General features: G+C 70.5%; 56 protein-coding genes and 1 pseudogene (1 of these 57 only partly in view). 32 read left to right on the plus strand and 25 right to left on the minus strand.

What is annotated here, in order from left to right; genetic code table 11:
* Nucleotides 1–325 precede the first annotated feature (325 nt).
* A complete protein-coding gene (locus tag AB0H83_RS32465) occupies nt 326–700 on the minus strand; it encodes a hypothetical protein (protein WP_360101865.1) in 375 nt (124 codons plus the stop codon).
* On the opposite strand from AB0H83_RS32465, the gene AB0H83_RS32470 reads away from it, so the two are divergent.
* Entirely contained in the window at nt 636–953 is a 318-nt protein-coding gene (locus AB0H83_RS32470) for a MarR family winged helix-turn-helix transcriptional regulator (protein ID WP_360101686.1), read from the plus strand. The genes AB0H83_RS32465 and AB0H83_RS32470 overlap by 65 nt on opposite strands.
* A gap of 211 nt (nt 954–1,164) precedes the next feature.
* Here AB0H83_RS32470 and AB0H83_RS32475 read toward each other — a convergent pair whose 3' ends face one another.
* Nucleotides 1,165–2,856: an MmgE/PrpD family protein gene (locus AB0H83_RS32475; protein ID WP_360101688.1), complete on the minus strand. Its 1,692-nt coding sequence runs from the start codon at nt 2,854–2,856 to the stop codon at nt 1,165–1,167.
* 231 nt (nt 2,857–3,087) lie between these two features.
* On the opposite strand from AB0H83_RS32475, the gene AB0H83_RS32480 reads away from it, so the two are divergent.
* The 24 genes from AB0H83_RS32480 (at nt 3,088) to AB0H83_RS32595 (ending at nt 27,691) form a co-directional block, all read left to right on the plus strand.
* Entirely contained in the window at nt 3,088–3,861 is a 774-nt protein-coding gene (locus AB0H83_RS32480) for a hypothetical protein (protein ID WP_360101690.1), read from the plus strand.
* A 489-nt stretch (nt 3,862–4,350) separates the two neighbouring features.
* Nucleotides 4,351–5,466, plus strand: a complete 1,116-nt coding sequence (locus AB0H83_RS32485) for a nitrilase-related carbon-nitrogen hydrolase (protein ID WP_360101692.1) — start codon at nt 4,351–4,353, stop codon at nt 5,464–5,466.
* Between the two features lie 151 nt (nt 5,467–5,617).
* Complete coding sequence (locus AB0H83_RS32490) at nt 5,618–6,355, plus strand: ABC transporter permease (protein ID WP_360101694.1); 738 nt, start codon at nt 5,618–5,620, stop codon at nt 6,353–6,355.
* A gap of 126 nt (nt 6,356–6,481) precedes the next feature.
* The gene (locus tag AB0H83_RS32495; protein ID WP_360101696.1) at nt 6,482–7,480 is read left to right on the plus strand and encodes an ABC transporter substrate-binding protein; all 999 of its coding nucleotides are present in this window, start codon (nt 6,482–6,484) and stop codon (nt 7,478–7,480) included.
* A complete protein-coding gene (locus tag AB0H83_RS32500; RefSeq protein WP_360101698.1) occupies nt 7,477–9,222 on the plus strand; it encodes an FAD-dependent monooxygenase in 1,746 nt (581 codons plus the stop codon). The genes AB0H83_RS32495 and AB0H83_RS32500 overlap by 4 nt, the downstream gene beginning before the upstream one ends.
* A 44-nt stretch (nt 9,223–9,266) precedes the next feature.
* Nucleotides 9,267–10,046, plus strand: coding sequence for an ABC transporter ATP-binding protein (locus AB0H83_RS32505; protein ID WP_360101700.1), 780 nt, complete (start codon nt 9,267–9,269; stop codon nt 10,044–10,046).
* Nucleotides 10,047–10,092: 46 nt separating this feature from the next.
* On the plus strand, nt 10,093–10,896 hold the full coding sequence (locus AB0H83_RS32510) for a cyclase family protein (protein WP_360101702.1): 804 nt from the start codon (nt 10,093–10,095) through the stop codon (nt 10,894–10,896).
* A gap of 213 nt (nt 10,897–11,109) precedes the next feature.
* On the plus strand, nt 11,110–11,751 hold the full coding sequence (locus AB0H83_RS32515; RefSeq protein WP_360101704.1) for a flavin reductase family protein: 642 nt from the start codon (nt 11,110–11,112) through the stop codon (nt 11,749–11,751).
* An 82-nt stretch (nt 11,752–11,833) separates the two neighbouring features.
* Nucleotides 11,834–12,337, plus strand: coding sequence for a hypothetical protein (locus tag AB0H83_RS32520; RefSeq protein WP_360101706.1), 504 nt, complete (start codon nt 11,834–11,836; stop codon nt 12,335–12,337).
* 100 nt (nt 12,338–12,437) lie between these two features.
* Nucleotides 12,438–13,055: an acyl-CoA dehydrogenase gene (locus tag AB0H83_RS32525; protein WP_360101708.1), complete on the plus strand. Its 618-nt coding sequence runs from the start codon at nt 12,438–12,440 to the stop codon at nt 13,053–13,055.
* A 421-nt stretch (nt 13,056–13,476) separates the two neighbouring features.
* Nucleotides 13,477–14,523 (plus strand): alpha/beta hydrolase, encoded by a 1,047-nt coding sequence (locus AB0H83_RS32530; RefSeq protein ID WP_360101710.1) that lies wholly within the window; start codon nt 13,477–13,479, stop codon nt 14,521–14,523.
* A gap of 4 nt (nt 14,524–14,527) precedes the next feature.
* Nucleotides 14,528–15,661, plus strand: coding sequence for a prolyl oligopeptidase family serine peptidase (locus tag AB0H83_RS32535; RefSeq protein ID WP_360101712.1), 1,134 nt, complete (start codon nt 14,528–14,530; stop codon nt 15,659–15,661).
* Nucleotides 15,658–16,515: a carbon-nitrogen hydrolase family protein gene (locus AB0H83_RS32540; protein WP_360101714.1), complete on the plus strand. Its 858-nt coding sequence runs from the start codon at nt 15,658–15,660 to the stop codon at nt 16,513–16,515. Before AB0H83_RS32535 ends, AB0H83_RS32540 begins: the two co-directional genes overlap by 4 nt.
* A gap of 4 nt (nt 16,516–16,519) precedes the next feature.
* The gene (locus tag AB0H83_RS32545; protein ID WP_360101716.1) at nt 16,520–18,112 is read left to right on the plus strand and encodes an ABC transporter substrate-binding protein; all 1,593 of its coding nucleotides are present in this window, start codon (nt 16,520–16,522) and stop codon (nt 18,110–18,112) included.
* A 25-nt stretch (nt 18,113–18,137) separates the two neighbouring features.
* A complete protein-coding gene (locus tag AB0H83_RS32550) occupies nt 18,138–19,145 on the plus strand; it encodes an ABC transporter permease (RefSeq protein ID WP_360101718.1) in 1,008 nt (335 codons plus the stop codon).
* Nucleotides 19,142–20,038 carry an ABC transporter permease gene (locus AB0H83_RS32555; protein ID WP_360101720.1) on the plus strand — a complete coding sequence of 299 codons (897 nt, stop codon included), beginning with the start codon at nt 19,142–19,144 and terminating at the stop codon, nt 20,036–20,038. Before AB0H83_RS32550 ends, AB0H83_RS32555 begins: the two co-directional genes overlap by 4 nt.
* Complete coding sequence (locus AB0H83_RS32560; protein ID WP_360101722.1) at nt 20,035–20,985, plus strand: ABC transporter ATP-binding protein; 951 nt, start codon at nt 20,035–20,037, stop codon at nt 20,983–20,985. Before AB0H83_RS32555 ends, AB0H83_RS32560 begins: the two co-directional genes overlap by 4 nt.
* Nucleotides 20,982–21,941: an oligopeptide/dipeptide ABC transporter ATP-binding protein gene (locus AB0H83_RS32565; RefSeq protein WP_360101724.1), complete on the plus strand. Its 960-nt coding sequence runs from the start codon at nt 20,982–20,984 to the stop codon at nt 21,939–21,941. The genes AB0H83_RS32560 and AB0H83_RS32565 overlap by 4 nt, the downstream gene beginning before the upstream one ends.
* A 24-nt stretch (nt 21,942–21,965) precedes the next feature.
* Entirely contained in the window at nt 21,966–22,913 is a 948-nt protein-coding gene (locus tag AB0H83_RS32570; protein ID WP_360101726.1) for a thiamine pyrophosphate-dependent dehydrogenase E1 component subunit alpha, read from the plus strand.
* Nucleotides 22,910–23,893 carry an alpha-ketoacid dehydrogenase subunit beta gene (locus AB0H83_RS32575; protein ID WP_360101728.1) on the plus strand — a complete coding sequence of 328 codons (984 nt, stop codon included), beginning with the start codon at nt 22,910–22,912 and terminating at the stop codon, nt 23,891–23,893. Before AB0H83_RS32570 ends, AB0H83_RS32575 begins: the two co-directional genes overlap by 4 nt.
* Nucleotides 23,890–25,254: a dihydrolipoamide acetyltransferase family protein gene (locus tag AB0H83_RS32580; protein ID WP_360101730.1), complete on the plus strand. Its 1,365-nt coding sequence runs from the start codon at nt 23,890–23,892 to the stop codon at nt 25,252–25,254. Before AB0H83_RS32575 ends, AB0H83_RS32580 begins: the two co-directional genes overlap by 4 nt.
* Nucleotides 25,255–25,299: 45 nt before the next feature.
* Nucleotides 25,300–26,490 (plus strand): M24 family metallopeptidase, encoded by a 1,191-nt coding sequence (locus AB0H83_RS32585; protein ID WP_360101732.1) that lies wholly within the window; start codon nt 25,300–25,302, stop codon nt 26,488–26,490.
* Between the two features lie 17 nt (nt 26,491–26,507).
* Nucleotides 26,508–26,870, plus strand: a complete 363-nt coding sequence (locus tag AB0H83_RS32590) for a carboxymuconolactone decarboxylase family protein (RefSeq protein ID WP_360101734.1) — start codon at nt 26,508–26,510, stop codon at nt 26,868–26,870.
* Nucleotides 26,870–27,691: a cyclase family protein gene (locus tag AB0H83_RS32595; protein WP_360101736.1), complete on the plus strand. Its 822-nt coding sequence runs from the start codon at nt 26,870–26,872 to the stop codon at nt 27,689–27,691. Before AB0H83_RS32590 ends, AB0H83_RS32595 begins: the two co-directional genes overlap by 1 nt.
* A gap of 69 nt (nt 27,692–27,760) precedes the next feature.
* On the opposite strand, the gene AB0H83_RS32600 is transcribed toward AB0H83_RS32595, so the two are convergent.
* The 6 genes from AB0H83_RS32600 to AB0H83_RS32625 form a co-directional block, all read right to left on the minus strand.
* Nucleotides 27,761–28,561 carry an IclR family transcriptional regulator gene (locus AB0H83_RS32600; protein WP_360101850.1) on the minus strand — a complete coding sequence of 267 codons (801 nt, stop codon included), beginning with the start codon at nt 28,559–28,561 and terminating at the stop codon, nt 27,761–27,763.
* Between the two features lie 165 nt (nt 28,562–28,726).
* A complete protein-coding gene (locus AB0H83_RS32605) occupies nt 28,727–30,181 on the minus strand; it encodes a dihydroorotase family protein (protein WP_360101738.1) in 1,455 nt (484 codons plus the stop codon).
* A gap of 14 nt (nt 30,182–30,195) precedes the next feature.
* Entirely contained in the window at nt 30,196–31,590 is a 1,395-nt protein-coding gene (locus AB0H83_RS32610; protein WP_360101740.1) for an MmgE/PrpD family protein, read from the minus strand.
* Nucleotides 31,587–32,441: a CoA ester lyase gene (locus AB0H83_RS32615; protein ID WP_360101742.1), complete on the minus strand. Its 855-nt coding sequence runs from the start codon at nt 32,439–32,441 to the stop codon at nt 31,587–31,589. Before AB0H83_RS32615 ends, AB0H83_RS32610 begins: the two co-directional genes overlap by 4 nt.
* Nucleotides 32,438–33,778: an FAD-dependent oxidoreductase gene (locus AB0H83_RS32620; protein ID WP_360101744.1), complete on the minus strand. Its 1,341-nt coding sequence runs from the start codon at nt 33,776–33,778 to the stop codon at nt 32,438–32,440. Before AB0H83_RS32620 ends, AB0H83_RS32615 begins: the two co-directional genes overlap by 4 nt.
* Nucleotides 33,779–33,917: 139 nt before the next feature.
* A complete protein-coding gene (locus AB0H83_RS32625) occupies nt 33,918–35,120 on the minus strand; it encodes a CoA transferase (RefSeq protein ID WP_360101746.1) in 1,203 nt (400 codons plus the stop codon).
* 610 nt (nt 35,121–35,730) lie between these two features.
* On the opposite strand from AB0H83_RS32625, the gene AB0H83_RS32630 reads away from it, so the two are divergent.
* On the plus strand, nt 35,731–36,153 hold the full coding sequence (locus tag AB0H83_RS32630) for a hypothetical protein (RefSeq protein ID WP_360101748.1): 423 nt from the start codon (nt 35,731–35,733) through the stop codon (nt 36,151–36,153).
* Between the two features lie 127 nt (nt 36,154–36,280).
* Here the strand turns inward: AB0H83_RS32630 and AB0H83_RS32635 are convergent, their stop codons facing one another.
* Both AB0H83_RS32635 and AB0H83_RS32640 read right to left on the minus strand, forming a co-directional pair.
* The gene (locus AB0H83_RS32635; RefSeq protein WP_360101750.1) at nt 36,281–37,189 is read right to left on the minus strand and encodes a zinc metalloprotease; all 909 of its coding nucleotides are present in this window, start codon (nt 37,187–37,189) and stop codon (nt 36,281–36,283) included.
* Between the two features lie 151 nt (nt 37,190–37,340).
* Complete coding sequence (locus AB0H83_RS32640; RefSeq protein ID WP_360101752.1) at nt 37,341–37,673, minus strand: glycoside hydrolase family 6 protein; 333 nt, start codon at nt 37,671–37,673, stop codon at nt 37,341–37,343.
* A gap of 264 nt (nt 37,674–37,937) precedes the next feature.
* On the opposite strand from AB0H83_RS32640, the gene AB0H83_RS32645 reads away from it, so the two are divergent.
* On the plus strand, nt 37,938–40,400 hold the full coding sequence (locus tag AB0H83_RS32645) for a transglycosylase domain-containing protein (protein ID WP_360101754.1): 2,463 nt from the start codon (nt 37,938–37,940) through the stop codon (nt 40,398–40,400).
* A gap of 29 nt (nt 40,401–40,429) precedes the next feature.
* Here AB0H83_RS32645 and AB0H83_RS32650 read toward each other — a convergent pair whose 3' ends face one another.
* Complete coding sequence (locus AB0H83_RS32650) at nt 40,430–41,104, minus strand: DUF899 family protein (protein ID WP_360101756.1); 675 nt, start codon at nt 41,102–41,104, stop codon at nt 40,430–40,432.
* Nucleotides 41,105–41,227: 123 nt separating this feature from the next.
* Nucleotides 41,228–42,193, minus strand: a complete 966-nt coding sequence (locus AB0H83_RS32655; RefSeq protein ID WP_360101758.1) for a 2-dehydropantoate 2-reductase N-terminal domain-containing protein — start codon at nt 42,191–42,193, stop codon at nt 41,228–41,230.
* Between the two features lie 90 nt (nt 42,194–42,283).
* On the opposite strand from AB0H83_RS32655, the gene AB0H83_RS32660 reads away from it, so the two are divergent.
* Nucleotides 42,284–42,898 (plus strand): TetR/AcrR family transcriptional regulator, encoded by a 615-nt coding sequence (locus AB0H83_RS32660; protein WP_360101760.1) that lies wholly within the window; start codon nt 42,284–42,286, stop codon nt 42,896–42,898.
* A gap of 115 nt (nt 42,899–43,013) precedes the next feature.
* On the plus strand, nt 43,014–43,742 hold the full coding sequence (locus AB0H83_RS32665) for a hypothetical protein (RefSeq protein ID WP_360101762.1): 729 nt from the start codon (nt 43,014–43,016) through the stop codon (nt 43,740–43,742).
* On the opposite strand, the gene AB0H83_RS32670 is transcribed toward AB0H83_RS32665, so the two are convergent.
* Together AB0H83_RS32670 and AB0H83_RS32675 are read right to left on the minus strand one after the other, a co-directional pair.
* Nucleotides 43,723–43,911 carry a LuxR C-terminal-related transcriptional regulator gene (locus AB0H83_RS32670; protein ID WP_360101764.1) on the minus strand — a complete coding sequence of 63 codons (189 nt, stop codon included), beginning with the start codon at nt 43,909–43,911 and terminating at the stop codon, nt 43,723–43,725. The genes AB0H83_RS32665 and AB0H83_RS32670 overlap by 20 nt on opposite strands.
* Nucleotides 43,912–44,166: 255 nt before the next feature.
* The gene (locus tag AB0H83_RS32675) at nt 44,167–44,385 is read right to left on the minus strand and encodes a three-helix bundle dimerization domain-containing protein (protein ID WP_360101766.1); all 219 of its coding nucleotides are present in this window, start codon (nt 44,383–44,385) and stop codon (nt 44,167–44,169) included.
* 249 nt (nt 44,386–44,634) lie between these two features.
* On the opposite strand from AB0H83_RS32675, the gene AB0H83_RS32680 reads away from it, so the two are divergent.
* From AB0H83_RS32680 to AB0H83_RS32690, 3 genes are all read left to right on the plus strand, one after another.
* Entirely contained in the window at nt 44,635–45,285 is a 651-nt protein-coding gene (locus tag AB0H83_RS32680; RefSeq protein WP_360101768.1) for a hypothetical protein, read from the plus strand.
* Between the two features lie 369 nt (nt 45,286–45,654).
* Nucleotides 45,655–46,023, plus strand: a complete 369-nt coding sequence (locus AB0H83_RS32685) for a hypothetical protein (RefSeq protein ID WP_360101770.1) — start codon at nt 45,655–45,657, stop codon at nt 46,021–46,023.
* 129 nt (nt 46,024–46,152) lie between these two features.
* On the plus strand, nt 46,153–46,599 hold the full coding sequence (locus AB0H83_RS32690) for a spore germination protein GerW family protein (RefSeq protein ID WP_360101772.1): 447 nt from the start codon (nt 46,153–46,155) through the stop codon (nt 46,597–46,599).
* A gap of 275 nt (nt 46,600–46,874) precedes the next feature.
* On the opposite strand, the gene AB0H83_RS32695 is transcribed toward AB0H83_RS32690, so the two are convergent.
* The 11 genes and pseudogenes from AB0H83_RS32695 to AB0H83_RS32745 all read right to left on the minus strand — a co-directional run.
* Complete coding sequence (locus AB0H83_RS32695) at nt 46,875–47,513, minus strand: DUF1876 domain-containing protein (protein WP_360101774.1); 639 nt, start codon at nt 47,511–47,513, stop codon at nt 46,875–46,877.
* A gap of 29 nt (nt 47,514–47,542) precedes the next feature.
* Nucleotides 47,543–49,072, minus strand: a complete 1,530-nt coding sequence (locus tag AB0H83_RS32700; protein ID WP_360101776.1) for a DUF4389 domain-containing protein — start codon at nt 49,070–49,072, stop codon at nt 47,543–47,545.
* Between the two features lie 100 nt (nt 49,073–49,172).
* Nucleotides 49,173–50,405: a wax ester/triacylglycerol synthase domain-containing protein gene (locus AB0H83_RS32705; protein ID WP_360101778.1), complete on the minus strand. Its 1,233-nt coding sequence runs from the start codon at nt 50,403–50,405 to the stop codon at nt 49,173–49,175.
* Nucleotides 50,406–50,544: 139 nt separating this feature from the next.
* Nucleotides 50,545–51,003, minus strand: a complete 459-nt coding sequence (locus AB0H83_RS32710; RefSeq protein WP_360101780.1) for a universal stress protein — start codon at nt 51,001–51,003, stop codon at nt 50,545–50,547.
* Nucleotides 50,987–51,397, minus strand: a pseudogene (locus tag AB0H83_RS32715) (universal stress protein); the annotation flags it as partial. The gene AB0H83_RS32710 and the pseudogene AB0H83_RS32715, both read right to left, overlap by 17 nt.
* A 204-nt stretch (nt 51,398–51,601) precedes the next feature.
* Nucleotides 51,602–51,850: an NAD(P)(+) transhydrogenase (Re/Si-specific) subunit beta gene (locus AB0H83_RS32720; protein ID WP_360101851.1), complete on the minus strand. Its 249-nt coding sequence runs from the start codon at nt 51,848–51,850 to the stop codon at nt 51,602–51,604.
* On the minus strand, nt 51,786–52,676 hold the full coding sequence (locus AB0H83_RS32725) for a universal stress protein (RefSeq protein ID WP_360101782.1): 891 nt from the start codon (nt 52,674–52,676) through the stop codon (nt 51,786–51,788). Before AB0H83_RS32725 ends, AB0H83_RS32720 begins: the two co-directional genes overlap by 65 nt.
* Nucleotides 52,677–52,693: 17 nt before the next feature.
* The gene (locus AB0H83_RS32730) at nt 52,694–53,875 is read right to left on the minus strand and encodes an ATP-binding cassette domain-containing protein (RefSeq protein ID WP_360101784.1); all 1,182 of its coding nucleotides are present in this window, start codon (nt 53,873–53,875) and stop codon (nt 52,694–52,696) included.
* Between the two features lie 328 nt (nt 53,876–54,203).
* A complete protein-coding gene (locus AB0H83_RS32735; RefSeq protein ID WP_360101786.1) occupies nt 54,204–54,953 on the minus strand; it encodes an FkbM family methyltransferase in 750 nt (249 codons plus the stop codon).
* Nucleotides 54,953–55,654 (minus strand): dihydrofolate reductase family protein, encoded by a 702-nt coding sequence (locus AB0H83_RS32740; protein WP_360101788.1) that lies wholly within the window; start codon nt 55,652–55,654, stop codon nt 54,953–54,955. The genes AB0H83_RS32735 and AB0H83_RS32740 overlap by 1 nt, the downstream gene beginning before the upstream one ends.
* Before the next feature lie 35 nt (nt 55,655–55,689).
* Nucleotides 55,690–57,087 carry the 3' portion of a sulfatase gene (locus AB0H83_RS32745; RefSeq protein ID WP_360101790.1) on the minus strand. Its footprint extends 282 nt past the window's final position, so 1,398 of the gene's 1,680 nt are visible here — the last part of the coding sequence; the start codon falls outside the window, past its right edge — the gene reads right to left on this strand; its stop codon occupies nt 55,690–55,692.

Below are 57,087 nucleotides of genomic sequence, written 5' to 3' on the forward strand. Positions count from 1 at the left end.
GCAGGACCTGCGGGGCGCGTTCGAGACCCTGCGGCGGCACGGCAAGGCCGTCGTCGTCTCCGAGCCGGTCGGCTGGGAGTACGAGGCGGCGGCCGGTACCTCTCCGCCGGCGTGCTGCTGTGCGCCCCGCCCGGCCCGGCGGCCGCGCAGCAGGGTCACAAGCCGGCCGAACCGTGGAGCGCCACCTCACGCCGCCGGACGTACACCCCGCTGGCCTCGTGACCCGCTCGGTCCGGTCGAGTACCGCCTTCGTGTCGCTGCCGGAGTACTATGGCGCCGGCATAACGATCCTGTGTACGTATTTCTGGTGTGATACGTCAGGTTCTTAATGGGCGGCGGAGGGACGCACGTGAACGAGACCGAGATCGCGCTCGCGGCCTGGATGCAGAGTGGCCAGGACAGGGTCACCGACCAGAAGACCTATGTCCAGGCGGTCGCCACGGCGCGGTACGTGATCCGCAAGGTGATCCGGATCGTCGAGGACGCGGCCCGGGACCACGGCTTCGACCCCCTTGCGCACCAGGCGCTCATCCAGATCTTCGGGGTGATGGACGAGCCGCTGACGGTCAGCCAGCTCGCCGAACGCCTCGACGTGGTCCCCCGCGTTCGCCTCGCGGCTGATCCGCGACCTGGAGGTGCGCGGCCTGGTCGAGCGGCAGCGCACCGACCAGGACAAGCGGATGACCCGCGTGGTCGCCACCGCCAAGGTCGGCCCGGTCCTGGCCGAGATCAACGACCAGGTCGAGGCCCATACGGCGCTGTTCCACCGCCAGCTCACCGAGGACCAGCGCCAGGCGGTGCTCGTGGTGCTGGCGTTCTTCGTCGGCATCAAGGCCGGCTCCCCGATGGGTGAGAGCCTGCGCGCCAGCCTCCTCTCCCAGCCCGCCCCGGCGCAGGAGCACCCGGCGAAGCGCAACAAGGCGGCCCGGTCGTCCGCGCCGGCCCGACTGTGACGCATCAACCCCCTGGACCCGGCTTCCTGAAGTAGCTCACCTTGGTTGAGCGCCGGGCTCGTGACCGGTGCCGCCGGAGACCTGGGCGGGAGTGCGTCCTCGACCGTATTGCCTCGCGGGCTCAGGACGTCGTCGCACATGTCGGCCAGGACCAGGGCGGTGTGGCCGGGGTTGGCCTTCGCGGCCAGAGTCGGGAGGACCTCGGGGGCGCTCACGGCCGAACCGCCAGGGCGAAGAGGTCGGCTATCCGCTCTGCCTCGTCCAGCGCCATCACGGCCCGCCAGAGGTCTTCCGCGCGCTCGCCGAGCACCGGTCCTGCCAGTAGCCGGAACTTGTCGGCCAGTTGGGCGTCGGTCATCGGCGCCGCCACGCTGCCGGTGGCGTGCTCGACCACGAACAGGTGCCGGACGCCTTTCCGGTCCACGACCTCCACCCGGCACGCGTCCTTGGGCATCTGCGGGTCGGTCAGCACCTCGACCTTGCGGCGCAGGTCCACCACGGCGGCGTCGGTGGCGCGGGCGTCGCTGTACTGGGCCGGTCCGGCTCCTCCGTCCAACAGCCCGACGGCGAAGCAGTGGTAGACGGAGAACTTGCTCTGCAGCCCGTCGCGCGGCTCCGCGACGCCCATCACCTCCAGCACGACCGGCCGTACGGTGGCCACAACCCGTTCGATGTCGGCAGCAACCAGACCGGCGGCCCGGACCGCGATGGCGGCGTCGATGACGGGATGGCGGCTACCCACCTCCACGCCCGCCACCACACCGGCGAGCACGTCCACGCCGGGTGCCGCCGCCACCTGTGCGGCGGCCAGTGCCGCCGCCACCGCCGGCGCGCCCGGATGCAGGACGGTCCGCAGGTGCGTGTCGTCGAAGTCCTCCACGTGCATCGCGTACCCCATGAGCAGCGCCGCCGCGTACGGCGAAACCGGCTCGGCGCGCCCGAGCACGGCGGTGGTGCCGTACAGGTCCAGGTCCCGCAGGGTGGCGGCGACGAGCTCGACCGCAGGGTGGCCCGCCGCGTCGACGGCGAGCCCCACCACGTTGGCCAGGGTCCGCCGGCCCGCATGCCGCACCGGCTCCGGCAGGTCGTCGAGGCGTAGGGCGCTCGCGAAGTGGGCGAGCTGGTCGGTCAGGTCGTCTTCGCCGTCGCGGTCGGCCGGCTCGGCGGGGCGTTCCCAGGCGGCGGTCGCCGGCCGGCTGTCGAGCACGTGCCAGGTGGTGCCGAACCCGTCCAGCAGTCCGGCCGCGGCGTCGCGCTCGCCGTACGCGTGGAACAGTCCTCTGGGGCCCTCGACGGCTGTCGGGGAGCCGGTCACGCCGCGGCGGCCCAGGCTCGCGGCGAGCACGCCGGCCGCGGCGGCGAAGCCGGGGTGCAGGCGTCCCAGCGGGGTACCGGCGTGCACCTGGTGCCCACTGGTCAGGCTCGCCGAGATGGCGACGGCGGACGCGAGCTGGCCGGCGTCCGCGCCACCGGCGAGACCGGCCGCGACTGCCGCGCCGATCACGCCGACGCGGCCGGGGGCGTCCCACGCCGACGACACCGGGCCGTCGAGCGCCATCGCGAGCCGGTGGGCGACCTCCGCACCGATGAGCGCCGCCTCCGCGGCCCGATCGCCGCCGGGCTGCCCGGCCAGGGCGGCCGCGACGACTCGCCACTGCCAGCGCGCGTCGCAGGGGGCGTCCGCCGCGTATCGCAGCGCCCGGGTGAGCGGGTCGGCCGACCCGGCGTCCGCGCCGAAGGCAGCGTCGCGGATCGCGGCGTCCACCACGGCGTCCCCGCCGCAGGCCGTGCCGTCCCGGGGTTGGCAGGCCTCGAGGGCGGCGGTCGCGGCGGCGCGGGCCTCCTCCCCGAGCCCTTCCGTGGAGAGCCGGACTGCGAGGGTGGCGACCTGTGATGCAATCAATGAACACCCCTACCATAGCTCGATACCTAAGTCAGGTTAGCTACTCAGGCGCAATATGTCCATGCTCAGGCCGGCGCTCGGCCGTCCGTGGGCTGGCCGGTGCAGGCTCGGTCGCCACTGCCGGGGCTGGCCGTTCAGCCCGTGCGAAGCCGTGCCGGCGTGCGCTAAGTTCCCGATCATGTTGCTGTTGAGAGAACTCTGTTCCGCCCAGCGGTACGGTTGGGGGCTTCGATGAACGCACACCCGAGGTCCGGCGGCCTGATCCGCGTCGGAGTTGTCGTCCCGCCGGCGAATCCGACCGTCGAGCCGGAACTGCACCGGGTGCTGCCGTCCGACGTCGTCCCGCACGTCGCCCGGCTGCCCATCCTGCCCGGCCTGAGCATGGCCGACCGTCTGGCGCACTACGTCGATGACACGCTGCCTGCGCTGGACACCTTGCGAGGGCTCGAGCCGGAGGCGGCATTGGTGGCCTGCACCGGCTCCTCCTACCCCCTGGGGGCCGGCGGGGACGCGCGCTGGAGCCGCGACGCCGGCCAGCGGCTGGGTGCCGTGGTGGTCACCGCCGCCGGGGCGATCCGCACCGTGCTCTCCCGCCTCGGCGCCCGTTCGCTGGTGCTGCTGTCCCCGTACCCGTCCTGGCTGACGGAGCGGTGCGCGCTGTTCTGGGGGAGCGAGGGGTACGCCGTACGCGACGTGGTCGAGATCCCCGGCACCGGTGCGATCTACGACCTCGGCCCGGCCCAGGTGCAGGACGTGCTCGACCGGGTGCTCGACTCGGGCGTCTTCCCCGGTCCGGACGGTTCCGTGCTGCTCGTGGTCGGAACGGGAGCCCCGAGTCTGGAGGCGTTGGACCGGCGGGCCGGGGAGGTGGACGTCCCGATGCTCTCCTCGAACCTCGCTGGCGCGTGGGCGCTGCTGGACGCGGTCGGCCGTCCGGAGGCGGCCACGCGCTCGCCGAGCGCGGCGCTGCGACGCCTGCACGAGCGCCTCAGCACCCCGGCCTGAGTCCCGGGGGAACAGCGCCGCATCTCGCCGGCGGAACCAGGCAGTTACCGGGGACCGCACAGCGGAACGCGCGTCGCGGCGCACTCGGTGCCAGTGCGTCGCCGGCTCCGCTGGTTGCGTGGGTGCGTGCGTCCCGCGGGCGGTGAGTTCGGGGCCGCACCGACGTCGGGCGGCTACCTCATCATGACGGCAAATACCTGATCGGGGCCGGTTGCGGCAGGCTTCGCGCACCGGCGTCCCGGTTGGGGAAGATCGCCGGTCTGCTGTCGATCACGGCGACTGTCACGTCGCGATCGATGCGGAAGCCTTGACGGATCTCCAGACGAGCCCCTACCGTCACAGCAGCAGCAGATACGGCGTTCCCCATATCGGAACAACGCTTGCGCAATCAACCGGTAGGCATCCCGCTCCTTCTGAGCGAGCCGCTCACGGCTCGGGCCAACACCAGGTCCGGCGGAACCAACCAAGCTGAAGAAACGGGAGTGTGTCGTGGCCATCGCGCCTTACGGAGTCGCGTGCATCCAGTCCCCCATTCGCCAGATCACGGACGCGAACGACCGCGACGAGGTCATCCAGACGAACATCAACCGGATCCTGTCGCTGATCGACTACTCGACGGGACGCTTCGGCCGCGCCAAGCTGGCGCTGCTGCCCGAGTTCTCCTTGCAGGGCTACGACCACTTCGAGACGGTCGAGGAAATGACGGCCGTCTGCGTGACGATCCCCGGGCCGGAGATCGACCGGCTCAGCGCAGTCGCGGTGGAGAAGGGCATCTACATCGCCGGCAACGCCTTCGAGGTCGACCCCGACTGGCCTGGCCGCTGGTTCAACACCGCGTTCCTCATCGACGACCGCGGTGAGGTCATCCTGAAGTACCGGAAAATCCATTGCGGCAGCGTGACCGGCCGGGCCACGAACACCAGCCCCGGCGACGTGCTGTCCGAGTACCTGGACCGGTACGGGCTGGAGGGGCTGTTCCCGGTGGCGGACACGCCGCTGGGCCGGATCGGGATGATGGTTTGCTACGACGTCACCTTCCCCGAGGTGGCACGCTCGCTCATGATCCGTGGTGCGGAGCTGATCCTGCACCCGACCGGCGAGCCGTACGGCGCGCACCGGCCGGCGTGGCGGCGCGCGAAGGCGACCCGGGCCTACGAGAACAAGGTCTACCTCGCGTCGGCCAACCACGCGGCGTACTACGCAAAGACCGATGAGGGCATCTGGACCGACGCGCCGGATCTGGCGTTCGCGCAACGCCAGAGCACACTGATCCCGCCGAGCATGCGTTCGCACGGGCATTCCGAGGTCATCGATTTCAACGGCACGACGATCGCGGAGATCGGCGGGCCGGGTGAGGCCACGGTGATCGGCACCATCGATATCGAACGTCTGCGTTTCGAGCGCAACAGCATGGGCCTGAACTTCGCGGCACAGCTGATGCCGGAGATGTTCGCGCATGTGTACCAGAGCGCACGGCACCGTCCGGTCGACATGTGGAAGGACTCTCCCATCCAGCACTGGCAGGAAGGGCGGGAACTGCTCCGCAAGTCGATCGACGGACTACGTGAACGGGGCAGCATCATGCCGTCCATCTACAGCGCTTAGCCCGGATTTGAAGGCCGGTGTACTGAACGGAGCTCGCATGGCATCAACGTCCGCTGTGTATCCGAAGTCTGCGGCTCCGGCCCGAAAGGGCGGACGCTGGCGGGCTCTGGTAAGATATCCGCGGTTCTCGTGGATCTCCACACCGGTCCTGGTGATCCTTTTCATCGCCGCGTGGGACCTGTACGTGGTCATCACCGATATGTCGAAGTTCGTCCTGCCCCGGCCCAAAGAGGTCGCGGTGGCGTTCGGTGAGCAGATTACCACGCCCTATGTCTGGACCGGCCACATCTGGACGACGTTCTACGAGATCGTGTTCGGCCTGCTCCTGGCGTGTGTCCTCGGCATTCCCCTGGGCTTCTTCATCGGCAAGTGGGAGCTGCTGGAGCGGATGACCCGTCCGTTCCTGGTGGCTTCCCAGGTCGTACCGATGATTGCATTGATCCCGCTCTTCCTGCTGTGGTTCGGCTTCGGGTCGTTCTCGAAAGTCGTCATCGCCGCGCTGAGCGCGTTCTTCCCCTTCCTCATCAACACGGCTTTCGGTGTCAGGTCGATCCCGAAGTCGCTCAACGAGCTGATGGTGTCGCTGAAGGCGAGCCAATGGGAGCGGTTCCGCAAGCTGGAGCTGCCCTACACGCTCGCCTACACCATGGCCGGAGCCCAGTTGGCCATCGTCACGGCGACGATCGGTGTGATCGTCGGCCAGTACCTCGGCGGCAACGAGGGGCTCGGCCGGTATCTCGTGATGCTGCAGAACGACCTGCAGATCGCCCGCGTGTTCGGTGCGATCATCATGATCGCGCTCCTTGGTTTCCTTCTCTACTCGGCCATCATCGCGGTGAACCGTGTCCTGGTCCCGTGGCACGACTCGGTCAGAAGCTCCCGGCGCTAAGCGTCTGGACCAAGAGGTCGCGGTTCGCGACGAGAGGGTGCAGTCATGTCTCAGCACAGATTCCTTCAGAACAGCACGAGCAACGGTCCGGCTCCTTCCGTCTTTTCCCGTCGGCGGTTCCTCGGCATGGGCGCCGCGGGGCTCATGGCGGTCCCGCTCCTGTCCGCCTGCGGTGACGAGGATTCGCCGGCCGATCCGAACGCGGCGGCGCTCGTCAAGCAGATCGTCATGGCCCCGGCCGACTTCAGTGTCAGCTTCCTCGACATGCTCGTGACCGGGCATCAGGGCTTCTTCGCCAAAGAAGGCATCAACGCCGACCTGCAGAGCGGGACGGGCAGCTCGTCGGCACTCCAGGCGATCATCGGCGGCGTCGCCCACTACACGAGGGCCGGCCGGACCGCGCTACCGGCGATCATCAACGAGGGCGCTCCCCTCAAGGTGATCGGGACCGTGCAGCACAGCGACATCTGGGAGATCGGCTCGCTCAGCAAGAAGCCGATCGCCGAACCGGGCGCACTGCGCGGCAAGCGGATCGGCGTGGCGTCCGAGGGCGGCGCCACCGAGCAACTGGTGCACCTGCTGGCCGAGTCCGCCGGTGTCAAGCGCGACGAGATCAAGCTGGTCGTGGTGGGCGCCGGGGCCGCCGGATACCAGTTCATGCTCAAGGGCGACGTCGACGGCTGGATCGTGCACAACTACGTCCGCAAGGCCATCGAGGAGGAGTCCGGCGAGAAGCTCACGGTACTCAAACCGGAGGACCACGTCCGCCTGGCCGGTTCCTCGTGGACGATGGCGTCCAAGACCGACATCGGCGACGTCCCGGTCCGGTTCCTGCGCGCACTGCTGAACGGGATGAAGTTCGCCGCGGACGAGAAGAACCGCGGCGCCGTCTTCGATGCCCTGCAGAAGTACAACGCGGAGGCGAAGCGCAAGACCTTCGACGAGCAGTTCCCGGCCCAGCTCGCGACGTGGACGGCCAACAAGGGCGAGAGCGGGATGCTCGACCTCATCGAGGAGGACTGGGTCTCGACGGTCAAGCTGATGCACAGCGCCGGCATGATCAAGCGGATCGCCGACCCGAAGGAGTTCCTGGACCGGTCCTACATCGACAAGGCCAAGGCGTGAACGCTCCTGCGAACCGGGCGCCGGCCGGCGGCAAGCCCCTCGGGGGTCCGGTGCTCGACGTACCGGTGCTGATCGCCGGCGGCGGGCCGGTCGGCCTGTCGCTGGCGACCGAGCTGGCCCGGCGGGGAATCGCCTGCGCCGTCGTCGAGACCCGTGAGTCGGAGACCGAGCATCCCAAGGCGACGCTCGTCGGTGCCCGGACCATGGAGCTGTTCCGCAGATGGGGGATCGCCGGCGCGGTCGAGGACGCCGCGATCCCCCCGGACCATCCGTACTTCATCGTGTTCGCCACCGAACTGGCCAAGCACGAGCTGCACCGCTTCCGGTCGGCGTCCCGGGCCGAGATGCGCGGTGGCGCGGACAGCCACCGTTTCCCCGAGGTCGACTGGTCCCCGTACGGCAAGACGCAGATCGGTCAGCAGGCGCTGGAGCCGATCCTGCGCTCCCACCTCAGCGGGTACGAGGCCGCCAAGACGTTCTACGGCTGGACCCTGACCGAGTTCACCCAGGACGCCTCCGGGGTCGAGGCGGTCATCGAGCACCGTTCCGGCGCCCGGCGGCGGGTCCGCTCGCGAGTGCTGGTCGGCTGCGACGGCGGACGCAGCGTCGTCCGCAAAGCGCTCGGCGTGCGCTTCGTCGGGCGGGGAGCCATGCGGGACAACGTCAGCTTCCTCTTCCGCTGCCCGGACTTCATCGACGTGCACGGGCGTGGGCTGGCGAACCTGTACTTCACCCTGCACCCCGACAGCTTCGGCGTCTTCACCGCGATCGACGGTAGCGATCTGTGGAACTACCAGTACTACTTCCTCGACCCGAGCAAGTCGACCCGGGAATTGGACGCGGCCGACGTGCTGGCCAAGGCGGTCGGCAAGCCGTTCGACTTCGAGCTGCTCAAGGTCACCCACTGGAAGCATTACCAGTCGGTGGCGAACCGGTGGCGGGTGGGCAACGTCTTCCTGGCGGGGGACGCGGCACACCTGTTCGTACCGACCGGCGGCCTGGGCATGAACACCGGCATCGGCGATGCCTGGGACCTGGCCTGGAAGCTCGACGGGTATCTCACCGGCTGGGCCGGGGAGCACCTGCTGGACAGCTACGAGACGGAACGCAAGCCGATCGCGATCCGCAACGGCCTGCTCTCGGCGATGAACTCCGACCGGCTCGACATCGTGATGGCCGAGACGGACCGGGCGGTACTGGCTCCGGGGCCGGAGGGCGAGGCGGCGCGCACCGAACTGCGCGGCAAGGCCGAGTGGGTGTCCCGCCAGTTCAACAGCGCAGGGTTGCACCTGGGGTACCGCTACTCGCGTTCCCCGATCTGCGTGGCCGACGGGACGCCGGAACCTCCGGACGACCCGACGCGGGTGGTCCAGTCGAGCTGGCCCGGTTGCCGGGCGCCGCACGCGTGGGACGGCGAGGGGGTCAGCACGCTGGACTACCTCGGCGACCAGTTCACTCTGGTCATCGCCCCGGACGCCGACGAGGCTCCGGCCGAGCCGCTGTTGTCGGCGGCTCGCGCCGCAGGTCTGCCGATCAGCTCCGCGCGCCTGCGCACCGGCGCCGCCGCGGCCCTGTTCGAGCGCCGGTACGTGCTGGTCCGCCCGGACGGGCACGTCGCCTGGCGCGGGGACACCGTGCCGGCCCGTCCGGACGAGGTCGTCGAGGTCGTTCGCGGTGCCCGGCCTGGACTGCTCCCGAGCGTGCCCGCGCCCGTACCTGACCGCGTCGGCAGCACCGTCTGACCCGCAACCGCATCGCGACCTGGGAGACCGAAGCAATGAAGCTCATGTCCGTTCACGGCGCCAACAAGACGTTCAACCCTGGGACCGACCGTGAGGTTCGCGCTCTCGCCAACGTCGACCTCACGATTGAGGAGGGTGAGTTCCTGGTCCTGCTCGGGCCGTCAGGGTGTGGCAAGACGACGCTGCTGCGGCTGCTGGGTGGGCTCGAGGCGCCCAGCTCGGGGTCGATCGAGTTCGAAAGCTCGTCGAGTATCCACCAGGACCGCAGCCCCATCGGTTTCGTATTCCAGGAAGCGACGCTGATGCCGTGGCGTACCGCGCTGGGCAACGTCGAGCTGTCCGCCGAGCTGTCCGGGATCCCGGCGGCCGAGCGGCGCGAACGCGGGTTGGCGCTGCTGAATCTGGTCGGGCTGAACAACTTCGCGGACAAGTACCCCCGCGAGCTCTCCGGCGGCATGCAGCAGCGCGTGTCGCTGGCGCGGGCCCTGGCGCACGACCCGCCGCTGCTGCTCATGGACGAGCCGTTCGGCGCGCTGGATGCGCAGACCCGCGACGCGATGAACGTCGAACTGCAGCGCATTTGGTTGGAGAGTCGCAAGACCGCCGTCTTCGTCACGCACTCGATCCAGGAAGCGGTGTTCCTCGCCGACCGGATCGTGCTGATGGCCACCTCGCCCGGGCACATCCAGTCAATCACAGAGGTCAACTTCCCCCGGCCGCGGTCCATCGAGATGGTCGAGGAACCGGAGTTCCGGGAGATCGCCCGGAAGCTCCGGATCGAGATGGGCGCCGCTCATGACCGAGCCGCCACACTCGGCGGATGAGCGGGCACCGGGCCATGGTCGCCGGAACGTTCGGGGGTAGGAGACAGTGAAGCTTTGGCAGGCGCTGCGGGAGGCCCGGGTCGTCGACCTCGCCCACGAGCTGCGGCGCGGCATCCCGGTGTCGCCGAACCATCCGGCGTTTCAGCTCGCGCTGTTGCGGCGTCACGGCGACATGATGCGGCCGGACGGCGGGTCGGCGGCCAACGAGGTCATCGTGATGGGTGGTCACGTCGGCACGCATCTGGACGCGCTGGCGCACGTGTCGCAGGACGGCCGGTTGCACGGCGGCGTCGTGGCCGACGAGGTGACCAGCCACACCGGCTTCGCGGTGCACGGCGTCGACTCGTTCGAGCCGCTGACGTGCCGGGGCATCATGCTGGACATCGCCGCGCTGCACGGCGTCGAGGTCCTGCCCGACGACTACGTGGTCACGGCCGAGGACCTGGCCGCGGCGGAAGAACGGGCCGGCGTCACGGTCCAGGCCGGGGACGCCGTGCTGATCCGCAGCGGCTGGTCGGCCCATTACACCGATCCCGCCCGCTTCCTCGGCCAGGTCGGCGGGGCGCCTGGTCCAGGCCCGGCAGCGGCCGAATGGCTCGCCACCCGCCGCGTCGCCGTCACCGGCGCCGAGACGATCGCGTACGAGGCAATCGCGCCGGGTGCCGGCCACGCCACGCTGCCGGTACACCGGATCCTGCTGGTCGAGGCGGGCATCAACATCGTCGAAGTGATGGACCTGAGCCGGCTCGCCGAGACGGGCGCGGCCGAGTTCGGGTTCGTGCTGGCCCCGCTCAAGCTCGTGGGCGCCACCGGTTCCCCGGTGCGCCCGCTGGCACTGCTCACGTCATGAGCACGGCCGGCTGAACCGTCAGTGAGCGGAGCGCGCGGCAGGCACCTCGTCCTGGTGGACCAGGCGACGTGTTCCTGCGTGGCGCGCCGGTCCTTCGGGACGGCGCGATCGTCGGTGAGCCCCGCGGCCGCTTCGTCGCCCGCCCGAACGCCGCGCCGGCGACGAGCTGACAGCGGAATCTGCTCGACCGAGCCGTGATATTTGACTGAAGACTTGGGGGACACCTTGGCGATGGTGTCGGCCGGCGACTCGCCGGGAAATTTCAAGGAGGCGATGCGCCGCCATGCCAGCGGCGTCACGCTCATCACCACGCACTCCGCCGACCGGTCACCGATCGGCATGACGGCAACCGCGTTCAGTTCGGTCTCGATGAATCCACGGCTCGTCCTGATCTGCCTGCACCACGAGACCCGGACGTACGAACGACTGCTGCGCTCGGGGTACTTCGGAGTCAACCTCCTCGTCTCCGGCGCGGAGCCGATCTCGGACCACTGCTCGCGACCGGGCGGCACGAAGGTGCTGCCACCCGAGTGGCTCCTCTCCGGTCCGCAGTGGACAGCTCCGGCGGTGAAGGGCTCGCTCGCCTTCCTCGACTGCGAGATCTACCGGTGCTTTCCGGCCGGTAGCCACTACATCGTCGTCGGCCGGGTCCGGGGGATCGGCCTGGCCGAGCAGCCGTGGGACACCGCCGACCCGGCCGGCGACCCGGCCGGTCCGCTCTTGTACTTCCAGGGCGCCTACCACGCGCTCCAGTCGCCGCAGGCCCCGGCCGCACAGAACATCTCCGCCACCGCGGATCCCGTTGGCGCAGCCGCACAGCCGGCCCGGCCGGCGACGGCGGGTGGTGTGTCATGACCGACGAGGCGAACCGTGACCGGCTGACGTCTGCGTCGCCGGTGACGGGTCTTCGGAGCGCCCCGCGCGGAAGGGAACGGATGTGAACAGCTCGCAGATCACGCTGCTCCGGGCTCCGCTCGACGAAATCGTGGCCGCCGGGCCGGGAGAGCGGTACGTGGCGGACGACGACACCGGGTCCGGCATGGCGCTGCTGCATCCGGGGGCGGTGGGCGGGCTGGAGTGCGATCTGGTCTACCACTCCGGTCCGGTGGCGCAGGCGACGGCCTACCTGCTGATGGTCAGCTTCGCCGTGCCGCCGGAGGCGCTGCCGGCCTTCGACGACTGGTACGACAGCGAACACTCGCCGCTGCTGCTGAACGCGCCGTCGTGGTTGCGCATCCGGCGCCTGTACGCCCCTGGGGTACAGCCCGGGGAACACAACTGCTTCGTCCTGCACGATCTCGCGGACCTCGACGTGCTCGACGGACCGGACCGGAAGGCGGCCCAGCGGGGGCCGAAGCGGGCCGTCATCGCGGAGCAGCCCTGGTACGTCACCTCCCGGCGGTGCCGGTACACCCCGTACATCGACGGACCCCGCGCTTGACCGGTGCGTCAACGGCCGCGATCACGACCGGATCGCGGCATGGTCACCGAGGAGCTGGCGCGCGGCTGGATGAGCCTGGCGGGCGCGATGGGGGCACACCGTGGTGGCCAAGCTGCTGTTGGCCTTCGGCACGGACGAGCAGCGAGCGCGGCACCTGCCCGACATGGCGACCGGCGCGATGCGGGCCACGATGGCCCTGACCGAACCGGGCGGCGGCTCGGACCTGCAGGCCATGACGACCACGGCGCGCCGGGCCGGTGAACACTACGTGATCACCGGCGCGAAGACCTGGATTACCAATGCGCGGCGCTCGCGGCTCATCGCACTGCTGTGCAAGACCGACCCCGCGGCGGTGCCCACCCATCGCGGGGTGAGCCTCCTGCTTGTCGAACACGGGCCGGGACTCGTCGTCTCCCGGGACCTGTCCAGGCTTGGGTACAAAGGGGTCGAGAGCTGCGAGCTGTCGTTCGACGGGTACGTCGCGCCGGCGGACGCCGTGGTGGGCGGTGAGCCCGGGCACGGCTTCGCGCAGATGATGACCGGGCTGGAGACCGGGCGCATCCAGGTGGCCGCCCGGGCGCTCAGCGTCGGGCGGGCCGCGTTCGAGGACGCGCTGCGCTATGCGCAGGATCGTCGAGCCGGGATCGTAGGAGCGGGACGCGTCGAAGTGGCGACCTGCTCCAAGATGCCGCCGTTGGCCACGTCCGGATCGTGGTAGCCGGCGTTTCCAGTTCCAGTTCCAGTTCCAGTTCCAGTGTCTGGGTATGCCGCCGAGGACGACCTGCGCATCGAGCCGCTCCGGGTCGGTGCCGTGCTCCGCTTCGGGCCGACACATTCTGCGAGCCGCCGCTCGACCCGACCCGCGGCAGCCGGTCCGCACCCTCCTGGAGTGGCGGTGCGCGCCTTGCATACCGCGCGACTCAGAACGTTCCGCTCAGCGGAACGATGCCGACGATCCGCGCCGTTTACGTCCGGAATTACCCTGTCCGCTACCTCAACGTGCAAAGTTTTTGCACGTTGTGGCTGGACCTACCCTTGATCACGCGGATATGGTCTTCGAAACCGCGTACCTCTCAGTGGAACGGTGGTCGTACATGCGGAATGGTTGGGTGTTGGACCGCCTATTGCGGTCCGGTGGGTTGGACGTACTGTGGCCCGACGTCACCGGCACGTTGCTGGAGATGGGGTTTCAGCACGCCGACATCCAGCGGGCCATGGGCGGGGTCAAGCACCTGGCCGCGATGCCCCGAGCGTGGCACCGGCTCGGCCGGCAGCACCTGCGGCGCGCCGAGGACGAGCTTGCCAAGGGCCACACCCTGACCGCCGCGGAGACCTACCACCGCGCGGCCGGCTGCTTCGTGCGGGCCCGGTGGGGCTTCACCGGCGAAGAGCGCACCGAGGTGTACCGCGAACTCGACGCCGCCTACGACAAGGTCATCGAACTCGGCCCCGACCGGATCGAGCGGGTCGTCGTGAACAACGTTCCAGGGCTCCTGCACCTGCCGGACGGGCCCGGCCCACACCCGGCGGTCGTGCTCTACCCGGGCATGGACATGACCAAGGAGTACCTGCCGGTGCCCGGCCGCAACATCTTCGCCGAGCGCGGACTCGCCGTGCTGGTGCTCGACCCGCCCGGCCACGGAGCCGCGCTGCAGCGGGGCGTACATCTGCGGGAGCGCAACGCCGAGCAGGCCGGCAGCGCCGCGGTCGACCTGCTGCAGACCCGGCCCGAGGTGGATCCGGACCGGATCGGCGTGTTCGGCATCAGCCTCGGCTCCTACTTCGCGGCGTCGCTGTGCACGCTGGAGCCGCGGATCCGGGCAGGCGTGTCGTTCGAGGGCGGCGTGTTCTACGACAAGGTCCGGTTCATCCAGGAGTCGCAGCCGACGTTCGGCGTGCAGCTCGCCCAGATGACCGGCCTGACCGGCGACGCGCTGCACGAAGTGCTGCGCGGCATGACGATGGACGGCCGTGAAGGCCAGGTCACCGTCCCCTACCTGATCGCTACCGGTGAGGAGGACGAACTCTGCCCGCTCGCCGACGTGGAGCGCCTGCACGCCGGGCTCGGCGGACCGAAACACCTGATCGTCCATGAGGGCGAGAACCACGTGCTCGGCGGCGTCGCCCACGAAGCCCTGCGCGAGTGCGTCGACTGGCTGACCGACAACCTGAGCAAGAAGGACTGACACCATGCAGGAACGATGGGTCCTCGACCGGCTGCTCAGGGCGGGCGGTCTCGACGTCCTCTGGCCCGACGTCATGGGCACGCTGCTGGAGATGGGCTTCAACCACACCGACATCACCCGCACCATGGGCAAGGTCCGCACCATGTCGGCCATGCCCAAGCTGTGGTACCAGACGGCACTGCACCACGAGGCGCGTGCGGCCGACGAGCTCCGCAAGGGACACACGCTCACCGCGGCGGAGACCTATCACCGCGCTGTGCTCGGCCTGGCCCGAGCGCGGTGGGGCATGTTCGCCGACACCGCCGGCAAGGTCGCGCTCTACCAGCGGCTCAACGACGACTACGACATGGTCATCGAGCACGGTCACGGCCGCATCGAGCGGGTCACCGCCGGTGACTGCGCCGGGCTCCTGCACCTGCCGGACGGGCCCGGCCCGCACCCGGCGGTCGTGCTGTACCCCGGCATGGACATGACCAAGGAGTACCTGCCGGTGCCCGGACGCAACGTCTTCGCCGAGCGCGGGATCGCCGTGCTCGCCCTCGACCCGCCCGGCCACGGGTTCAGCGCGCTGCAGGGCATCAAGCTCACCGCTCGCAACGTCGAGGAGACCGGATCCCGGGCCATCGACCTGCTCACCGCCCGCGCGGACATCGACGCCGCCCGGGTCGGTGTCTTCGGGATCGGCACCGGCGGCTACTTCGGCTTCTCGCTGGCGGCTCAGGACAACCGGGTCATGGCGGTGGCAGGGGTCGAAGGCGGGTTCTTCTACGACAACGTGCAGATGCTCGCGGACGAGCCCCCGAGCCGCCGGGCCCGCCTGGGCTACATGACCGGACTCGACGGCGCCGCGTTCGACGAGCTGATGACCGAGGTGTCGATCGCCGGCCGGGAGAAGCTCATCACCTGCCCGTCGATGTTCCTGGTCGGCGAGTGGGACGAACTGACCCCGCCGGCCGAGGCCCGCCGCCTCGCCGAGGCGGTGAGCGGCCCGATCGAGGTGCGCATCTACGAGGACGAGGGCCATGTGCTCGGCGGCGTGATGCACGAGGCCATGCGGGCCGCCGTCGACTGGCTGGCCGACCGGTTCGCCGGCCGGACCCCGGTGTCCACCGTCGACATCGTCGCGGCGTACACGTGAACGCCTCGGTCGACGTCGCCGTCGTCACCACCCCGACCGTCTTCGGCGACGGGGCCCGCGAACGGAACCTTGCCATCGCCAGGGAACAGACCCTGCGTGCCGCGGACGCCGGCGCCCAGTTCGTCGTGTTCCCGGAGAGCTTTCCCGGCCCGTGGCGCCGCCCGATCGACTGGACCCCGGTCGAGGAGATGACCGCGCTGGCCGGCGAGGCCGGGGTGCACCTCGTCACCGGGTTCGCCGAGCCGGTCGACGGCTCCACCGACCGCGCCTGGAACTCGCTGCTGCTCGCCGGGCCGGACGGCACCGAGATCGGCCGGTACCGGCGCACCTCGCCGTCGCACGCCCCCTGGGTGTACCGCGGCGGTATCCACTGGGACTTCGACTGGGTGACCAGCGACGACCTCCCGGTCTTCGACACCACGTTCGGCCCGGTCGGGCTGCTCGTGTGCAGTGAGATCTACGTGCCCGAACTGGCCCGGATCCTCGCGCTCAAAGGCGCTGAGCTGATCGTGATGCCCGCCGGCCTCACCGGGCCTGGGCGGCTGTTCGACACCTGGCGGACCCTCGGGTTCGCCCGCGCCATCGAAAACCTCGCCGGCACCGCGATCTGTTCCAACATCGCCGGCCCGGGCCGGGGCGGCCTCGCGATGATCTGCTCACCCGAGGAGATCCTCGTGGAGAGCACCGAACCCGGCATCCACCACGCCCGGGTCGACCTCGACCGGATCCGGTGGCTGCGCGAGCAGCAGGACCGGCTGATCGATTCCTCTGTAGAACGCCCCTGGCGCACCAAACCGGGCACGCTGCGCGACTGGCGCCGGCCCGAAGTCATCGAATCTTACGGAAAGAAGTGACCCGATGCGCAAGCGTGCATTGACCGCGGCCGGGACCGCGGTCGCCTTACTCGCCGCGGCCGGCTGCTCCGGAGCCGACGACAAGGCCGGCGGCGGCGCCGAGAACCGCACCATGGTCGTCGCGGCCAGCAGCGTGCCGGCCGGCTTCGACGGCGACGTGCTGCAACCCGGCTCGCAGGCGGCCGTCACCCAGCTCAACGAGCCCCTCGTCGACTTCGCGGCCAGCGAGCCCAACGAGTCCGGCGCCCGGCAGGTCCAGGGCGACAAGGTCGAGCCGCGGCTGGCCGAGTCCTGGGAGACCTCCGCCGACGGCCTCACCTACACCTTCAGCCTCAGGCAGGGCGTGAAGAGCGCCCGAGGCAACACCCTCACCGCCGACGACGTCAAGTGGAGCTGGGACAAGTCGATCGCGCAGAAGCGCACCGGCAACTTCATCGCCACCGCGACCAACGTCAAGAGCATCGAGGTGGTCGACCCCCAGCACGTGAAGTTCACGCTGTCGGCGCCGAGCCCGGTGTTCCTGCGAGCGCTCGCCCTCTACGTGCCCAACATCTACGACTCGACCGAGATGAAGAAGCACGCCACCGCCGCTGACCCGTGGGCCCTGGAGTGGCTGAAGACCAACCATGCCGGCTTCGGCGCCTACCAGCTGGAGAGCCTGCAGGCCGGCACGCAGGCGGTGTTCACCGCCAACCCGAACTTCTACCGCGGCCAGCCGTACTTCACCAAGGTCATCTACCGTGAGGTGCCGGACTCGTCGAACCGGGTGCAGTTGCTCCAGCGCGGTGAGGTCGACTGGATCGAGGACCCCACGCCCAAGCAGCTGCAGGACCTCGCCGCGGTGAAGTCGGTCAAGGTGCGCTCGGTCGTCGGTAACCTGCAGGTGCGGGCGCTGATGAATCCGAACTTCCCGCCGTTTGACAACCCTCTGGTCCGGCAGGCGGTCAACCACGCGGTCGACCGGGACGCGATCAAGAACGCGGTGTTCTACGGCTTCGGCCAGGCCCCGACCGGCTCGGTGCCGCCGGGCTTCCAGTGCGCCACCAACGTGCCGCTCTACGACACCAACTTCGACAAGGCCAAGCAGCTCATGACCCAGGCCGGGTTCCCCAACGGGGTCGACGTCGAGCTGACCTACTCCGACTACAACGTCTGGGACGAAGCGCTCTCCGTCCAGCTCAAGGCATCGCTGGAGAAGGTCGGCATCCGGGCGTCGCTGAAGAAGATCCCGAGCGCTGACATGCTCGCCCGCTCCGCGATCGGCAAGCGCGACCTGCCGTTCTTCGTCCTCTTCGAGCAGACCCAGATCCCCGACGCCGGTTACAGCCTGGCGCTGTCCTCGGTGCCGACCGGCTCGGCCGACCGGAACAACTACAACAACCCGCAGCTCGTCGACCTGGTCAAGCGAGCCAACGCGACCACCGACGAGTCGGTCCGCTGTGGCCTGCTCGAGCAGGCGCAGAAGCTCCACATGCAGGACGCGACCTGGGCCAACGTCTGGCTCCCCGGCGCCTACGGCGTCATGAAGTCCGACATCCAGGGCTGGGTCTGGCACGCGGAGCAGCAGCCCCGCTGGCACGACCTCAAGCGCGGCTGAGCACACCGAGACAGAGGAGCTGACAATGCTGCGCTGGCTGGTCCGGCGGTTGCTGGTGGTTGCCCCGTTGCTGCTCGGCATCGTGCTGGTCACGTTCGTGCTGATCCGCACCGGCGACGCCAACCCAGCGGTGCTCATCGCAGGGCCGGAGGCCGACGCCGAGCAGATCAGGGCCGTCGAGGAGCAACTGCATCTCGACGAACCGATCCTGGTTCAGTTCGGTTACTACCTGCGCAGCCTCGTCACCGGTGATCTCGGGGTGTCCTGGGTGAGCAACCGCCCTGTCACCACCGAGATCGCCGAACGGCTCCCGGCAACCCTGGAGCTGGTCGTGATCGGCATGGTCCTGTCGGTCGTCGTCGGCACCGCGATCGGGTTCGTCTCCGCGTTGCGGCACAACAAGGCCACCGATCATGTGGCACGGGTCGTGACGCTCGGCGGCATCTCGATGCCGATCTTCTGGGTGGGGCTGCTGCTGATCTTCGTGTTCGCCTTCCAGCTCGGCTGGGTGCCCTCACCGATCGGCCGGCTCAGCCTGCTCGACACCCCGCCCGAGGACGTCACCGGCTTCCTGCTGGTCGACAGCCTCCTCGCCGGGCAGTTCGACATCTTCAAGTCCGCACTGTGGCACCTGGTGCTGCCGGTCGTCACGATCGTCGTCGTGGCCGGCAGCACCATCGCCAAGCAGGCCCGTTCGTCGCTGCTGGAAGTGCTCGGCACCGACGCGATCCGCTATGGACGTGCCCAGGGCCTGTCCAACACCCGGATCCGGCTGATGGTGCTGCAGCTTGGCCTGCCGACCATCATTACCTTCTCCGCGCTCACCTTCGGCTTCGTGCTCGGCGGGTCCGCGCTGGTCGAGACGATCTTCTCGTGGGGCGGCCTGGGACAGGCCGGCATCGGCGCGGTCACCGACGTCGACTTCGCGTTGGTGCAGGGATACGTGCTCACGCTGGCCGTCGTCTCCGTCCTGGTCTACCTCGTCGCCGACATCCTGGTGAGCCTCATCGACAAGAGGACGGTGCTGCGATGACCACCCTCGATCCGCCCGACTCCGTCGCCGGCGGACCAGTGGCACGCGTCGACGCGCCCGTCGTGGTGAAGCGACGCCGGCGGCGACTGCCGGTGCTCGGCATCGTCGGGGCGGTCATCGTCGCCGTCTACGTGCTCGTGGCGGTCTTCGCGCCGTTGCTCGCCCCGCACTCGCCCACCGAGGGATTCAGCGACCACATCCTCAGCCCGCCCGGCGGTGACTTCCCGCTCGGCACCGACTCCAACGGCATGGACGTGCTGTCGCGGGTGCTCTACGCCGCCCGGCTCGACCTGGTCATCGCCGTCGCCGCGGTGGCCCTGTCGATCGTGGCCGGTGCGGTGCTCGGGCTGATCGTCGGCTATCGCGGCGGGTGGCTGGACACCGTGATCATGCGCGCCGCCGACGTGTTCCAGGCCTTCCCGATCCTCGTGCTCGCGCTGGCCCTGCTGGCCGCCGCGCAGGGCTCCCTCGCCAGCGTCATCCTGGTCATCGCCCTGGTCGACACGCCGGTCTTCCTGCGCCTGGTGCGCAGCGAGACCATCCAGATCAAGCAGAAGACCTACGTCGAGGCGGCGCAGTCGGTGGGCAACCCGACGTGGCGGCTGCTCGTCCGGCACATCCTGCCCAACGCGATCCCGCCGGTCATCGTGCAGAGCGCCGTGCGGCTCGCCTGGTCGGTGAACATCGTCGCCTCCCTCGCGTTCGTCGGTGTCGGCATCCAGGTGCCCACCCCCGAGTGGGGCTCGATGATCAAAGTCGGTGCGCAGTACGTGAGTACCGGCGAGTGGTGGCCCTACACGGTCCCGGGCATCGCCATCCTGGTGCTCACCCTCGGCTTCAACCTGCTGGCCGACGGCCTTCAGGACCACCTCGACCCGCGGAGGCGGAAGTGAGCCACAGCCTCCTGTGTGTCCGCGACCTCGCCATGCACATCGACGCCGACGGCCAGACCTACAGCGCGCTCAACGGGGTCACCTTCGAGGTCCGCCGCGGCGAGATCTACGGCCTGATCGGCGAGACCGGCGCCGGCAAGTCGCTCACCGCCTGGTCGGTGCTCGGCATGCCGCCGGCCGGCGGCCGGATCACCGCTGGCTCCATCGAGCTGGGCGGCACCGAGCTCGTCGGACTGCCCGACGACCGCTACCGCAAACTGCGCGGCAACGAACTGTCGCTGGTGGTGCAGAATCCGAAAGGCTCCCTGCACCCGCTGCGCACCGTCGGCCGGCAGATCGCCGCCGTGCGCCGCCAGCACCGCGGCGGCAGCCGCCAGGAGGCGATGGCCCGCGCCGTGCAGGCCCTCGAGGACGTCGGTGTGCCCGACCCCGCCCGCCGGGCCAAGGCGCTGCCGCACGAGCTGAGCGGTGGCATGGCCCAGCGGGTGCTCATCGCCGCCGCCATGGTCAACGAGCCCGGCCTGATCATCGCCGACGAGCCGACGACCGGCCTCGACGTGACCGTGCAGGCGCAGATCCTCGAACTGCTCCGCGACAAGGTCGATCAGCAGGGCGTGTCCATCCTGCTGATCACCCACGACCTCGGTGTCGTCGCACGGTTCTGCGACCGGGTCGGCGTGATGTTCGCCGGCCGGATCGTCGAGGAGGGCTCGAGCGCCGAGCTGTTCGCCGACCCGCGTCACCCCTACACCCGGCGGCTCCTGCAGCGTGACGCCGACGCCGCGGACCTCGGCCTCCCACCGAACCTCACGAACCTGCCGCAGGGCTGCCACTACGCCTACCGGTGCCCGTTCGCCGCCGACATCTGCCGCACCCCGGTGCCCGAGCAGCACAAGGACGGGCGCCGCGCACTGTGTCACTTCCCGCACGAGGAGGCCAGCGGATGACGGTGCAGGTCACAGGTCTCGTCAAGACCTTCCGGACGTCCCAGGGCGACCTCCGCGCGGTCGACGACGTGACGTTCACCATCCCCAGTGGACAGACACTCGGGCTGGTGGGGGAGAGCGGCTCGGGCAAGTCGACGGTGGGCCGCTGCCTGTTGCGGCTGGTCGAGCCGACCGCCGGGACGCTCCGCTTCGGCGACACCGACCCGCTGACCCTGCGTCCCAAGGAACTGCGGGCGTGGCGAGCGCGCAGCGGCATGGTGTTCCAGGACCCCTACGAATCACTCAACCCGCGGATGACCGTCGCGACGCTGCTCACCGAGCCGCTGCGGCTGCACACCGACCGCGACAAGCAGGGCCGCCGTGCGCGCGCCGGTGAGCTGATGGACCTGGTGAGGCTGGAGAGCCGGCACCTCGACCGCTACCCACACGAGCTGAGCGGCGGGCAGCTCCAGCGGGTCGGCATCGCCCGGGCGCTCGCGACCGACCCGGATTTCCTGGTGCTCGACGAGCCGACCTCGTCGCTGGACCTGTCGGTGCGCACCGGAATCCTCGCGCTGTTGCGCAGCGTGCAGGCCGAACTCGGCGTCACCTACCTGCTCATCTCGCACGACCTGGACACCGTCGCGGCCTACTGCCACGACGTGGCCGTCATGTACCTGGGCAAGCTCGTGGAGACCGGGCCGACCGCCGACGTCTTCGGCCGGCCGCAGCACCCCTACACGCAGGCGCTGCTGTCAGCGGTGCTGCCCCCCGACCCGTCCGACCGCCGCCCCCGGATCCGGCTGCGCGGCGAGATCCCCAGCCCGCTCGACCCGCCGCCCGGATGCCGGTTCTCCACGCGATGCCCACTGGTGCGCGACGACTGTCTGGAGGAGCACCCCGCGCTGCGGGGGGATTCGCACCGGGTGGCGTGCGTGCGCGCCGACGACCACACGAACCTCATAGCCGCACGCTGAAACAGGCACCGTGAAAGGCGAAGCATGCACAGCGAGTTAGCGCTCTACCGGACGATGACGCTGATCCGGGAGTTCGAGGAGTACTCGATCGACATCTACAAGCGTGGCCACCTACCGGGCCTGGTGCACGCCTCCAGCGGCCAGGAGGCCGTCTCGGCCGGCGTGATCAGCGTGCTGGCGGAGCGTGACTACCTGACCAGCACCCATCGCGGGCACGGGCACTGCATCGCCCGCGGCGTGCCGGTCGACGCGGTGATGCTGGAGATCATGGGCCGGGTCGATGGCTGCTGCCGCGGCAAGGGCGGCTCGATGCACGTGGCCGACTTCAGCCGCGGCATGCTCGGCGCCAACGGCATCGTCGGCGGCGGTGCCGGCATCGCACTCGGGGCGGCGTTCTCCGCCAAGTACCGCGGCAGCGATGCCGTCAGTGTGGTCTTCCTCGGCGACGGCTCGATGAACCAGGGTGTCGTCGCCGAGACGATGAACATGGCCGCGCTGTGGCAGCTGCCGCTCATCTACGTCTGCGAGAACAACGGCGTCGTGGAGTACAGCCGGTTGGAGGAGGTCGCCGCCGGCCGTCTGGTCAACCGGGCCCGGCCCTACGGCATTCCGTCGTTCACCGTCGACGGCCAAGACGTCGCCACTGTCGTGGCCGCGACCACGGACGCCGTCGAGCGTGCCCGCCGCGGCGACGGCCCCACCTACCTGGACATGGCCACCTTCCGCTACCACGGCCACCACGTCGCCGAGACCGACCACAGCTACCGCCTCGATCACGAGATCGACGAGTGGCGCAAGAAGGATCCGCTGCTCATCCTCGCCGACCGCCTGCTGTCCGCCGGTATCGCCGAGCAGGCCGATCTGGACGAGATCACTGCCGCGGCCGCGGCCGAGGTCCGCGCCTCGCACGAACGCAGCAGGCAGGCACCCGAACCCGACATGGCCGAGCTCTACACCGGGGTGTACGCATGAGCGGTGACCGTAACCTCACCATGCTGCAGGCCATCAACGAGGCCCTGACACAGCTCCTCGAGGACGACGAACGGGTCTTCATCATCGGTGAGGACATCGGCCGGCACGGCGGCTCGTTCCAGGCCACCGTCGGCCTGCAGGCCAAGTTCGGCGCTCGGCGGGTCGTCGACGCGCCCATCTCCGAGGCCGGCTTCACCGGGCTCGCCGTCGGCGCCGCGCTCACCGGGCTCCGGCCGATCGTCGACCTGATGTTCGCCGACTTCATCACCCTCGCCATGGACCAGCTCGTCAATCAGGCTGCCAAGTACCGCTACATGACGGGCGGCCAGGCCAGTGTGCCGCTGGTCATCCGGGCCGCCCAGGGCGCCGGGCAGTCCAGCGCCGCCCAGCACTCCCAGCTGGTGCAGGCGATGGTCGCCAACGTCCCCGGCCTCAAGCTGGTGCTGCCGGCGACCCCGCACGACGCGAAGGGTCTGCTCATCGCCGCCGTCCGTGATCCGAACCCGGTGATCGTGCTGGAGCCGAAGATGGCGTACGGCCGTAAGGGCCACGTGCCGGAGGAGCTGTACGAGGTGCCGCTGGGCGTGGCGAACGTCTGCCGGCCCGGCGACGACGTCACCGTCGTGGCGACCTCGGCCATGGTGCATCCCGCTCTGCAGGCCGCGTCGGCGCTCGCCGAGGAGGGCATCTCGGTTGAGGTGATCGACCCGCGGACCCTGGTGCCGCTCGACGCGGACACCATCGTCGCCTCGGTCAGCCGTACCGGCCGTGCCGTCGTCGTCGACGAGGCCCCGCGCAGCTACGGCATCACTGGTGAACTGGCCGCGACGATCGCCGAGGGCGCGTTCGACTTCCTGCAGGCACCGGTGCGGCGGGTGTGCGCACCGGACGTGCCGGTGCCGTTCAGCCCCCGCCTGGAGAAGGCCGTCATCCCTGGGGTGGCCGAGATCGTCAACGCTGTGAGAGGGGTCCTGGCGTGAGCATCGAGGTGTACCTGCCGCGGATCGGCTCGACCACGATGTCGTCGGGGATCGTGGTCGCGTGGCTCGTCGAGGAGGGCGAGCAGGTCGAGGCCGATCAGCCACTGGTGGAGATCGAGACCGACAAGACCAACATCGAGGTGCCGTCGCCGGGCGCGGGTGTACTGCTGCGCATCGTGGCGAAGCCGGGCGACGAGGTGCCGGTGGGCGACACGATCGGCTACATCGGTGCTCCCGGCGAAGTGGTGACCGATCCCGGCGTACCCGCACCGCCGGCCCCCGCCGCCATGACGCCCCCGTTGGTGGAGCCGGTCGAGACCACCACGGTTGCGCCGGGGCCGGCCGACTCGGTGCGGGCGGTTCCCGCCGCCCGCCGGCGCGCCGCCGAGCTGGGGGTGGACATCGCGTCGGTGCGGGGGACGGGACCGAACGGGCGGGTGCGGGTGCAGGACGTCGTGGCGGCGTCGTCGTCTCTGCCGCAGGCGTTGGCCGACACCAGCGTGGTGCAGCCCAAGGCGCAGCCGCCGGTCGAGACGGGCACGGCGGACGCCACGGGCGCGGTGCAGCCCAAAGCGCAGACGCCGGTCGAACCGGGCACGGCGGGCACTGCGCTCGACGCTCGCCGGCTGCGGGTCCGGCGCGCCACCGCCCGCCGGATGGCCGAGTCGTCCGGCCAGGTCGCCGCCGTCACACTCACCCGCGAGGTCGACCTCACTGCCACCCTGGCGGCCATCGCCGAACTGCGGAGGGCAGACGACGCGACCCGTTCGAAGGCCGAGAAGAAGTCCGGCAAGAAGTCCGGCAAGAAGGGCGGCAAGAAGGGCGGCAAGACGGCCCGGAAGAACGCCTCCGGCCCCGGGGTGCTGGACCTCGTCATGGTCGCCTCAGCCACCGCGCTGCTACGCCACCCGGAGGTCAACGCCGCGTACTCCGTCGAGAGCGGGGTCGTGCCCAGCGACGGCGTGCACCTCGGCTTCGCCGTGCAGACCGACGCCGGCCTCTTCGTGCCAACCCTCCGCGACGCCGCCGGGCTGGCCCCGGTCGAGCTGTGGCAGCGCCGCCGCGAGCTCACCGGGCGGGCCCTGACCGACACGCTCGGGCCGGACGAGCTGGGCGGATCGTCGTTCACCGTGTCGAACCTGGGGCCGTTCGGCGTCGACGTCTTCACGCCGATCGTCAACCTGCCGGAGGTGGCCGTCCTCGGGGTCGGGCGCACCAGGCAGGGCGTCATCGGCGTCGATGGGATGCCGGTGGTACGTCCGCTGATGTGGTTGTCGCTGACCTTCGATCACCGCGCCATCGACGGTGCGCCGGCGGCGGCCTTCCTGGGGGACGTGGCCGCCCTGCTCGAACACGCCTGACCCCGTTTCGCTCAAGGGAACATTGTTCCGAAAAGAGGACTCTTCATGCTGTGCAATCTTGATCGGCTACGCGCCGCGATGCGCCGTGAGGGCGTCGCCGGCATCGTCGCCACGACCTTCGAGCACGTGCTCTACCTCAGCGACTTCGGCAACCCGCTGCCGTACCAGACCGGCACCGCCGCGGCCGCGCTGATTCCCGCCGACGAGCATGCCCCGGCGACGCTGATCGTCGGCATGCCCTACATCGCGCACCTCGCCGAGGAGCCGACCTGGATGCCCAACGTCGAGGTGTTCGGCTCGATCGGCATTGAGAAGAACCCCGATGTCGTGCTCGTCGCACCCGAGGCCGACGTGCTCGCCGGCATGGAGAAGCTGCGCGTGCACAAGTCCCTCGCCGCCGGGGTCGCCGCGGCCCTCGCCGACGCCGGGCTCGGCGCCGCGACCGTCGCCTTCGAGGCGCCGGCCTTCGCGGCCACGCTGCCCGGCTGGTCCGGCAGCGCCGTGCCCGGCCTGGGCATCCTCACCGAGGCCCGGCTCATCAAGACACCCGACGAGATCGCCCGCCTGCGCACCGCCTGCACGCTCAACGAAACCGCCTTCGACGCGGCCGCCGCCCTGCTCACCGCGGGGGCCTCCTGGAAGGACGTCACCCTCGCCTGGCGCGGCGCGTGGGCACTCGGTGGCGGCACCCCCGGATTCTGGGGCAGCGGCGCCGGCGGGCACGCCTCGCAGTTCTACCCGATCCTCACCGACTACCCGGTCCGCGCCGGCGATCTGGTGCGGTGGGAAGGCGGCGGCTGGTACGAAGGCTACTGGGCTGACTCCGGGCGCAGCGCCGTCGTGTCGGCCGAGCCGTCCGAGCGCGCCCTGGCCTACGTCGCCGCGCTCAACGCCGGAGCCGAGACCGCCCGCACCCTCATCCGTCCGGGTGCGACCGGCGACGAGATCTGCGGCGCCGTGCTGGCCGCCATCCGGGCCGGCGGGACGCCCAACTTCCCCGCCTCCAATGTGTGGGGCCACGGCATCGGACTCAACCTCAACGAAAACCCGCGCATCCGCCCCGGTGTCCCCGGCACCCTGCAGCCCGGCATGGTCGTCTGCTTCGAGACGCCCTACTTCGAGCTCGGCTGGGGCGGCCTGCAGGTCGAGGACACCTATCTCATCACCGAGGACGGCAACGAACGGCTCACCTTCGCCGACCGTGGCCTTCTCGTCACCGGCAGCATGCCGGTCTGAAACAGGGGATACCTGACATGGATCTGGAGCAGGAACGCCAGCAGCGCATCGCCAAGGCCCTGGAGCGCTTCAGCCGCTTCGACGCCTCCTGGGCCGAGATGTTCCGGGTGTATGTGCTCGACGGCATGTACACCCGGAACATCCTCGACCAGCGCACCCGCGAGCTGTGCGCCGTCGCCGCGCTGACCGTGCTGGACCGGCCACCGCAGCTCAAGGACCACATCAAAGGCGCCCTGCGCAACGGTGCGAGCATCCAGGAGGTCATCGAGGCCATCCTGCAGACATCGATCTACGGCGGATTCCCCACGGCCCTCGGTGCGCTCACCCACCTCGAGGCGGTGCTCGAGGAACTCGGCCTGCAACTTCCCGCGGAGGGCTGATGGAGCTTCTCGCCGACCCGCTGCTCGCGGCCGTCCGGCACGGCGTGCAGGTCTACGACCTGGCCGTGCCGATGTTCAACGGCATGCCGCAGTCGCCCAACCACCCCCGCTACTGGCACAGCCTGCCCCGGCGGCACGGCGACATGATGCGTGCCGACGGCGGATCCGCGGCGAACGACATGATCGTGCTGGGCACCCACGTGGGCACCCACATCGACGCGCTCGCCCACGTCAGCCAGGACGGCCGGCTGCACGGCGGCCTCGACGCGGGCACCGCGTCATCCGGCGGCCGCTTCCGGGAGTTGGGCGTCGAGACGATCACCCCCATCGTGCGGCGGGGAGTGCTGCTGGACATCCCCGCCCTGCACGGCATCGTGGCCTGCAAGCCCGGCTACGAGATCACGCCCGACGACCTGACCGGTGCGTGCACCCGCCAGGGGATCAGCGTCGAACCGGGCGATGTCGTGCTGATCCGCAGCGGCTGGGGCCGGCACTTCGCCGACGCGGAGACCTTCCAGGGGAAGCTGTCGGGCGTACCGGGTGTCGGTGAACCCGGCGCGCGCTGGCTCGCAGACCACCGGGTGCACGCGGCCGGTGCAGACTCGATCGCCTTCGAGTGCCTCGCGCCAGGGGCCGGGCACGGGCTGCTTCCCGCGCACCGAGTGCTGTTGGTCGAGCACGGCATCTACATCATCGAGACGCTGGCGCTGGAAGAACTGGCGGCGGCGGGGGTCAGCGAGTTCACGTTCATCCTGACGCCGCTGGCACTGACCGGGGCAACGGGATCGCCGGCCCGGCCGATCGCGGTCGTGCGGGCCTGACGCCCTGGGTGCTGTCGACCGGCCGTCCCCGCACCTGTGCGCAGCACGGTGCGGGGACGGTGCGGTGGGTCAGGGGTGCTGCTGGGCCGTGCGATTGCCCAGCCTCGCCGACACCGCACGTACTTCCGGCAGCAGCAGCTTCGCCAGTTCGTCGATCCGGCCTCGCATCCGCTCCAGCGGGCCGCAGATGCTCAGCACCGCCCGTGGTTGGTCGTCGTGTCCGAGGACCGGGGCGGCGACCGACGCCGCGCCCTGCTGCCGCTCGCCGAACGACACCGCGTAGCCCCGCTCGCGGATGATCTTCAGCTCGCCTCGCAGATAGCCAGGGTCGACGACCGTGTGGTCGGTCAGGGCGGTCAGCGGCACCTCGGCCAGATAAGCGTCGATCTTCGCGTCGCTGAGGAACGCAAGGAACGCCTTCGACGATCCGCCCGCGTGCAGCGGGAACGCCTCGCCGATGCGGACCTCCATCTTCACGTCGCGCGCCGGGGTGACCTGGTCCAGGTACAACCGGGAGTGTTTGACCCGGATCGACAGCGTCGAGGTCTCGCGCGACATCTCGCTCAGGCGGCGCAGCGGCTCGCGGGCCAGGTCGCGCACGTCAACCCGGTCGAGGAACGCCTGACCGAGGCCCAGGGACGCCGGGCCCAATACATAGCGGCGGCTCGACTCGTCAAGCGAGATCAGGTCGCGGCGGCACAGCGTGGTGAGAATCCGGTGCACGACAGCCTTGGACACGCCGAGCTGCCGGGCGATCTCGGACACCCCGAGCGACGGAGAGGCCGACGTGGAGAAAAGCAGCAGCACGTCGAGCGCCCGCTCCAGGCCGTTGGCCGAGCGGCCGTCCTGCTGGTTCTCGTCGGCGATCACTGTCAATGCTTCTCCTGGGCTCACCGGACGGAACGTCGTACCTCAGGACGGTACGACACGCGTGTTGCTCGTTTCAAGACACGTCAACCCGCCTCGGCGAGCCGGGGCGAACCGCCGGCGGCTGCGACGTTGATGTGCGTGCTGCCGCCGGGCGGCTGGGCTGTGTCAAGCGGCGGTGCGGTGAAGGTATCGGCCCTTCGGCTCACCGACCACGGCGCCGGCGGCCAGGATCTGCTCACCGCGCAGGAAGACGTCGGTCACCTTCGCTGTCAGGTCCATACCCTCGAACGGGGTGTAACCCTGGGTCGACGCCGAGTCGCCGGCCCGCACGGTCCAGGAAGCGGCCGGGTCGACCAGGGCGATGTCAGCGTCGAAACCCTCCGCGATCATGCCCTTGCCGGTGAGGCCGTAGCGGGCCGCCGGGTTGGTGGAGACAAGCGCGGCAATGCGGCCCGGGGTCAGCCCGCGACGTAGGCCCTCAGTGACCATGCCGGGCAGCAGATATTCGGCACCGCCGAAGCCGGAGTGGCCGACGAAGATGTCCTCGGCGTCGTTGCCGAACTTCATCTCGGCGCGGCAGCAGGCGTGGTCGGACACGACCCAGTCGACGTTGCCGGCGATGACGTGCGCCCACAGCGCTTCGACGTCATCGCGAGGCCGGATCGGTGGGTTGACCTTGGCGCCCGGCGCGGCAGTGTCGACGTCGGTGAGCAGGTGCCCGACGGTGACCTCGCGGCGGAAGTCCACGTGCGGGAACGTCGCAGCCATGAGCATGGCCGCCTCCAGGGCCTTGGCCGAGGACAGGTGCAGCAGGTTGATCGTGGGCAGGCCCGTCTCATGGGCCAGGTAGGAGGCGATCGTGACGGCCAGGCCCTCGGAGTGCGGCGGCCGGGAGGCGCTGTAGGCGCGCAGGCCGGTCAGGGTGCCGTCGCGCTGGACCCGCTCGGTGTAGGCGCGCATGATCTCGGCCGTCTCGCAGTGCAGCGACAGCGAGATGCGGTCGGCGACGTCGGGGAACTGCCGCCGGGCCGCCTCGACACCGCGCATCACGAACTCGAAGTGGGCCAGGTCGTAGGACTCGCCGGGCGGGGTCATCAGGAACGACGCCTGGTTGTCGGAGCGGCCGTGCAGTCCGTGCCCGCCGTAGAACATGAAGATCTTGAACGAGGTGATGCCGAACTTCTCCACCATGAGCGGGATCTCGTCGATGTGCTCGCGCAGGATCGGCGCCACGTGGAAGGCGTAGTCGACGTAGGAGCGCCCTTCGGAGCTGGCCAGCACGTCGGGGAACACGTCGGCGTAGGGGCCGGAACGGTTCAGGTAGTACTGGCCGGTGCGCACGTAGTTCAGCCCCGTGGTCACACCGCCCTGCGCGCAGGCCCGGCTCTCCGTGGCGGTGTCCTCGGCGAGCGGGTTGTAGATGCCCCAGTGCTGGTGGGCGTCGACCACGCCAGGGAAGGCCAGCCGGCCACCCGCGTCGAACACGGTCGCGCCGTCGGTGGACAGGTCGGGCGCCACCGCGGCCACCTTGCCGCCGGACACGGCGATGCAGGACAGCACCGGTGGCGTGTCGTCCGGGGTGACCACGAGTGCGTTGGTGATGACCAGGTCGTACGGCATCGCGGGAGCCTTTCTCAGGGACGGAGGAGCATACGCACGTCGGTCACCGACTCGATGCCCGACAACTGGTCCCACAGCTGCGCTGCGGCGCCGGGCGAAACCCAACGGGTCGCATTGCCGGTGAACTTCGTGCGCAGCTCGGCGGGGGAGAGCGGCCGCTGGTCGCCGCCCTTGTTGGTGAGCACCGACGCGGTGCGGGTGGTGCCGTCGGTCAGCCCGACGGTGAGGACCGCCGGGAACTGGTACGGGTAGACGGCCTCGCAAGCCGGGGCGCTGGTGACGGTGACCTTCGCCATCAGGGCCCGCCGGTCGGGGTCGCGGGCCAGTTCGTCGGTGTAGTCCTCGTGCGAGGCACCAAGCCCGGACCCGCCGAACAGCCCCACGGCCACCGCGTAGGGTCCGCTGAACTGTGCCTGGTAGCCGGTCTCCGGGGCACGCTTCACCTCCGGCGGCTCACCGATGGTGCGCACCGTGGCGTCGGCGACTGCCAGCCGCGCCCACACGACGTCAGACGGTCGTACCCCTTCGGCACGCAGCACCGCCGCGGCGTCGACGGCGGTGTGCGTGAAATGGTTGGCCGGGTACGGTTTGAAGAAGATACCCGGGATGGCCCACTGTGTCCCCAGACCGTCGACGACGGCACCGGCGTCGAACTGTCCACTGAGGAACGCCTGGTAGAAGCCGAACCGTCCCTCCAGGACCGTCGGCGGCCCGGTGATGCCGCGCTGCACCAGCTCGGCCGCGCTGACCCCCGCCTGGGCCGCCCAGCCGCAGTGCATGCGCTTGACCGTGCCACCGGACCGGTTGGCCTCGATGACCCCGGCGCCCATCGACGCGGCCAGGCCGATCGCGTCGCACACGCCCTGCTCGCCGAGCCCGAGCAGCCGGGCCGCGGCGACCGCCGCGCCGATCGTGCCGCAGATCGACGTGGCATGCTGCCCGCGGTCGAAGAACACCGAGTTGTTGGTGGCCCGGTCGTAGCCGGCCATCCCGACCCGCACGGTCACCTCCAGACCGGCGGCGACGGCGGCGACGACCTGCGCGCCCGACGCCCCGACGGCCTCCCCGGCGGCCAGGGCGGCCGGCACGACGCACGCGCTGGGATGCAGGATCGAGGGCAGGTGTGTGTCGTCGAAGTCGAGGGAGTGCGCGAGCACCCCGTTGGCGAAGGCCGCGCCGGTCGCCGGGACCGCGCTCGCCTCGCCGAACACGTGGGCCTGCGGGGCGCCGCCCTTGTCCAGCACCCACGACACGGCGGCAGCGCTGGTCGGCAGCGGCCGGGCGCCCAGGCAGAGGCCCGCCACGTCGATGATCCGGTCGACGACGCTGTCCCTGACGTCCCTGGGCAGTGCCGCATGGTTGCTACCGGCGACGAAGCGCGCCAGCTGCTGGGCGAGGGTCTGTGTCATCTCGGCTGCCCCTGTTCGGCGGTCTCCAGTACCCGGCGGGCGGCGCGCACGACCGCGGCGTCGACCATCCGCCCGTGCTCGTCGGCGAAGGCGCCCGACCCCGCTGCCGTGAACCCGGCCAGCGTCCTGCGGGCCCGGTCGACCTGCTCGGCCGACGGCGTGAACACCTCGTTGACGACCGTGACCTGTCTTGGATGCACGCAGGTGCGCCCGGCGAACCCGAACCGGCGCAGCCGCAGGGTCGTGGCCCGCAGCCGGTCGAGGTCGGTGAAGTCGGTGGAGGCCGGCCCGACCGGCGGGCCGATCCCCGCCTGAGCACTGGCCAGGACGACCGCGCCGCGCAGGTGCGCGAGTTCCACCTCGTCGGCGGACGCCTCGATGCCCAACTCAGCGCTGAGGTCAGCCTCACCGAGCTGGAGTCTGGTGACCCGCGGTGCCCGGGCCAGGCTCACCGCGGCGGCCAGACCGGCGGCACTCTCCACGATCGGGGCGAGCGCGACCGGTGGCCCGGGGTGCTCGCGTTCCAGGCCGTCGAGCCAGCCGGCGATGCGGTGCAGGTCTGCAGGGTCCTCAGCCTTGGGCAGGCAGATGCCCTCCAGGCAGCCGCGGTGCACGCCGTCGGCCAGCACGTCGAGGTCGGCCTCGAGCGCGGCGCCGGAGTTCACCCGGACCCACACCGGGGTCGTCAGCTGGGAGAGCCACTGCCGCAGGGAGCGCCGAGCGCCTTCCTTACGGTCCGGCGCGACGGCATCCTCGAGGTCGGCGATGACGCTGTCGGCACCGCGGGTGAGGGCCTTGGTGAGCTTGTCGGGCGCATCGGCTGGGACGTAGAGGTGGCTGCGGGCGCTCATCGCTCTGCCTCGTCCGTGCCTGCGGCGTGTCGCCGCGGGCCTGCGGCGTGGGTGCCTGCCAGATAGCCCAGGCCCAGTGCGGCGAGCAGGCCGTTGCCCGCGAGGTAGCCGCCAGCGCCGGTGCCGCTGATCCCGGCGGCGGCGCCTCCGGCGGCATAGAGGCCCGGCACCGGCTCACCGCGGCGCAGCACTCGCGCATGCCGGTCGACGAGCAGCCCGCCCTGCGTGTGGAACAGCGCCCCGGTGACCTTGACCGCGGCATAGGGCGCCACCCAGGTGTCTCGCCTGCTCAGCAGCGCCTCGCCGAGCGGCCCGGCCGGGCAGCCGATGACCGCGGCCAGCTCGTCCACTGTGGACGCCCAGCGGACCGCGCCGGCGCCGGTGAGGTCTCGATAGTCCTGGAACGCCTGGCAGGCCGCGTCGATCGGCGTGTCGAGCACCACCCACGCGACGCCACCGGGCTGGTCGAGCACCGTCTTGGCGTATTCGGAGTAGCCGACGGTCTCGTCGCCGAAGCGGTGTCCGGCGATGTTGACGAGCACCGCACCGTGCATCACGGACGCCCAGGTCATGAGCGTCGCGTGCGGCACCGCCCACGACCCGTGCCCCTGGTAGGCGTCGAGGTAGCCGGTGTCGAGTTCCAGCGGTGCGGCCAGGCGCAGTGCGTCGCCGCGGCAGCCCTCGCCGCCGGCGTACACGCCGCCGGCGATCTCCGGCAGGTGTGCGCCGACGAGGTCGCGGTCGGCGCCGAACCCGCCGGTCGCCAGGACCACCGACCTGGTCGTGAGGGTCTCCGAGCTGCCGTCAGGCCGGGTGGAGGTGAGCCGCCAGCCACCGCCCACCTCGTCGAGCGCGGTCAGCCTGGCTGGCACGATCAGGTCGAGACCCGGCTCGTCGCGGGCGGCGCGCAGCAGCCCGGCGAGCAGGTCACGGCCGGCCCGGTTGGCCACGGTGTGGCAGCGGGGCCGGGTGTGCCCGGGATAGAGGAAGTCGGTGACCAGCTCCAGGGTGATGCCGCAGTCACGGTCGAGCCAGCCGACCAGTCGTGGTCCGACCTCGACGAGGGCCTTGGCGATCGTCGGGTCGGCGCGGTCCTTGGTCTTGGCGGCGATGTCGGCGAGGAACACCGCCGCGCTGTCGTCGACCCCCTCGGAGCGCTGCCAGTGGGTGCCGGCGGCGGGGATCATCGAGGTGCTCATCGCGGTGTTGTTGCCCTGCGCGAAGTGCTCGAAGGCCTCGAGGACGACAACCGAGGCGCCTGCCTTGGCCGCAGCCAGCGCAGCGGCCATCCCAGCGCCGCCGGCGCCAGCCACGGCCACGTCGACATCGGTGCTCATCGGTCCACCATGGTTTCGCTCGATCCGATCAGGGTGCGGGCGCACCGGTGGCCGTCAGGCACTGCGAACCCGATCGACACCGAGCCCTCCAGCAACTTCTCAACCAAGACCGGCCAGCCGGACGTTGACACAGCGCTCCTCATGCCACGACCCCGCGCCCGATCAGGTTGGCCAGGGTCGTGTCGTCGACGCCGGCCTCCTTGCGCAGGATCTCCTCGGTGTCGGCGTAGGGAGCCCGGCCGGTGAACCGAATCGAGCCGGGCGTCTCCGACAGCCGGGTGACGACGTCCTGCATTCGCACCGGCCCCAGGTCAGGGTCCTCGACGGTGGTGATCATTCCGGTCGCCACCACGTGCGGGTCGGCCATCAGGTCGGCCACGTCATAGATCGGCGCGACGGCCACGTCGGCCCGCTCGCATGCGTCCAGCACCTCGGCACGGGTGCGCGCAGCCACCCACTCGCCGACGTGCCCGTCGAGCAGGTCGACCCGCAAAGCGCGTTCGGCGCCGGAGGAGAACCACGGCTCGTCGATCACCTCGGGGTGCCCGACCAGGCGCATCAGCCGCTCCGCGACGGAGTTGGCCGAGGTGGAAATCGCCACCCAGTTGTCGTCGCTGGTGCGGTAGGTGTTGCGCGGGGCGTTGTTGACCGACCGGTTGCCGGTGCGCTGCGGCACGATGCCGAGCTGGTCATAGCCGATCGGCTGGGGCCCGAGCACGCTCACCAGCGGGCTGAGGATGTCCAGGTCGACGACCTGGCCGCGGCCGCCGCGGGCGTCGCGGTGGTAGAGCGCGGCGAGCACCACTCCGAAGCCGGTGGTGCCGGCGACCGCGTCGGCCAGACCGAAGGGCGGCAGTGTGGGCGGTCCTTCGGGCTCGCCGGTCATCGCCGCGAACCCGCTCATCGCCTCGGCGAGCGTGCCGAAGCCGGGCCGCGCCGAGTAGGGCCCACGCTGCCCGAAGCCGGTCACCCGCACCAGTACCAGGCCGGGGTTGACGGCGCTGAGCCTGTCCCAGCCGAGTCCCCAGCGTTCGAGGGTGCCCGGCCGGAAGTTTTCGACCAGCACATCGGCACTGGCCACGAGCCGAAGGAAGATGTCCTGGACCTCGGGGTCGCCCAGGTAGAGCCCGACGCAGCGCTTGTTGCGGCCGACCATCTTCCACCAGAGCCCGTGGCCGTCCCGCTGGTGGCCGTGCGTGCGCAAGCTGTCCGGCTTGGCAGGGTGCTCCACCTTGATCACGTCAGCGCCGTAGTCGCCGAGCAGCTGCGCGAGGAGCGGGCCGGCGAGCACGGTCGACGCGTCGATCACCCGCAGCCCGGTGAGCGGTCCTGCTGGTGCCATTCGCTGCCTCCATATGCACCGTTCCTCGTTGGGGAACGACGTTCCGATAACCTTATGGGCCTGCGCAGCTCATGGTCAAGGCGACTAACAAGGCATTTACTGCACCCGGGTGGATCTTCCCCTGGCGTCGGGTGTGTGGCCCGTACCGCTCGTCGGAACGGTGTGTACCGCAGCAGCCTGGTTGGCCGCGACGGGCGGCACCGGTCCGCGCCCGCGCCGCTGGCGCTGCTCGCCGGGCAGGAGTTCGGGGCGGCCGCCGGGTTGGAGGCGCGGCCTCGGTGCCGGACGTGCAGTTGACAGCGCCACCTGGCCCGGGCGCACCGCCGACCGCCAGGCCGCCACCGCAACGCTCAGTGCCGTCAACGGCGGCGAGTTCCGTGGGATCGGGATCCAGTGCCGTGAACAGGTCCGGGGCCAGCTGGGCGGCGATCTGCACGCCCCGCAGCCGCAGCCAGTCCAGATGTTGCCGGCTGCGAGCGGCGCACGGCGCCCGATCTGCCCGCCGGGGTCAATGCCGCTGACACCGCCGCCGACGGGCGGCGGTCGAGCTGTTGACACCGAGTGTGCAGCCGCCGGAGCAGGATCTTTCGTGTGCGTGCAGTCACTGCGGGTGCACCTGGAGCGGGAGGCCGACGACTACACCCGCGACAAGACCGACCACAAGGATGCCGTGCTCATCGGCCGGCTCGTCGTGCGCCTGGAGTGCTACCTGCCCGAGCGCGTGCCCGACGCGATGAGCCTGACCGGCCTGGTCACCTCGATGCCCGGCGTGTCCGCGGTCGGTGCAGCGGCAATCCTGGCCGAGACCGGCGACCCGTCCCGTTCTCCTGCGCCCGCAGCGTCGTCAAGCCCGCCGGGCTCAATCCGGTCGAGAACACGTCCGCCGCCTTCTGCGGCACCATCCGGGACAGCCACCAGGTACGCCGGTCGCACCGGCATGAAGCGGCAGCATCGCGTAGTCGCCAGCGACGATGAGTTGGGGATACGGGAGGAGCCGACCAGGAACCACTCCGAAGATCGAGCTGCCTGCTGACCAGCACGGACGATTTTCTCGGCAGGACCAGCGTCTGACGTCGGCGGCAGTCCGCCGCCTTGCGGACATGACGCGGCCCGCAGCGCACCGGGTCGTGCGCTGCGGGCCGTCGGCTTCAAATCCCTGGCTACTTCCCGCCACCGGCGCGGAATGCCACCCAGGCGTCACTCATCCGCTCCGCCTGCCCGGCGGTGAACATGTTCATGCACGAGTCCTGCGAGTAGTCCATGAAGTTGTGGATCGGGTCCAGCCCGGGAGCGCTGCACGTGTCCGCGCCAACCGGGCAGTCGAACTGAGGGATTGCCTCGCGCGGGGTGTCGGCCACGTAGTCGCCGGACGCGGCGCACCCGTGCGCGAAGGTGTGCTCCAGCATCAGCCAGTGCCCGACCTCGTGCGTCAGGGTGTCGCCCTCGGCGTACTTGCCAGCCGTGCCGCCGGGCATCGACTCGTCGAGCATGACCACGCCGTCGATGTAGTCACGGCCGTTGTTGTAGCCCTTCGGGAAGTACGCCCAGCCGAGCAGCCCGCCGCCGATGTTGCCCGCATACACGTTGAGGGTGCGGGCGTCGCCGGTGTACAGCGCCCGCTTCATGTCCCGCTCGTTCTTGCCCGGCACGACGGTGTACCAGTCACTGTTCACCGTCCAGGTCGTGCTGGTGAGCGAGAACCGGAACGGCGTGTCGGACGCGTCGGCAGCGGTGCGACCCGCGTACGAGTCGTTGAGCACCGCCATCTGCGCCGCGATCAGCGTGTTCCACCGGTCCTTCTCGGCCGCGCTGAACGGGTGGTCGGAGATCATGTGAAATACCGTGGGCACGGTGACGCTGCCGTTGGCCAGACGCGGCGAATCCTTGATCACTCCGTAGGCATTCGCTTCGTTCTTCGGGTACAGCTCCGGCTCCTGAGCGGTGGCGCCCGCGCTCACCCGTGCCCCGCTGGCACCCGGGTTGCACGCCGCGGCGCCCGCGGAGGCATGCACGGCACCGGCCGTGCCGGCCACGCTGGAGCCGCCACCCGCCGCCACGAAAGTCGCCACGGCAGCGGTCGTGACCGCCAGCCGTAGCGTTGATCTTCTGCGCATCGTTCACCTTCCACAGACCGATGTAAGCAGGCGGGATCGCCGCCTCCCGGCATGAGAACACGCCGCGGTGGTGACGAGAAGACTTGAGTGCGTCAACCAGGGGTCGTTATAGGGTCGACGGCCGACTACGGCTCAGAGCTCGGCGGCGGCCCGTTGCCGTTCCGGCTCCGGCAGGTGGGTGGCGGCGGACAGCCGCTCGACGGCCCCGGCGCAGGTGCGCCGCCCGCGCGTCGTCGAAGCAGTCCGCCGCGATGGCGTCGGGCTCCATGATGATGGCCGCCCGCTCGTCGCCGAGCGCCAGCACGAGCTGGTCGATCCGCTGCTCATACGCCTCGCCGGTCGGTGCGCCCTGCTCGAAGTCGGTGCAACCGCGGTCGGGGATGTTGTACGCGACGAGGACGGGCAGCGCCCAGGAGCGTTGTAACGCAGCCGTTGACATGGACGCTTCTTTGATATCGGATCATGTCCGAACAAGGTGGGAGTCTGTGGTAGCCCGTGGCGGTCGGCCAGGCGGTGATGGATCCGAATGCGAGTGGTGGGTTGGATACGCACTGTGCTGACCGGACCGCACGTGTGATACGTCCCGGCGGGCCGTTGGCACGTCGTACCCGCGAGCGGAGCAATCCACAGCTCCCCTTTGCCCTGGTTGGCCGTTGTCGTGGTCCGCAGGACCACAACAGGCCTACCTGACGAGGTGAGGCGAATGAACTACGGTGACCCGACCGACCCGCTGGGCAGCGATGCGCAGGTTGCGGGGGAGTCCGACGGGAGAGGTGACGGCAGCCTCGGTCACGGCGGTCGCGACAACCCACCAGGGCGGCACAGGCGCTCCGCCGGGAAGCTCGGCGGCGGAATGAGCGACATGATCGGCCGCTTGACCGGCCGCGGTGATGCTGGCGCCGGTCCCAGCGTCGGCGACGCAGCGATTGTCGCAGCCGATGGTCAGCCGGCGACCGGGGCGCAGGCGGGCGGGCGACCGAAGCGGTGGCGCCGACGCAACGTCATCATCGCTTTCACCGCCACCGTACTGATGCTGATGGGCATCGGGTTGGTGGCCAGCACCTACTACTTCGACTCGGTCGATCTGCCGCCGGACCTCCAGATGTACGAGTCGACGACGATCTTCTATGCCGACCGCCAGACCCCCATGGCGAGGATCGGCGAAGAGAACCGGACCGTGGTCACTCTCGACAAGGTTCCGAAACACGTACAGCAAGCGGTCGTGGCCACAGAGGACATGACCTTCTACAGCAATGACGGCGTCGACTACAGCAGTATTGTCCGTGCCGCGTGGAACAACGTCACCGGCGGTGAGCGGCAGGGCGCCTCGACGATCAGTCAGCAGTACGCCCGCAAACTCGCCGACCTCAAGGGCATCTCGTATGCGCGAAAGGTGCGCGAGGCGGTGATCGCGACCAAGCTCAACGAGAAATACGACAAGGACAAGATCCTTGAGCTGTACCTGAACGCGGTCTATTTCGGCCGGCATGCGTACGGGATCGAGGCGGCCGCGCAGGCGTACTTCGGCAAGTCGGTCAACAACCTGACGGTCGCGGAGGGAATGGTGCTCGCCGGCCTGATCAAGGATCCGGAAGGCTCCGACCCGAAGAAGGGCAGCCCGTATGACCCGACCCGGAACCCCGACACGGCCAAGGAGCGGTTCCACAGCTACATCAAGCCCAACATGGTTCAACTCGGCTACCTGACCCAGCAGGCGGCCGACGAACTCAAGTACCCGGACAACGTGATCAAGGTCGACCCCGCTGTGGACTCCCGGCTGCGTGCTCAGTGGGGCCTGGACAAGCCCGCGGGGCTGATCGTCCATCACGTGATGGACGAGCTTTCCAAGATCAACGGGCCTGACGGGCGGCCCAAGTTTTCGTCCGACGAGATCCGCAACGGTGGCCTGCAGATCTACACCACGGTAGCCAAGCCGATGCAGGACGCCGCACTGAAATACGCCAGCGGTGCCACGGCTGACTCACCGCTGTTCGGCCAGCCGCCGAATCTTCAGGGCGCGTTGGTGGCCGTCGAGCCAGGCACCGGCCGGGTCCGTGCCTACTACGGCGGATCACAGGGCGATGGGAGCGACTACGCCGCCTGGTACGCCGACCCGGTGCTGTCGGACGGCAAGCCGGTCGAGTTCGGCGCGCACCCACCCGCCTCCTCGTTCAAGGTCTACACGCTCGCCGCGGGCCTCATCCACGGATACTCCATCGACTCCCACTGGGACAGCACGAGCCCGAAGGACTTCCCGCGCAGCCACCGGATCGCCGGCCAGCAGCCGGGCCCGGTGAAGAACAACGACGGCGGCTCGGCCGACTGCCAGACGTGGTGCACGTTGCTGGAGGCGACCGAGAAGTCGCTCAACACGCCGTACTTCGCGTTGGCGGAGGAGGTGGGCTGGGCCAAGGTGCTCGAAGTGGCCCGCGCGGCGGGGATTCGCTCCATGTGGCACCCGGAAAAGGGCCGGCTGGACCTGACCACCAAGAACCCGTCAGAGTTCGGGTTCAGCACAGAACTCGGCATCGGGCAGTTCCCGGTGACCGTCCTCGACCATGCCAACGGCATGGCGACGTTCGCCGCTCGGGGCAAGGCGGCATCGGTCCACTTCGTGCAGGAGGTGCACAAGAAGGGCCAGCGTGTCTACGGGGAGACCATCAACCCCAAGCAGATCCCGGGGTTCACCGACGCGATGGCTGCCAACGTCACGTACGCATTGAGCAAGGTCGCCGCGGCGACCGCCTCCGACATGAACGGCCGGCCGGCGGCCGGCAAGACCGGCACCTGGCAGTTGCGTGACACGTCCGACAATGCGCACACCTGGATGGTCGGCTTCACACCACCCGGCCGGGACAAGACCAAGACACCCGGACTGGCCGCTGCCGTATGGATCGGCAACAAGAATGACGAACAGAAGCTGGTCAACAAAGCCGGCCAACGCCTCTTCGGCGCGACCATGGCGGCGCCGGTCTGGCGCAAGTTCATGAACGCGGCCCTGAACAAGACAGAAAAGGTCCAGCTGCCATCCCAGCCGAGACCGGGCGGGAGTCTCGCCGAGGGCAACGGCATCCCGCCGGCAAAGGACCACGGCAAGGACGGCGACCGGGGAAACAGGCCGTGCAGGCGGCCCGGACCCCGCTGCCAGTCACCAGGCACCCGGTAACCAGGACAGCCACGAAAGCCGCGCCCGCTTCAATAGCGGAGCTTGGGGTACCACTCGCCCCGCCCCGCCGGCGTCAGGTCGAGCAGGTGCCACACCGGGCTGTGCAGGTCCACGCCGCGCTCGCGGATGTCGGCCGACATCCACGGATGGCCCGTGTAGAAGTGTCTGACCGTCCCGTCGGGATCCCGCGTGAAGACCGAGATAGTCGAGTCCTGGGCTCCCGCTTCGTCCTCACTGGCCAGGTCGTACTTGAACGTGCCGGCGGCCGCACTGAGCAGCCGGAGCCGATCCCACCCTCGGGCCCGGGCGTGGAATCGCAACGCCGGTACGTCGGCCGCGGCCACGACTGCGAAGTCGGCGTTCTGGGACACATGGTCGACCACGGGGTTGAACCCGTCGATCCACATCGTGCACATCGGGCACGGCGAGTGCTGGGCCTTGCCGTACATGAAGTGGTAGACGATCAAGGGTCGATCGGGCCCGCTGAACAGCTCGCTCAGCCTGACCTGACGGACCGGCTCGTCCCCCGCTGCCAGATCGGCCGGGCCTTCCACGAAGACGTAGTCTTCGACGTCCGCTCCCGTCGGCAGTCCGCGGCGCAACTCGGCCACCCGCTCGCGCTGGCGCATCAGGTCGATCTCGGCCAGCCGCAGCTCCTCGCGAGCGGCGCGGTACTCCGTCGACTCGTTCGCCAACCGGGTCATCCCCACAGTCACACTCCACCTCCACGGTGTCAGGACGGCCGGACTCAAGTACCACAGCCGCACCGTGCCAAACTCGTTGTAAGGAACCGTGATGGACCACCGGGACCGACGGCATCGGTGGGTTCAGACCCGATCCGTCTTCTCACGGGCGAAGTGCGGTTCCGCCGCTTCCAGTCGCGGCACCGCGACGCCCAGCCGTCGTGCTTCCGCCAGGGTGTCGCGGCAGATCTCCCGCGGCTCCTGAGCCTCGGGATCGGAGTGCGCCTCGAAATTCACGCGTATGGGCGCGACATGAGCGGTCAGCCAGGCGAGCGCAGGGGCCGTCAGCCAGGTGGGCGTACGGAGCAGCAGCCCGCCGCCCCGGTGCCGTCGCAGGTCAAGGCCGCGCGCTTCAAGGAGCGGCAGCAGTTCGCGGCCGGCCAGCAGCGCCTCGCGGAACGCGCCCGTCGACCCAGCCAGCTTGGCCAACGACCCCAGCCGCAGGCCCTGCGAGTGCAGGCCCGCGTTCGACACGAAATGGATCCACAGCCAGCCGCGGAAGTCGGGTTGCTCCCGCAGCCGGAACCCGGCGTCGCGAAACACCCTGCGCACGGCCCGCTCACGGTCGGTCGGGGGCTGGCCGAGGGTACCGAAGATGACTGCCGGCAGCAGCGTCCCGCGGAGCACGCCGTCCTCGCCGAAGCCGCCACCGGCCTGGGGAAAGCCCCACGCGACCTGGTCGACGGGCAGGGCATCGACAGCGGCCTGCGGCTCGGTCCAGATGTTGCCGAAGACCAGCACCGTGGCTTGACCGACGCGCGGCGCCAGGAAGGCCGTCGCCTCCGCGAGGCGGTGATGCGGCACGCTGAGCACGATCAGGTCGAAGTCGTGGTCTGAGTGCAGCTCCTCCCGGTAGCGCACCGGCCACTTCTGCACGACACGCTGCCCCCACACCCGGCGCCGTGTATCGAGCAGGTCGAGATCTGTCGTGTCCCCGTACGTCGCCGCGCGGCCCGGGCGGACGTAGAACTCGACGTCATGTCCGGCCCGCTCCAAGGCCCAGCCGTACACGGTGGCGATCACGCCCCGGCCGAACATCAGGATCTTCACGCCGCACCTCGTGGGGTAGGATCGATTTGGAGGTCATCTCCATTTTCCAAAATATGGAGGTCATCTCCATTTGTCAACGCGAGGTAGCGCATGACCGCCGACAAGCCGCTGCGGGCCGACGCCCAACGCAAGCGCGAGGCCCTGCTCGCCAAGGCCCGGGAGATCTTCGACGCCGGCGACTTCTTCGACCTGCGCTTCGACGACTTCGCCCGGCTGGCCGGGGTGGGCACCGGCACGCTGTACCGCCACTTCCCCACCCGGGAGGCACTGGCCGAGGCGGTCTACCACGGGGAAGTCGCCGCGCTGTGCGACCGCGCCCGCCAGCTACAAGCCACGCTGCCCGCGGCGGAGGCTTTGGCGACCTTCCTACGCGGCATGGTCGACCACATGGATGCTCACGAGGGCCTGGCCCGGACGCTGGCCACGCTCATGGCCGATCGCTCGGGTGCCCTCGCCGAGGGCAGCCGGGCGCTGGAGCAGGCTGTCACCGACCTGGTGGCCGCCGCCGTGCGGGACGGCACCGTCCGCGACGACGTGGGTGCCGGTGCCGTGATGATGGCGCTGCACGGCATCGGTGCGGCCCATGACCGCCCCGGTTGGCGGGCCGAGGCCGACGGTGTCATCACCCTCGTGCTGGACGGGCTGCGCCGCCCGCACGCAGCCCAGGCGGCCATCCGTACGCCTTCCAGAAGGAAAGGCGCATGAGGTGCAAACAGCGGCACCGCATCGGCGTGATCGCTTCCGGATCTGGTGACCGGGCGCCGATTCTGGCCGTTTTCCCGAGGGTTCTGCGGATTGGTGCCATGGTCCACTGTTGCCCGTGATCGAACCCGAGGTGCCGGCAAACCCGGAGCCGCTGGCAACGGCCGGCGACCCGGACAACGATCCTGCCGGTGGCCTGGACGGTGACGTGAGCACCGGCGCTGGGCGACCGCCGTCCCGTCAGGTGTTGTTCGTCGTCGGTGGTGGGATGGTCCTTGTGCTGGTCGCCGCGCTGGGTGTGGCAGCCCTGCTCTCGACCGGTGACACGGCGCGGCCGCACGCGAAGTCGGCAGCGGCCGATCCGATCGTGCTGAGCCCGTCGGTGGACCCGAGCAGCGAACCGGCGAGCGGGCCGGCCAGCGAACCTGCCGGCGGGCCGCCGGTCGGATCGGCGTCCCCGCAGCCTGGTCCGACCCCCACCAAGGCCGGCCCCACCCGCGCGCCGACCGTGCAGAAGACGACGGCCGCGCCGCCACCCGTCGGATCGCAGGTCACGTCGGCGCGGATCACGGTGAGCCCGGACAGCAAGCAGGGCTTCTGCGACCCGGGCACCGACCTCGTCTACGTACACGTCACGATCACCGTGTCGCAGCCTGGGGTGCGGTTGCGGTTCAGCGTCAACGGCGGCGCGGAGCACGGCGGCATCGCGCAATCGAAGACCTACACCGACAGTTGGCCGATCACTGTCCCGCACACTGCCGGCGATCACCGCATCGGGCTCAAGGTGACCGCCCCCAGCAGCGCCACCAGCACCGCGATCTACACGTTCACCTGCATCGGTCACTAGCGCCAGCCCGTCGTGCGCTGTGCGCCGGCCGTCGGGTGCTACACGGGTCTGGGCAGGCTGCGGACCAGTTGGGTGCGGAGGTGACGCTGAGTTTGGCGTACACGTGGGGCAGGTGGGCCTCCACGGCGCTGATGCTGATGAAGAGGCGCTCGGCGATCTCGATGAGCATGGCGTCGCCGGCCTGGTGGCCGAGCGGTCGTTGACGGCTTGAAGCCGTCGAGGTCCACGAGGACGACAGCTCAGGGCTGCCCGGGTAGACGCTTCTGGACCGCCGCTGCCTGGGCCACCCAGCAGGCCCGCAATCTGGTCATGGACCTCGGCGATCGGACCACCGAGTTTCGGTTCCTGTGCCGTGACCACGATGCCAAGTTCGCAGGAACTTCCGACGCGGTGTTCGCCGCCGAGGACTTCCTGGGCGAACTGTTTAGTCGGCCGGCTCGTCGAGGATACGGCGGGCGTCGCGCTCGATGAGGACCGGGACGAACGCATGGATCTCCGCGGTCGCGTACAGGTCGGTCACCTGGTTGACGGTCTGCCGGACCGTCTCCGGATCGTGGTGCCCGGCGTATCGCCGGATCAGCCGCTGCGTGGCGTTTTCGATGGCGTGCAACTCGACCCTGGTTTGGGCCTCGGCGGCGAGCATGGTCCTGACCCCTTCCGCGCTGTTGTCTGTCCGCTGCAGACACTCGCGGACCGGGCGCCGGCGGAACAGAGACCTCGTGCCCGCGACTGCGGGACGGCAGCCCCGGATCCGCGGTGCCGCCAGAGGTCCCGCGGTACCCAGGGCCGTTGGTCTCTTCGAAGCGGGTGGTTGTGCTCTGTGGCCGGTTGGCGCCGCGTTCGAAGCTGTTGCCATCACATCGACGCACAATGCAGCCCCGGAGGGCACGCCATGAAGCGCAAGACGCTCGACATCCTCGTCGGCCTCGGCCTCGTCGTCCTGGCCGGGCTGCTCCTGGTCGCCGGCCTCGTGCTGACCAGCAACGCGAACTTCGCCAACGACTACGTCAAGGACCAGCTCGGCCAGCAACAGATCTCGTTCAAGCCGGCCGCCGCGCTGACGGCGGAGGAGAAGGAGTCCGCCTGCCTGGTCAAGTACGCCGGCCAGCAGCTGACCACCGGCAAACAGGCAGAGTGCTACGCCAACGAGTTCATCGGCCTGCACCTCAAGTCGATCGCGGGTGGCAAGACCTACTCGCAGCTCGGCGACGTCCAGACGGAACTGAAGGCGCAGATCGCCGCACTGCCGAAGGACGACCCGGCCGCCGTGGGCCTGCAGAAGCAGCTGACCGACACCAACGCGGCCCGTGAGACGGTGTTCAAGGGCGAGTCGCTGCGCGGGCTGCTGCTGACCTCGTACGGCTTCAGCGAGTTCGGCGTCAAGGCGGGCCAGGCCGCGCTGGTGGCGTACTTCGCCGCCGGGCTGATGCTCCTGCTCGGTGCCGCCGGTCTCATCCACGCCGCCGCCACCCCCGCGACCAAGGGTTTCGCCGTCCCCGAGCCGGCCGTGAAGACCAGCTCCGAAGACCTTCTCAACGCCTGACGCAAGTCCACCCAAACTCCCGGCCCGGGCCTCCCAGAGAGTGCCCGGGCCGGAGGCTGGGCCGAACGACCCGCCCGCCGAGGGCGGGTCGTCACTGGGCGTGGTTGCGGCAACGGTGTGCCATGGAAGCGCAATCAGCGTCGTGGATGGGAGGACATCATGCGTACGCTGCGTCTCACCACAGCCGTCGCGGCACTTGCCGCAGTGCTGATCACAACCTCCGGATGCGGGAAGCGACAACCGGCTGACGAGCCGACCCCGGCGCCGACCACGCAGGCGACGACGGCCGCACCGACGGAGCCGCCGCCGTCATCGACACAACCAGGTGGGCAACCCACCGCAACCGGCGCCGCGGCGCAGGACTCGACCGTGATCTCGTCGCGGGTGACCTACCAGTGGAACTGGCCCAACGGCACGCCTGCGTCCGTGCGTCACACCTACACCATCCCACCGGTTCCCGCGTTGATCCGCATCGGCGCCGGCAACCAACCAGGTGACGGGGGCGAGCGCCCGTTCAACCGGATGTCGTTCACGTTCACCACCGCGATGCCCGGCTACGACGTGGTCTTCGTCGACCGGCTCGTCGGTGACGCCAACGATCAGCCGATCCCGCTGCTCGGCCGTGGCGTGCTGAGGGTGACGTTCCGCCAGGCGCAGGCCCACGTTGCCGACGGCACCCAGCCGGGCACCCGGACGATCATCACCACCAGCGGGGTGACCTCGACGCCGGTCGGCTGAGGTCGCGACCGGGTAGGGCCGACCGGCACTGGTCGCGCGGTCGGCCGCCGAAGCAGGCTGGAAGTGCCCGAAGTGCCCGCCGCGCGGCGCTTGTGCTGCCCGGCGGGTAGGCAGAAGGAGGGGTGAGCAATGAACCAGGCGCTACTGGACGAGGTCGCAACGCTGCAGACCATCCGCGACGCCGTGGAGCAGGTGAGCGTCGGCCGGGTCTTCGGCGCGCCGATTCACCAGGACGGGCTCACCGTGGTGCCGGTCGCGAAGATCGGCGGTGGCGGTGGAGCGGGCGGCGGCGTCGAGTCCGTCCAGGACCACGACGACGCCAGCGGAACCGGGGGAGGCTTCGGTCTGGCCGCGAAGCCGCTGGGCGTGTTCGTCGTCGGCAACGGCAAGGTCCGCTGGCGGCCCGCCGTGGACGTCAACAAGATCATCCTTGGTGGGCAGGTCGTGGCGGTGACCGCACTGCTGGTGGTCCGTGCCATCGTCAAGGCGCGGGCGGGATGCGGCGGCGACCTCCGCGCGGCCGGCCACCGTCCTGCCATGCGCTCGATGGCCAGATTCCTGGCCAGGACGCGCTGAACCGGACCCGCGCGGCCTGAGCGCAGCGCACAGCCGGCCGGACGGGCCACAACAGCCGTCCGGCCGGCCTTCCCGCCGGTTCCGCCATCATGGCGGTCGGTGTCCACCCCGAGGCGCCGATGACGCCCGCCACGAACTGGGGGAGTGGCTGGCCATGCGCGGCTTCCGGCCGCACGGAGCGGGATGGCAGTGCGTGCGGGAAGACCCGCACTACGCGGCCCGCCCGCTCCTGGACATCGTGCAGCCCTACCGATGGCGCTGAACGCCGCCACCGGTCAGCTCAGCAACCCCACGCGCTCGTCCGTGACGGCCAGGATGTCGGCGGCCGCCGCAACCAGCAACCGGTGCCCGAGGTCGTTGAGGGCACGGGCGGCGGCAAGCTCGTCACCGATCTCCGGCACGTCGTCGTCCGCGGGGTGCAGCCGGGCCCGGCCGACGCCGAGCAGATTGGTGTTGTCGCTGGTGTGCAGCCGGGCCTCGGCGTAGGTGCGTCCTTCGGTCTCGCCGATGAACAGCTCCACCGTCCAGCGTTTGGTCGTAGCCATGATGGCCTCCAGTACGCTCGTCGCATCACGGCGTGACGCGTCCCCTCTGACGTTCCGCGGCCGGGGCCGTGAGCGGCAGGGCCGATGGTCCCGCCGAGCGGTCGAGGAGCGCCGCCCGGCGGGGCCCTTCAGGTGCTGGTCCGGATCACCACGCCGGCAGTGTTGTTGAACGGGTTGGACTCGCTCAGCCCCGGTGCCGCCACCGTTCAGAGCAACGGCGTCGATCTCGAACGAGTCGGGCACCGAGGCGGTGGCGGACCTGAACGCGAAGGTGCAGGTCGCCGTGCCGCCGAGCGCAGGCACCGGAATCTCGACGACCCAGGCATCAGGATTGCCGACCCGGACCGGCAGGGAGGTGGCGGACGGCATCGCCGCCCGCCACCTGCAACCCGCGCCGGTCACGTACCCGGCGTGGCCGCAGCGGCCCCCCTGACCGGCGGGCCCGAGGTGGCCGTACCGGTGGGCCCAGCGGGCGGTACCGGGCCGACGGTGGGCGACGGTGGCCCGCCGTGGTGCCGGCCCAGGCCGGAGGCCCCGCCGTAGACGAGGACGAACCCGACGAGGACGAACAGCCCGGCGGTGACCAGCAGGCTGGTGCCCAGCGGCACCAGGGCGGGAACGTTGACACCGAGCCGGGTGCGGGCCGCGACGGAGGAGCTGCCGTCGGCGTTGGCCAGCACGAAGACATAGTCGCCGTTCGCGGCGAGCGCGTCCCATTCCAGCTGGATCGTTCCTGTACCGCTGACCTGCGTCACCCAGAACGTCTGGTCGGTTGGCGCGCTCACCGGGCGCAGGTCGCCGGCGGTGCGGTGGTATGCCGGGGGGTTGCCACGGTCCCAGCCCCGGGTGAGCTCGTCGCGGGCGGTGCCGGACAGCCACCGGTCCACGTCCGAGGCCCGCGCCACGCCGAGGAAGAGCGCGGTCTCGCCCGGCGCGGTCGCGGTGACCCGCACCTTGCCGAAGTCGCCCCAGCGCAGCCGCCACGTGTCGGTACCCGCGACGGTCACGTCCTGGCTGGTCACCGCCGCGGTCGGGGTGGCCAGCACGAGGGGGCGGCTGGTGGCGTAGCCGTCGGCGTCCCGGACGGCCTCGACGGCAAGCAGCACGCCGCCGCCGAGGCCGGCGAAGAGGCCGGTCAGCATGACCAGCACACCCGCGACCAGCGCCGCCACCCGAATGGCCGTGCCCCCGGGCCCCGGCGGTGACACCGGCTTCGACAGTGGCGCGGACGGTGCGATCCACGGCGCCACAGTGCCCGTCCCGGCCGGCGGCGGCGCGTCCGGGTCGACCGGCTCATCGCCCTGGTCCAGCCGGAACGGCGGGTACCGCCGGGTCAGCAGCGCCACGTAGGCGACCACCCGCAGTCCCCACCGGGCCACGCCGGTGAGCAGGTCGTGCAGGCCGCGCGGGTAGCGGCCCGTGGCCGCCAGAGCGATGCCGGCGATCAGCACGGCGATCCCGACCAGGCCGATTTGTGTCTGGCCGATCCAGCCGTCCGCGTCGGACGCCTGCCAGCCGGCGCCCGCGATCGCGCCCAGCAGCAGCGCGTGGGGCAGGGCGAGCAGCCACGCGACCAGCGGCTGGTACCGCGGGATGCGGCCGGGGTGTTCGATGTACAGGTCGGCTGGGTAGTCCGGGTCCTGGGCAAGGGTGAACGGCGGGTACCGGTCGGTGCCGAGCACCTGGTACCCGTAGTAGCCCACCCGCCAGCTCCACCGCAGCACGCCGACGTTGAAGTCGAAGATGCCACGCGGGTAGCGGCCGGTGAACAGCACGGCGACGTAGCCGGCGACCGTCATCGCGACGAAGGCCACCCACAGCACGGCCAGCACGAGATAGTGCGGTACGAGCAGCAGCCACTTGACGAGCCACAGCCAGCGGCCGGGCGCGTCCGGGCGGGCCCGGACGTGAACGGGGTAGGTGTTCACGACGTCTCCTTTCCTTTACCGTCCATCGCACGGCGATCACCGAGGCTCCGGCAGGGTCGGAGCACCCATCTCAGCCGGGCCGATCGTCACTGGCCGCCGCTCAGCGCAGCATGGTGTCGAGCGTCGCGCGGTCGCGTTCCATCGCGGCGATCAGCACATCGAGGTCCGGGTACTGGTCGGCGTCGGCCTGCACCGCGATCGTCAGCCGACCCGCGTAGGACAGTGCGAGGAAACCGAGGGAGAGGTTCCCGACGAGGGTGCCGATCGGCACGACGGCCCGCACCGGCGCACCGAGGAGGCTGATCGGTGCCCGCGGACCGGCGACGTTGCTCTCTACGAGGTTGACGGTGCGCTGGTGCCGGCTGAAGGACCGCAGCAGCCCGAGCCGGGCCAGCCACACCAGCAGGGTGTTGCCGGCGGTGGGCAGCTGGACGGCCTTCGCCTCGGCGCTCTGCAGGGCGATGGCCCGCAGGCGCTCGCGGGGATCGGCGTCGAGCGGCACCCGCACGACGATGCCGCCGGTGTGGTTGCCGCTCACGGAGCCGCTGCCTGGCGGGCGCAGCGACACCGCAACGCTGACGTGCACGCGTACCCCGTCGACGGGCTCCGCCCGGCTGTGCAGCAGAGCCCGGACGCCGCCCGCGGCGATCGCCAGCACCACGTCGTTGACCTTCGCCTGATGGGCACGGGCGATGGCTCTGGCCGCGTCGAGCTCCATGGTGACTGCGGTCAGCCGCCGGTGGGCGCCGACCGGACGGTTCAGCGATGTGCGCGGTGCCCGGCGCATGCGCCGGGGGAGGCGGGCGCGAGGCGGGCGCGCTGTTGCACGGTCATCGACCGGTGGCGCGGCGTCCATGAGGGAGCCGAGCATGTGCACGGTGGCGACACCGTCCGCCACCACGTGGTGCATGCCGAACACCAGCGCGACGCCGCCGTCCGGCAGGCCGGTGACGAACCACATCCGCCACAGCGGATGCGCCCGGTCGAGCGGGCCGTTCACCAGGCGCAGGGCGAGATCGGTGGGCTCCTCGCCCGGGCTCAGCGCGACCTGCCGGACGTGCCGGTCGAGGCGGAACGCCGGATCGTCGACCCACACCGGACATCCGCCGAACGGGCCGGCCCGGCGGATCACCTGCCGCAGCCGTGGGACGCTGCCGAGCCGGTCGCCGATCGCCGTACGGACGGCGGCAAGCCGCAGCCGGCCGTCAGCATCGGCCAGGCCCCGCCCGTCCAGGAGGGCCAAGGCGCCGACCCGGGCCGGTGCCTCGGGGGTGTCGACATAGAGGTTGATCAGGTCGACGTCCGTCAGGCGCCGGCCGGACAGGTCCTTCATACCCACCTCCGCAGCGCAGGTCCGCATGAGCAGCTCCAGCGGCTTTCGGGGAATCGCGCGCCGCGGGCGGCGTGTCCGCCCGGCCGGTCCCGATGCTGGTCATGTGCGCTCCGTTCCGCGCCGGTCGGCGCTGCCCGGGTCAGGCGCCGCCCGGCGTGTGGACGATCTGCACCGGGCACGCGGCGTGATGCATCAGCTGCTGACCCACGGAGCCCAGGAGCAGACCGGCGAACCCGCCGTGCCCGCGGCTGCCGACCACGATCAGCTGGGCGGAGCCCGAGGCTTCCAGCAGTGCCTGGGCGGTCCGGCCGTTGACGAGCCGGGTCTGCAGCGCGACCGTGGGGTACTTCTCCGTCCACCCTGCCACCGACGCCTCCAGCAGCTGCCGCTCCGTCGTCTCGAGCAGGGCGTAGGGCAACGCGGTGACCGCGGGGGGGCACGTAGGCGCGGACGGCGAGCACGCCGGTACCGCGCAGCCGGGCTGCCTCGAACGCGACGCCGAGCGCAGCACCGGCGCTGGGCGAGCCGTCCACACCGACGACGACCGGGCCGGTGGCCGCGATGTTGCCGCGCACGACAACGACCGGCGTCCGAGCATGCGTGGCGACCTGCTGACTGACCGATCCGAGCAGCAGGTGGGCGAGCCCGCCGCCGCCCCGGTTCCCGACGACGATGAGCCGGGCGCCGTCACCGACCTCGATGAGCGTCGGTGCGGGCGCGGCCTGGACCGCCGTGCCGACGACCTTGCTGCCGGTGCCGCGCCGGCGGACGTGCTCGACGATCTCCGCGACGAGCGCGTCACCGCGCTGCTGCCCCTCGGCGACCATCGATTCGACCGGACTGTCGAGGTCCACGCCGGGCCAGGCCAGCAGGTAGGCGTAGACGATGTGCAGCCGGGAACCGGTCCGCTCGGCCTCCGCCGCGGCCCAGTCGACGGCGTCACGAGCCTCGACCGACCCGTCGTATCCGACTACGATCCGCTGCGCGTCCATCGCAATCCTCCTTCGGCGACGCTTCGCACCCAGCGTCCGCCGGCCCCGCCCAGCCCGGCAGGGCCGGGCGCTCCTTTGCGGGCGGGACTTCCGGCCCGCCGGGTGCAGCGGGCCGCGGCGAGAATCCGCTCGGCTGCGAGGCCCGCCCAACGCCGCCGGTTGTGCGCAGGGTCGGACGTCCCGCCCGCCCGGGACGTCCGGCGGTCAGGCGACCAGGGTGCGGACCGCGGCGATGATGTCGGTAAGTCCCTGCTTCGCGTCGGCGAACAGCATGCCGGTCCGCGGGTCGATGTAAAGGGGGTTGTCGATGCCGGCGTAGCCGTGGCCCATGGACCGCTTGATGACGAGCACCCGCGCTGAACCGGCCCGGCGGCGTACCGGGCCGGCGTCAGCGGCCGGCCCGGTACGCCGGCGGCTCGGGAACGATCTGCACGACGCAGTCGGCGTGCTCAGCGAACGCCCTGCTCACCGAGCCCAGCCGGAGCACCGCCGGCCTCGGTCGGCCGTGCCGGCCGAGCACCAGCAGCGCGGCGCCCGTGGCGGCCCGGCGCAGCCCGTGCACCGGACCCCCGCCGTACACTGCGCGCTTCACCGCAACCGACGGGTACTGCTTCATGAGCGGCTCCACCTGGTCGGCGAAGATCTCCAGCGGTGCCGGCTCGGCAACGAAGCGTGTCTCGAGGAACCGGTCGTCGAACCAGCGGTCGTCGCCCGTGTGGGTGTCGTCGACCTCGACCACGGCCAGCGGCAGGTGGTGCAGATCGGCGTGGGCGAACCCGGCCCGCAGCGCAGCCGCGGCCACGGCCGAGCCGTCCGCGCCGACGACGACGTGACCGGCGAACGGGCCGCCGTGATGGCCGTACACCGGCCGGACGACGACCACCGGGCAGGACGCCCGCGCGGCGACCCTGGTCGGCACCGAGTGGTGCAACGGGTCGCCGCCGGCATGGCCTCCGACGACGAGCAGGTCCAGCTCGTGCGACAGGTCGATCAGCGCGCCTGCCGGATCGCCGGACGGCAGGGTCAGGGTGGTGGGGCGGTCGAGGCGTTGCCGCGCGTCCCTGATGTGCCGTGCCAGCGCCGGATCGGCCAGCTCCAGGCCGGACAGGCCGGGTGCGGCGCGCGGGCCGCCGTCGTGCCGCACGTGGCACACGGTCAGCGTCGCGCCGCGGGCCGCGGTCTCCTCCAACGCCCACGACAGCGCGCCGAGGCCGGTGGGCGTCTCCACGACCCCGACACCGATCCGAACGTCGGGCGCGGAGCGCTGTGCGGTGTCCATGGCAGGTCCTCCTCGCCTCAGCCCGCCAGCGCCGGCTCGGACGGGGCCGCCGCATCCGCCGCCGACGGCAGTGCGTCGCCCGAAGCGGCGTCGAAGCAGTGCGCGCCGGTGATGTCGACGCCGAATCGCACGGTGTCGCCGGCCCGTACGTCGCACCGCCCACGGACCTTGGCGCTCCACATCGGCGGTGCCTCGGCACCGCCCCCGGCCGGGCAGCTCACGGTGCGCATGTCATCCGGGGGGACGAACAGCACGTGGCTCTCGTGGCCGAGCGCCTCGACGCCGGCGGCGGTCACCTCGATGGCGGGCAGGCCGTCGGGTGCGGGGTGGACGAAGGCGTCCGGCCGCAGTCCGAGCGTGATCTCCTCGAAGCCGGCCAGCGCCGGCCAGCGTCGTGCCAGCTCGCCGTCGACGGTCCAGCGCAGTGCACCGGCGGCAAGGACCGGCGGGGTGCCGGCCAGTACCCGCCCGGGCGTGAAGTTCATGCTGGGCGAGCCGATGAAGCCGGCGACGAACACGTTCGCCGGCCGGTCGTACAGCTCGTGGGGCGTGCCGACCTGCTGCAGCCGGCCATGGTCGACGACCGCGATCCGGTCGCCGAGCGTCATCGCCTCGATCTGGTCGTGGGTGACGTACACGGTGGTGCTGGCGTGCTGATCGTGCAGCCGGCGCAGTTCGGCCCGCATGGACACGCGTAGCTTCGCGTCGAGGTTGGACAACGGCTCGTCCATCAGGAAGACCCGCGGGTTGCGCACGATCGCCCGGCCCATCGCGACGCGCTGCCGTTGGCCTCCGGACAGCGCCTTGGGCTTGCGGTCGAGGAACTCGTCGAGCTCCAGCATCCGCGACGTCTCCAGCACGAGCCGCTCCCGCTCCTGCCGCGGCACCTTGCGCAGCCGCAGCGCGAACGCGAGATTCTCCGTGACGTCCATGTGCGGGTAGAGGGCGTAGTTCTGGAACACCATCGCGATGTCGCGCAGCTTCGGTGGCATGCCGGTGACCACGCTGCCGCCGATCGAGACGCTGCCGGAGGTCTCCTCCTCCAGGCCGGCGATGACGCGCAGGATGGTGGACTTCCCGCAGCCGGACGGGCCCACCAGCACGAGGAACTCGCCGTCCGCCACGGTGAGGGAGACGTCGTCGACGGCGACCACTGTACCGAACAGCTTACTGACATGCCTGAGCTCGACCCGAGCCATCGCCGCCGACCTCCTCCGCCACGCCACGAACACGGTGCGAGCCGTGGCGCGGGTCCCGTCGGTCGCCGGGACCCGCCGGCCGGGTGCGGCTCGCCGATCGCGACCGTGATTCCAGCACAGCACTCCCGCAAGCGCCGCGGGCAGGGCTTTGGTCCCGGCGGAACTGGATCGAACGCCCCGAGCTTCGGTGCGGGGTCACCGCGGCGGCGGGCCGCCTCTTCAGTGGGCCCGCCTGCGCGTCTGGCAGAGCCTGAAGACCCCGGCACCGGCCCGGTGCCCGACGCACAGCCGGGCACGGCAGCGCGGCCAGCACCACCCGGTCGGCGGGTTAATCGAACTCACCTTCGAGGCGGGCGTAGACGTCGCCGGAGCGGCCGAGCGGGCGGAACCGGTGCAGCAGGCGCATCAGGTCGGCGCCGTCCAGCCAGCGCTCGCTGGCGAACCGCATCGTCTCGATCGGCGAGTAGTTGTAGCGGTACGGGCCGAGCCGCTCCACCACGTCCAGCACGGCGACCGTCGCGTCGTGCGCGAACGGCAGGTATTCGAACGACAGCGCGCGCAACGGCGTGCTCAGGCCGGACAGCACCTCGATCTCGAAACCCTCGACGTCGATTTTGCAGAACGCCGGCTCACCGTGCTTCGCGATCAGGTCGTCGAGCGTCACCACCTCGACCTCGATCGACCGGTCCCACCGTACGCGGGCGAAGCTCCGGTCCTCGCCGACCGTTTCCATCCACGAGGATGACATCGACGAGACGGTCGGGGTGGCGCTGGACAAGGCCAGGTGGGCCGTTCCGGGCTGGGCTCCGACCGCGCTCGGCACGATCGTGACGTCATCGTCCCGGCCGAAGAACAGACGCAGCACCTTGAGGCAGTCCGGCTGCGGCTCGATCGCGATCACTGTCGCGCCGAGCTTCCGCCACGCGCGCACCCGGCTGCCCACGTGGGCGCCGATGTCGAAGCCGATGTCGCCCGGCCCGAGAAACTCGCTGTAGAAGCGGACCATTTTCCGGTGCCGGCCCGGTATGCCGTGGTACATGGCCAAGGACCGCCCGATTCCCCATGCCCGGCTGAACATCAGGAGCCTCCTCGAGCACCGTAGCGGTCGCTCAGCGCGTACCGCAGCAACACCACGTCCTCGATCTGCTGGACGTCCGCGAGCGGGGCGCGGCGCCCGGCGTTCCACGGGAAGTCGCCGTCGCCGACGAAGCGCGGCGCCCTGGAGTTACCGACGAAGAACGGTGCGACGACCAGCTGCGCCTCGTCGGCCAGTCCGGCGGTGAGGAATTGCGTGTGCATGCTGCTGCCACCCTCGACCATCAGCCGCCGGATGCCCCGCTCGGCGAGGTCGGCGAGCAGGTCGCCCAGGTCCACCAGGTTACCGGCATCGACGACCGTCGCGACCCGACCGAGCCGGGCGCACGTCTTCTCCGCGACCGGCGAGGCGCAGTAGACGATCTTGTCGGCATCGCCGGCGGTGAAGAACGCCGCGGCCGGGTCGAGGTCGCCGCGCGCGGTGAGCGTGACCTTCGCCGGTGATGGCGGCAGGCCCCGGGCGGTGCGCGCGGCGCGCCGGTCCGGGGATCGTACGAGCAGCCGCGGGTTGTCCTGGCGGATCGTGTGCGCGCCGACGAGGATCGCGTCGCAGCCGGCCCGTACGGCGTCGACCCGGTCGAGGTCGGCGTCGTTGGACAGCAGCAGCCGCGTCTCGGTGGCGTCGTGGATGTAGCCGTCGATCGACATCGCGCAGCTCAGCAGCACGTACGGTCGTTGTCGCACAGATGCCACGCTACGGAGCCTGGCAAGCCCGGTGGTCATCGGCCCGGTGCTCCTCGGCTCGGGGGCCCGAAGGCGGTCAGGAACCGGTCGCGGAACGCGTCCATCTTCCAGACCGGAGCCTGCGGGTCGGGTCTGAGGCCGTCCTGCCAACCCCAGCCGGAGATCCGCTCCAGCACGGCAGGGTCGCGGGCAACGATCGTGATCGGCACGTCGCGGCTGGCGTTCTCGCCGGTGATGACCGGCGCCGGCTGGTGGTCGCCGAGGAAGACCATCACGAGACTGTTGTCGCCGTACGTCTGCACGTAGGAGATGACCACGCCGAGCGAGTATTCGATGGTCTGCCGGTAGTCGGCCCGGACCTGGGCGCCGGTGCGGTCCAGGACGCCGTTCTGGCCGCCGCCGGCGAACGTGGAGCCGTCACCGATGCCGCTGTAGTCGACGAGCCGCGGGATGGGCGTCCACGGCGCGTGGCTGGACAGCAGGTCGATCTCGGCGAAGAGCGGCGGGCGGTTCGGCGCGGACCGCTCGAGGCGCTGGAAGGCCGAGATCGTGTACTGGTCGGGGATCGAGGACATGGCGTACGTCGGGCCGCGGTACCCCATGTTCCGGGAGTCGTAGATCTTGTTGTAGCCGTAGATCCGGCCCTCCGGCCAGGAGCGGGTGTTGGCCGGCGCGAAGCAGACCGTGCGCCAGCCCGCGCGCTTGAACGCGGCGCTCAGCGTGAAGCGGGTGCTCGACGTGAGCTGCAGGTAGCGCTGCTGATTGTCGATCCACAGCCCGGACTGCAGCGTCGAGTGCGCCAGATGGCTGCCGCCGCCGGTGGCCGCCGACGTGAGAAACGCGCTGCGGGAGCCGAACCCGGCCGCGTTGAGCTGCCGCGTCCCCGCGTCGAGCACGGCGTTGACCTGCGGCGCGTATTCCGGGTTCTCCACCGCGTCGCGCCCGTAGCTCTCGACGAACGTCACGACGACGTCCTTGCCCCGCAACGCGGTGAGCAACTGAGGGCCGAGCGAGTCGCGGAACGCGTCGACCGACGCCTCGGCCGCGAACGTCCTTCGGTCTCCGAGATCCTCCTGTGCCAGGCGCAGATGGTCGTACACCGCACCGGCGGCGTTGGTGGCGGCCACCGGCAGGCCGGCGATGACCTGCACACCGAACACCGCGCAGCCGAGCCACGCCACGGTGCGGATGCTCGCGGCACGATGCCGTACCACGATGCCGGTGAGGCGAAGGACCGCCAGCGGCATGAGTACGAGCAGTCCGAGGACGAGCACGACGACACCGATGACCGCGCCGACCGCGCTTGGCCGGCCGATCGAGCCGGAGAGCACCTCGACCGCGGGCCCGAACAGCCGCCAGTCGAGCATCGGGTCGAACGGCCGCGCGAACGTCGCGAAGAAGCCCATGTCGAGCAGCTTCAGGACGCTCAGCAG

The organism is Dactylosporangium sp. NPDC050688, from assembly GCF_040654515.1.
Taxonomy (GTDB): domain Bacteria; phylum Actinomycetota; class Actinomycetes; order Mycobacteriales; family Micromonosporaceae; genus Dactylosporangium.

Coding starts and splice junctions, on each gene's coding strand:
- AB0H83_RS32645 (WP_360101754.1), top strand. CDS start 37,938: ATGAACTACGGTGACCCGACCGACCCGCTGGGCAGCGATGCGCAGGTT.
- AB0H83_RS32675 (WP_360101766.1), bottom strand. CDS start 44,385: ATGCTCGCCGCCGAGGCCCAAACCAGGGTCGAGTTGCACGCCATCGAA.
- AB0H83_RS32605 (WP_360101738.1), bottom strand. CDS start 30,181: ATGCCGTACGACCTGGTCATCACCAACGCACTCGTGGTCACCCCGGAC.
- AB0H83_RS32595 (WP_360101736.1), top strand. CDS start 26,870: ATGGAGCTTCTCGCCGACCCGCTGCTCGCGGCCGTCCGGCACGGCGTG.
- AB0H83_RS32480 (WP_360101690.1), top strand. CDS start 3,088: ATGAACGCACACCCGAGGTCCGGCGGCCTGATCCGCGTCGGAGTTGTC.
- AB0H83_RS32640 (WP_360101752.1), bottom strand. CDS start 37,673: ATGTCAACGGCTGCGTTACAACGCTCCTGGGCGCTGCCCGTCCTCGTC.
- AB0H83_RS32535 (WP_360101712.1), top strand. CDS start 14,528: ATGCAGGAACGATGGGTCCTCGACCGGCTGCTCAGGGCGGGCGGTCTC.
- AB0H83_RS32670 (WP_360101764.1), bottom strand. CDS start 43,911: ATGCTCATCGAGATCGCCGAGCGCCTCTTCATCAGCATCAGCGCCGTG.
- AB0H83_RS32545 (WP_360101716.1), top strand. CDS start 16,520: ATGCGCAAGCGTGCATTGACCGCGGCCGGGACCGCGGTCGCCTTACTC.
- AB0H83_RS32585 (WP_360101732.1), top strand. CDS start 25,300: ATGCTGTGCAATCTTGATCGGCTACGCGCCGCGATGCGCCGTGAGGGC.
- AB0H83_RS32660 (WP_360101760.1), top strand. CDS start 42,284: ATGACCGCCGACAAGCCGCTGCGGGCCGACGCCCAACGCAAGCGCGAG.
- AB0H83_RS32705 (WP_360101778.1), bottom strand. CDS start 50,405: ATGAAGGACCTGTCCGGCCGGCGCCTGACGGACGTCGACCTGATCAAC.
- AB0H83_RS32575 (WP_360101728.1), top strand. CDS start 22,910: ATGAGCGGTGACCGTAACCTCACCATGCTGCAGGCCATCAACGAGGCC.
- AB0H83_RS32735 (WP_360101786.1), bottom strand. CDS start 54,953: ATGTTCAGCCGGGCATGGGGAATCGGGCGGTCCTTGGCCATGTACCAC.
- AB0H83_RS32555 (WP_360101720.1), top strand. CDS start 19,142: ATGACCACCCTCGATCCGCCCGACTCCGTCGCCGGCGGACCAGTGGCA.
- AB0H83_RS32610 (WP_360101740.1), bottom strand. CDS start 31,590: ATGACACAGACCCTCGCCCAGCAGCTGGCGCGCTTCGTCGCCGGTAGC.
- AB0H83_RS32590 (WP_360101734.1), top strand. CDS start 26,508: ATGGATCTGGAGCAGGAACGCCAGCAGCGCATCGCCAAGGCCCTGGAG.
- AB0H83_RS32615 (WP_360101742.1), bottom strand. CDS start 32,441: ATGAGCGCCCGCAGCCACCTCTACGTCCCAGCCGATGCGCCCGACAAG.
- AB0H83_RS32710 (WP_360101780.1), bottom strand. CDS start 51,003: ATGCTCGGACGCCGGTCGTTGTCGTGCGCGGCAACATCGCGGCCACCG.
- AB0H83_RS32730 (WP_360101784.1), bottom strand. CDS start 53,875: ATGGCTCGGGTCGAGCTCAGGCATGTCAGTAAGCTGTTCGGTACAGTG.
- AB0H83_RS32550 (WP_360101718.1), top strand. CDS start 18,138: ATGCTGCGCTGGCTGGTCCGGCGGTTGCTGGTGGTTGCCCCGTTGCTG.
- AB0H83_RS32725 (WP_360101782.1), bottom strand. CDS start 52,676: ATGGACACCGCACAGCGCTCCGCGCCCGACGTTCGGATCGGTGTCGGG.
- AB0H83_RS32565 (WP_360101724.1), top strand. CDS start 20,982: ATGACGGTGCAGGTCACAGGTCTCGTCAAGACCTTCCGGACGTCCCAG.
- AB0H83_RS32650 (WP_360101756.1), bottom strand. CDS start 41,104: ATGACCCGGTTGGCGAACGAGTCGACGGAGTACCGCGCCGCTCGCGAG.
- AB0H83_RS32505 (WP_360101700.1), top strand. CDS start 9,267: ATGTCCGTTCACGGCGCCAACAAGACGTTCAACCCTGGGACCGACCGT.
- AB0H83_RS32680 (WP_360101768.1), top strand. CDS start 44,635: ATGAAGCGCAAGACGCTCGACATCCTCGTCGGCCTCGGCCTCGTCGTC.
- AB0H83_RS32620 (WP_360101744.1), bottom strand. CDS start 33,778: ATGAGCACCGATGTCGACGTGGCCGTGGCTGGCGCCGGCGGCGCTGGG.
- AB0H83_RS32695 (WP_360101774.1), bottom strand. CDS start 47,513: ATGCCGTCCGCCACCTCCCTGCCGGTCCGGGTCGGCAATCCTGATGCC.
- AB0H83_RS32495 (WP_360101696.1), top strand. CDS start 6,482: ATGGGCGCCGCGGGGCTCATGGCGGTCCCGCTCCTGTCCGCCTGCGGT.
- AB0H83_RS32625 (WP_360101746.1), bottom strand. CDS start 35,120: ATGGCACCAGCAGGACCGCTCACCGGGCTGCGGGTGATCGACGCGTCG.
- AB0H83_RS32690 (WP_360101772.1), top strand. CDS start 46,153: ATGAACCAGGCGCTACTGGACGAGGTCGCAACGCTGCAGACCATCCGC.
- AB0H83_RS32570 (WP_360101726.1), top strand. CDS start 21,966: ATGCACAGCGAGTTAGCGCTCTACCGGACGATGACGCTGATCCGGGAG.